The organism is Microcystis sp. M31BS1 (assembly GCF_020245285.1).
GTDB lineage: Bacteria > Cyanobacteriota > Cyanobacteriia > Cyanobacteriales > Microcystaceae > Microcystis > Microcystis panniformis.
Map to the genome: position 1 here is coordinate 1 of NZ_JADBVE010000164.1, position 57,671 is coordinate 57,671.

At 39.7% G+C, this 57,671-nt stretch carries 13 protein-coding genes and 1 pseudogene (1 of these 14 running past the window's edge); 9 read left to right on the forward strand and 5 right to left on the reverse strand.

The genetic code is table 11. From position 1 onward, the window contains the following. Nucleotides 1-504: 504 nt before the first annotated feature. Nucleotides 505-1,313: pseudogene (locus tag IM509_RS09330) on the forward strand (response regulator). A 50-nt stretch (nucleotides 1,314-1,363) separates the two neighbouring features. Here the strand turns inward: IM509_RS09330 and IM509_RS09335 are convergent. Both IM509_RS09335 and IM509_RS09340 read right to left on the reverse strand, forming a co-directional pair. Further along, nucleotides 1,364-2,365 carry a phosphoribulokinase gene (locus tag IM509_RS09335; protein WP_002740086.1) on the reverse strand — a complete coding sequence of 334 codons (1,002 nt, stop codon included), beginning with the start codon at nucleotides 2,363-2,365 and terminating at the stop codon, nucleotides 1,364-1,366. 311 nt (nucleotides 2,366-2,676) lie between these two features. Beyond that, nucleotides 2,677-4,497, reverse strand: coding sequence for an EAL domain-containing protein (locus IM509_RS09340; protein WP_052277914.1), 1,821 nt, complete (start codon nucleotides 4,495-4,497; stop codon nucleotides 2,677-2,679). A gap of 660 nt (nucleotides 4,498-5,157) precedes the next feature. On the opposite strand from IM509_RS09340, the gene IM509_RS09345 reads away from it, so the two are divergent. From IM509_RS09345 to IM509_RS09360, 4 genes are all read left to right on the forward strand, one after another. Beyond that, on the forward strand, nucleotides 5,158-6,684 hold the full coding sequence (locus IM509_RS09345; RefSeq protein WP_052278557.1) for a bifunctional aminoglycoside phosphotransferase/ATP-binding protein: 1,527 nt from the start codon (nucleotides 5,158-5,160) through the stop codon (nucleotides 6,682-6,684). Nucleotides 6,685-6,730: 46 nt separating this feature from the next. Next, nucleotides 6,731-7,294, forward strand: coding sequence for a Uma2 family endonuclease (locus IM509_RS09350; protein ID WP_272079411.1), 564 nt, complete (start codon nucleotides 6,731-6,733; stop codon nucleotides 7,292-7,294). Between the two features lie 163 nt (nucleotides 7,295-7,457). Then, entirely contained in the window at nucleotides 7,458-8,021 is a 564-nt protein-coding gene (locus IM509_RS09355; RefSeq protein WP_185237535.1) for a Uma2 family endonuclease, read from the forward strand. A gap of 243 nt (nucleotides 8,022-8,264) precedes the next feature. After that, entirely contained in the window at nucleotides 8,265-10,316 is a 2,052-nt protein-coding gene (locus IM509_RS09360; RefSeq protein WP_185237536.1) for an FAD-dependent oxidoreductase, read from the forward strand. Between the two features lie 92 nt (nucleotides 10,317-10,408). Here IM509_RS09360 and IM509_RS09365 read toward each other — a convergent pair whose 3' ends face one another. The 3 genes from IM509_RS09365 to IM509_RS09375 are packed head-to-tail and all read right to left on the reverse strand — an operon-like array spanning nucleotide 10,409 to nucleotide 29,037. Next, entirely contained in the window at nucleotides 10,409-14,281 is a 3,873-nt protein-coding gene (locus IM509_RS09365; RefSeq protein ID WP_185237537.1) for a non-ribosomal peptide synthetase, read from the reverse strand. Beyond that, nucleotides 14,278-20,658 carry a non-ribosomal peptide synthetase gene (locus IM509_RS09370; RefSeq protein WP_185237538.1) on the reverse strand — a complete coding sequence of 2,127 codons (6,381 nt, stop codon included), beginning with the start codon at nucleotides 20,656-20,658 and terminating at the stop codon, nucleotides 14,278-14,280. Before IM509_RS09370 ends, IM509_RS09365 begins: the two co-directional genes overlap by 4 nt. Before the next feature lie 15 nt (nucleotides 20,659-20,673). Further along, on the reverse strand, nucleotides 20,674-29,037 hold the full coding sequence (locus IM509_RS09375) for a non-ribosomal peptide synthetase (RefSeq protein WP_185237539.1): 8,364 nt from the start codon (nucleotides 29,035-29,037) through the stop codon (nucleotides 20,674-20,676). Nucleotides 29,038-29,762: 725 nt separating this feature from the next. Between IM509_RS09375 and IM509_RS09380 the strand changes: the two genes are divergently transcribed. The 4 genes from IM509_RS09380 to IM509_RS09395 all read left to right on the forward strand — a co-directional run. Next, nucleotides 29,763-41,468 carry a type I polyketide synthase gene (locus IM509_RS09380; protein ID WP_185237540.1) on the forward strand — a complete coding sequence of 3,902 codons (11,706 nt, stop codon included), beginning with the start codon at nucleotides 29,763-29,765 and terminating at the stop codon, nucleotides 41,466-41,468. Between the two features lie 196 nt (nucleotides 41,469-41,664). Continuing rightward, the gene (locus IM509_RS09385; protein ID WP_287716828.1) at nucleotides 41,665-52,098 is read left to right on the forward strand and encodes a non-ribosomal peptide synthetase/type I polyketide synthase; all 10,434 of its coding nucleotides are present in this window, start codon (nucleotides 41,665-41,667) and stop codon (nucleotides 52,096-52,098) included. 31 nt (nucleotides 52,099-52,129) lie between these two features. Continuing rightward, nucleotides 52,130-52,885 (forward strand): aspartate/glutamate racemase family protein, encoded by a 756-nt coding sequence (locus IM509_RS09390; protein ID WP_072923796.1) that lies wholly within the window; start codon nucleotides 52,130-52,132, stop codon nucleotides 52,883-52,885. Nucleotides 52,886-53,017: 132 nt separating this feature from the next. Continuing rightward, a protein-coding gene (locus IM509_RS09395) for a type I polyketide synthase (RefSeq protein WP_185237542.1) crosses the window boundary here: on the forward strand, nucleotides 53,018-57,671 show its 5' portion. The gene runs 3,245 nt beyond the window's last position; only the first 4,654 of its 7,899 coding nucleotides appear in the window; it begins with the start codon at nucleotides 53,018-53,020; the stop codon falls past the right edge of the window.

Genomic DNA, 57,671 nt, shown 5'->3' on the forward strand with positions numbered 1-57,671 from the left:
AACCCTTATAGAGAAAGGCATTTAGCGATTTTTGTCAATTGTTTTTTATCTAGAGCGAACTAATCAATTAAGTCTCTTGCCAGATAAGGATTTAGTCGATTTATGCCCCCCTATCGAACCATAACAAGTAACGAAGAGCCAAAAATCATTAAACCAGATTCTGATTATATTAAATAAAATTCAAGCAGATCAAAGATTTATTCTTGTTAAATCTTTACACAATCGAGATTTAAACGATGTTATAACAGAAGATTCAAGACCAAGCTCCGAACAGTAAAGTGTAGATTTGGGTAGATTTGAGGGGGAGTCAAGTATCTTGGCAAGCACTACTTTTAGTAAGTAGAAATAAAATCAACCGGAAAAAGGGGATTGCCGAATGAAGATAAGAAAGTGGAATTCAAGAAAGGGAGAACGGAGTGAAGTCAATGTTTGGGGGCGGCTCTAATAATCCAAAATCTGAAATTATCAAATCATCCCCTGATTCGGTAACGCAGGAGAAAAAATATGGATAAAGTGCGGGTTATCCTTATAGAAGATCACGATCTAACCCGCATGGGGTTAGTGGCGGCCCTCCAGCATCGGGAGGGTATTCAAGTGGTGGGAGAAGCGATCAGTGGATTACAGGGACTGAAACTGCTAGAGGAGACTAAACCCGATGTGGCGATCATCGATATAGGTTTACCCACGATCGATGGGATCGAGTTAGTGCGACGCTGCCAACAAAATCGGGGCGAGGACCCCCTGGCCACGAAAATCCTCATGCTAACCATGCACAAAACCCCAGAACTGGTTTTAGCGGCTTTTAGTGCTGGGGCTGATTCCTACTGTATGAAGGATATTATAGCGGTAAGCGCTTGAGTGAGATACAGACCAAGCCTTGCCTAGCATGGTTTATAGCTCGTGACACTGTACCTCATACGACTGCACACCGCTATAGCATTGATAAGTTAATCGAGGCGATTTATTCCACCCACGAAGGCAATCATTGTCTTGACCCTGCGATCGCCAATATTGTCCTGCAACAAGTGCGCCAAAAAGTTCCCGTGGGTGGGGCTGCCGGGGCGAAAACAGTGGCAATTCACGGCGTTGACCGGGAATGTCGTCAATTATTGGAAAATGCGCCCCTAACGGAACGAGAGCTAGAAATTCTAGCTCTGATTGTCGCGGGTTGTAGTAATGCTCAGATTGCCGGCCGACTCTATATCACCATCGGCACGGTGAAAACCCATGTCCGCAATATCTTAAATAAACTCTCGGTCGATGATCGCACTCAAGCGGCAGTGCTGGCCCTGCGATCGGGATTAGTGGGTTAAAAAACCAGCATCCTACCGAGGTAGGATGCTGACTCAGTCAAAACTAGAAACTAGACTGACGCTGCCACTTTTGCTTCAGCGGCCATTAGTTTTTCGTAGGTTTCACGCATTTTGAGACCGACTAACACCTGGAATAAACCCGTACCATTGGTAGAACCGGGATAATCCTTGTGTTTGAGCAGTAATTCGGTCATTTCACCGTAGTATTTAGTGCCGGTTTTGCTCAAATGGCTTTCGATGTAGATCATTTCTTCCAGGTTATCGAATTGACCATCTAGTTCCAGAATCGACACTTCATTTCCCAAGAAGCCATCCGGACCATAGTAGAGTTTAATACCGGGATAAGTGCAGGTCAATTTACGACCACAGGGCCGCCAATCGATGGTGGAACCTTCATCAAACAGATACGCAGGTTCAAAGTTTTCTACCCCTTCTTTCTGGATTAAACGGACCCGCAGTAATTTACTTTCGTGATCTTCAAGTAATTTGGTGGGCAGCACTTGAATCACCACGTCAGCGTACTGTCTTTGGGGGTCGATATAGGCACTGAAATCTGGTTTTCTAGAATTAATGGCCGCCATCACATCATCATAGGTGTGACCGCGCTCGGCCATATCCCGTTGAATTTTCCAGTTAACTTTGACTTCATCGCTAATATCGAGATAAACGCTGAAATCTAATAGGGACCGGACTCGTTCATCATATAAGGGGTGTAGTCCCTCGATCACGATTACCTTATTCGGTTCGATGATTTCGGGGGGATCGATCATCCCCGTTTCATGATTATAAATAGGTTTATTAATGGCTTGACCTCCCTTAAGAGCTTTAATCTGCTCATACATCAGGTCAAAGTTATTCGCTTTCGGATTGAGTGCGGTGACACCCACCTCTTTTCTCTGTTTGCGATCGAGGCAATGGTAGTCATCTAAACAGATCACTGTCATAAACTCGGCCCCGAATAAATCGGTCAAACGACGTAAAAAAGTAGATTTCCCACAGCCGGAGTCCCCAGCTACACCGATTAGAACCACGCGCTCTGGCTTATTGGCCATAGTTTCCCTCTAAATACACGACTAATTGTTAACCCATAGTAGTAATTAAACCAGACTCTGGATCCAGCAGCACCCCGCCGCCACAAATTTCTGCTGCTGACAGGTTCGGCAAGAGTCTCACGCTAGAATGAGTAGGTATTTGATACTAGATTCTCTGTTCAGATCATACCGGAATCAGTGACCAAAATCAGTTATCAGTAATCAGTTATCAGTAAACAGTGATCAGTGAAAGGACAGCACTGTTAATGCTATTTCATCCTCCTCACTTAATACCCCTGACTAAAAACCCAGAGCTGATAACTGGTAACTGATCACTGATCACTGATTACTGACAGGCTGTGGTGGATGTGGAGAAATTTAGTCATTTCCTCCACTGCTAGAGGGCCACTGATGCGATTGCCTTGCATTCTCTCGCAACCTAATTCTTGCAGGATTTCTAATTGTTGTTGGGTTTCTACTCCCTTGGCGATCACTATTAAGTTAAAACTTTTCGCTATCGCCAACAATGACGAGATAAAACGGGTATCTTGGGGATTATTACTCAGGTTTTTCGTTAAAGATTGCTCTATTTTCAGTTTTTTCACGGGAAATTGACCGAGATAGGCGATCGACGCGTAACCGCTGCCAAAATCATCAAGGGTAATACCAATACCCAATTCCTGCAAATCCCCAAGAATTCGACCAGTTTCGCTGCTATTTTCTAGTAAACTTGTTTCGGTTATTTCCATCTCCAGAAAGAAAGTCCCGATTTTGGTTTCAGTCAAGACTTCTTTGAGGATGGTGAGCAACTGGGGATCCCGCAATTGGTGCGGGGACAGATTGATCGAGATGGGAGTGTATAATAATCCTCGCTGCTGCCATATTTGTGCTTGTTGACAGGCATTTTTCAGCACCCAACGATTAAGCTCAAGGATTAACTCGCTTTCTTGGATTAAGGGTAAGAAACGATTAGGAGCGATTAATCCGAATTGAGGGTGTAACCAGCGCAATAATACCTCTAACCCTTCCACTTGTCCCTGAGTCATATTAACTTGCGGTTGATAGTAAAGAGCTAATTCATTATTTCTGATTGCCTGATAGAGAAAATATTCAACTTTAGAACTACGAGTATTTTTAGGGTGAACATTAACTGACTCTATCCTGGAGTTATTATTGATATTATTCTTGACCGCTACTAAATTTTCCTCCAGTTTCTGTAAAATTATTTTTCTGTCTGTGCCGACGGGGGGACAGATAACTGAACCTAAATTTAATCGCACGGCTAGGGAGTGATTTTCGATTTCGTAATTATTTTCTAGGGTTTTAATAATTCTTTGACTAACTTTTTCCAGATCATTAGCATTATTAATTTGTGGCAGCAGGATAATAAATTCGTCCCCTCCCCAACGAGCGACTATATCCCCCGATCTCAAATTTTTTCTTAACCGTTCACTGACGATTTTTAAGAGCTTATCTCCCAGTCGATAACCTAGTCGATTATTGACATTTCTTAGCCGCTCTACATCCACTAATAACAGACCGAGCAGTTGATTACTTTTCTGGGCATTATTAATAGCATTTGACAGATATTCATTAAAGAGAGAACGGTTAGGCAAATTCGTGAGAGGATCTAGGAAAGATTCCTCTTGAGTCCTGTTATCAAAACTAATGGTCTGGGATGGGGAATGATGGAGAATTAGGGTACTTTTCGTGTGGAAGTTATCCCGGCTATAATTTGCTTCATTTTCCGTCAGATCCACTCGTACCTGTCCTGAACTTTTAACTGGTGCTTGCTCTATTTTTTCTTGACTGGCTATTAAATGAAAACTGGCATTTATATCACAGCCAAAGTTAATTAAATCACCATCTTTTAATTCATGAACCAAGCATTTAGATCCATTGACATAAATACCATTATGACTTTTATTCCCCTCTAAATCACCATCAAGAATCCAATAGGAAAAATTTTGGCGATCAATACTCTTTTTAATTAAAGTCGCATGATAACGAGACGCGTATTTGGAGCGAAGAACAATTTGATTATCGGACTTACGGCCGAGAGAATATTTCATGTCTTCTAGGGTAATTGTTCTTCTCCCTTGAGGATCTTCCACAATGAGGAGATAACGGGAATTGGATGAACCATTAATCATTTTTTCGGTACCTCGACAAAATATAAGTTAATATGCTCCCTCAAAAAGTCATGGCTTATTCGTCTTTGACTTAATTTATTTTCTCAATAAAGTGTTGGGTGTGATTCGGAACAGTTCCTTAACGGCAATTGCGTCACATCTTCTGGTTTCAAGGCCTGAGTAACCCAAAATCTTTGTACCTGTTCAAATTCTGTACTAGGCCGATTATAGTCGATAACATGGCTAAATGCTCGGTTTTTGATGGTAAAGATTGGATAAAGGTTCGATCTTCAAGCTGTCGAGGGGATATTTATAAATATAACTTAAGAAGGAATAGTCAGCATCAAAATTATCTCAAACTAACTGTACCCCTAATTCCTTGGCTTAAAGCTGACCCCGCTTTTAGGGGGTCTTAACGAGTAATTTAGATAGTCAACAGCTTACCGACAATCAGCAATTATCAGTCATCCTTAAACTGGTACAAATGTATGAAAAATCCCTTGTAAGCATCCCACTTGCAAAGCTAATGCTTTCCAGCGTTTGGGGGGTAGAATCCCCCAAGAGTCAAAGATTAAGTGATAAAATCGGAAATAACAGCCAATTTTAGCTGAGGGTTTTCCCGGAAAAATCCCAACCTAGTAAATTTATACAAATGAGATGCAACCGATAGGAGTTCTCGCTATGGATAGCAATCGATTAATCGAAGAATTAAAAAATCCTGACTTTTATCCTCATTCTGTCAAAATTCCCGTTGAAATTATCCAAACCCATGCTTCAATTATCTTCTTGACAGGAGATTATGCCTATAAAGTCAAGAAACCAGTTAATTATAAGTTTTTAGATTTCTCCACTTTAGAAAAGAGAAAGTATTATCTAGAACAGGAACTAGAGTTAAATAAAAAAGTCGCCGATAATATCTATCTAGAAGTTTTGTCAATTAATGATCAACAGGGTAGCATAAGTTTAAATGGAGAAGGAAAAGCGATCGAATACATTTTAAAAATGAATCAGTTTCCCCAAGAATGTTTACTGAGTAAAGTTTTTGAACGGGGAGAACTAACGGAAAAAGCTATAAAATCTTTGGCTGAAAAAGTGGCAGGATTTCATCGACAAGCTGTGACTAATTCCTATATTACTCAATTTGGCAATTTAGAAGTTATTAAACAGGCTTTTGATGAAAACTACCAACAAACCGAGAAATATATTAATTTTGTCCAAACCCAAAAACAATACGATGAAACGAAAGCTTATACAGATAAATTCTTCGCAGAACACGGAGATTGGTTAGAAGAAAGACAAATAAAAGGGATGATTCGCGAATGTCACGGTGACTTACATTTAAATAATATCTGTCAGTGGCAGGGAGAAATACAATTATTTGATCGCATAGAATTTAATGAATCTTTTCGCTTCGTTGATGTCATGTATGATATTGCTTTTACAGTCATGGATTTAACCGCTAGGGGGAGAGGAGATTTCGCTAATTTATTGGTGAATACTTATTTAGAACAAACCGCCGACTGGGAGGGTTTAAAAGTCTTGCCTCTCTACCTGACTAGACAAGCATATGTGAGGGCAAAAGTCAATAGTTTTTTGCTTGATGGTGACAGTTTTTCCGAGAAAATTAAAGCCAATGCACAGGATTATTATCAATTAGCTTGGCAGTACACCCAACCGCAGAAACCGAGATTAATTCTGATGTCGGGATTTTCTGCATCGGGTAAAAGTACCATAGGGAAAGTAATTGCTAAAAATCTTAATGCTATTCAGATTCGTTCCGATGCAGTTCGCAAACATTTGGCTGGAATTGACTTAAATCAAACAGGAAGTCTAGACATATATAGTCTCGAAATGAGTCAAAAAACCTTCGCTAGACTGGCGGAATTAGCCCGAATTTTAATAGCTTTAGGTTATCCGGTTATTCTCGATGCACGCTACGATAAATATGCTTGGCGAGAACCCTTATTAACCTATGCCCAAAATTTACAGATTCCTTTTCATATTGTCCATTGTCACGCACCTATAGAAGTTTTAAAACAACGGATTGCCGCTAGAAAAGGCGATATTTCTGATGCTACTATCGAGGTTTTAAATGCCCAAATTGAGAAAACAGAACCTTTTAATGAAAGGGAACAACCCTATCTAATTTCCCTAGACACTACTAATCCCGATTGGCCAGAATTTTTAGAGAGTCAATTAGGTAAATAGGTTGAGATTAATCAATGATATAAAGCAGCAACAAGGAGAAGTTATTATGGACACTGTAGTGTTAAATCTAGAGACAGTTAATCTGACCGATGAACAATTTTATCATCTCTGTCAGGCTAATCAAACATGGAATTTAGAACGTAATCAAAAAGGAGAATTATTAATTATGCCTCCCGTGGGTGGAAATAGTGGTAATCGAGAAGCTGATTTAATTGCTGATGTAACGATTTGGAATCGTCAAAGTAATTCTGGTAAAGTCTTTAGTTCTTCGACAATTTTTCGTTTACCAAAGGGAGGATATCGTTCTCCTGATGTTGCTTGGATAAAACGGGAAAGATGGGAAGCTTTGAGCGCAGAAGAGCGAGAAAAGTTCCCACCTTTATGTCCCGATTTTGTGATTGAATTACGTTCTCGTACTGATTCCTTAATCTCTTTACAGGACAAGATGCGCGAATATTTAGCCAGTGGTTTACGTTTAGGTTGGTTGATTAATCCTCAACAGCAGCAGGTGGAAATCTACCGACTAAATGGTGATGGGGAAATTATTAATTTACCTGCTACCTTATCTGGGGAAGATGTCTTACCCGGGTTTGTTTTGAATTTAACCTAGGAAGGATTGAGTACCCAGACAGAATTAATTACACATATTTTTCTCTGAACTGATAAGTGATACAGCAGTTCTGGCGTTCTCTAAAACCAGAGACTGCCTACCTCACGATTAAGATAACTGCTATGAGTTATAGTGTATAAAGCAGCAAGAAGGAGAAGCGATTATGGAAACTGTAGTGTTAAATCTAGAGACAGTTAATTTGACTGATGAACAATTTTATCATCTCTGTCAGGCTAATCAAACATGGAATTTAGAACGTAATCAAAAAGGAGAATTATTAATTATGCCTCCCGTGGGGGGAAATACTGGTAAACAAGAAGCTAATTTGATTGTTAAAGTGGGGGTATGGAACGAGCAAACTCAACTTGGTGAGGTGTTTAGTTCTTCGACAATTTTTCGTTTACCAAAGGGAGGATATCGTTCTCCTGATGTTGCTTGGATAAAACGGGAGAGATGGGAAGCTTTGAGCGCAGAAGAGCGAGAAAAGTTCCCGCCTTTATGCCCAGATTTTGTGATTGAATTACGTTCTCGTACTGATTCCTTAACCTCTTTACGCGAAAAGATGCGCGAATATTTAGCCAGTGGTTTACGTTTGGGTTGGTTGATTAATCCTCAACAGCAGCAGGTGGAAATCTACCGACTAAATAGCGATGTGGAAATTATTAATTTACCTGCTACTTTATCTGGGGAAGATGTCTTACCCAGGTTTGTTTTGCATTTAACCTAGGAAGGATTACAGGGAATAACAAAGGGAATGACACCGAATCAGGCTATCTCTATTTTGTCAAGACATTTCCAGAAAAGCGATCGATTGTCAGCTTGGAGGTGTATAATCTCTTGAAAGCCAGTATCAAGCTACAAAGTTCTCAATATCCCCCAAAAAAAACATCAGGATTTCAGGAACAGATGCTCTAGCTACTTCTTCAAAGAAAGAAGAAACTCTCAGCCATAACATTGATATTTGTCAATAATGTCCCCTAAAATTTTCAATCATCACTTTACTCCTCTTAAATCCCTCTCTCTGGGATTATTTCTCCTACAAGCTTTCACTCCCCTTACCCTAGCGTCCCCCCCGCGAGAACCAGATCAAAGCGTCGGCTGTGATATTCTGGTGGTGGGTGGTGGTTTAGCCGGTGCTGGTGCAGCCTACGAAGCTTTATTATTAGGAAAAACCGTCTGTTTAACCGAGATTACCGACTGGGTGGGGGGACAGATATCTTCTCAGGGAACCTCCGCATTAGATGAAAGACGCACACAAAGAGAAAAATTATTTTTCCCGAAAGGTTATCTAGAATTTAGGGAAAGAATTAGAAAGCATTACGGCAAACAAAACCCCGGGGAATGTTGGGTAAGTGGGTCTTGTTTTTTCCCTTTTGACGGACATAAATTATTATTTCAACAGTTAGAAGACGCTGCCAAAAAAGGTAAAGGAACCCTGAAATGGTTTCCCTCCACGGTAGTCAAGGAATTAAATATTGAAACTTTACCCAATCGCGGCACCGGTCAACAGATTACCAGTGTAATTGCTATTCAACATAGTCCCGCAAAAGGTACTCCTCCCCTAAATACCGAGTTTTTATCGCAAAAAATGGAGGATATCTATCGCTACGAAAATTCTCCCCGTTTTGATAAAAAAATCCTCCGTTTTGTCTCCAAATCCTCCCAACCGAATCAATTAGCAGATTGGTATGTGATTGAAGCGACCGAAACCGGAGAAATCATCGGATTATCAGATATTCCCTACCGTTTAGGGGTCGATAAGCGCAGTTATCTCGAACCTTCTTCCTCTAGCGTCACTGGCGACCCCTACTGTACCCAAGGCTTTACCTATACCTTCGCCATGGAGGAAACAGAAAAACCACAAACCCACGAGAAACCCGTTTATTACGAACGCTATGCCCCCTATTTTAGCTATGAATTGCCGCGATTAGCCGATTTTGACCTAGTTTTCACCTATCGTCGTATTTGGAGTCCACAACTGGGTAAAGAGAAAACCTTTGGGGGAATTACTTTTACCGAACCCGTCCCGGGGGATATCTCCATGCAGAATTGGACCTGGGGAAATGATTATCGTCCGGGGACTGCAAAGGATAACTTTATCTACACCCGCGAACAGTTGCAAGAGTTAGGACAGTTATCTCCCGGTGGATGGATGGGAGGATTACGCACCGAAACCCTCGCGAGGGGCGAAGAACACGCCATTTCCTACTATTATTGGTTAGTAGAAGGAACCACCGATTCCCAGTTAGGAGACGGGGTAAAAGTTCCCCATTTGAATAACCGTTATCTGTCTGGTTTTGATTCTCCCATGGGAACTGCCCACGGTTTGTCAAAATATCCCTATATTCGGGAAGCAAGACGGATTATCGGTCGTCCTTCCCTGACTTTCCCCGCTGGTTTTACCGTCACAGAAATCGATATTTCCCGACAAAATTTTCAAAGCGATTTCTATCGTCAAAATCTTTCCCCGGCAGAATATCGGCGCTTAATTGCCACCTTGGCAGGATTAGAGGGATTTTCCGTACTTGATGGCACATTATCCCCCGATCAGGCCCTTAAACGCAAGCGCTCGACTATTTACCCCGATTCCGTCGGTATCGGTCACTATGCGATTGATTTTCATCCCTGCATGACGGAACATCCCCCCGAAAAACCGGGTAATACAGAAAAAGCAGGAGAAAGACAGGGACAGGGCCAAGCTTACCCCTTCGAGATACCTTTAAGGGCTATAATTCCCCAAAAAATCGATAATTTACTGATAGCGGGTAAAAGTATCGCTCTTAGTCATATTGCTGCGGCCGCCTATCGTGTCCATTCCTTCGAGTGGTCCTCTGGGGTAGCTGCTGGCATCACGGCAGTGTATGCTTTAGATAATAATGTACTGCCCTATCAATTAGTAGAAAGTGATTTTCTCATCGGCAATAAACAATTGCGAGAATTACGGCAAAAAATCGACGCAAGTGGTAATCCAACTATGTTCCCCGATGCCTCAATTTTCCGGTCGACAGATAATTGGTATTAATTAGGGTTTACTGAAAAAACTTTTTCAGCAGACCCTAGGTACTGCTCATCTATGTCTCTCAGATTGCCAGATTTCGTCCGCCACCTAAACGGTTACGACTGTTTTGGGTTGAGAATACTATTAATAATCAGAGCGTTTTTTGGAAGATAAGGAGGATCAATCATTTCACGATGAATACCAGTGGCATAATGATTGATTCTTTCTCCTTTTGTTGCTTGTGTCCAATCATCTTGAGCTTCATAGTTTCCCTCAGCACGAATCAAATGAATAGTCCCTTGAATTTGTACATTTTTTAAGTCAGAATTCCAAAGAAAATTAAAGTATTCCCACACTTGATTATAAGTGCGATTGCGGAGTTTTTGATTCTCTAAAAAGTAACCTCTTAATTCCTGACGTTTGGGATTTAATAAGAAAGCATCAACCCCTTCTTGAATCTCTGACATATCAGCTTTTTTAGCCTCACGTCCTCCTCTGTAAGTATCCAGTAAAATGACATCAGAAACAACTCTCCCTCGACTTTCTAATTGTTGCGCCATTAACATCGCTAAAAATCCGCCAGCGGAATGTCCCATTAATTTTATATCTTGATTCTGAGCCAAATCCTCAATTAATTCAGCGTATTTTTCTAACATTAATTCATCGCTAATGTAGCGAAAAGTATAAATAGCATAATCCGTTATATACTCCGCTAAATTGGCATAAGCAGCAGCGAAACCAAGGGCGGGGGGAAATAAAAAGACGGCCTTTTCTTGCTCCTTATTAAACACCACATAAGGACGTTCTTTCGGTTGAATATTCATCTCCTGAGCATAAATAATATAATCGCTTAATTCGGCTACTGTTGGCTTTTCATAAATCATTGATAAAGGAATTTCTATGGCCATTTTTTCATAAATTAAAGCCATAAGATTCATAGCTTGTAAGGAATGACCCCCCAACTCAAAGAAGTTATCATTAACCCCTATCTTGCCAGCTTGTAGAAGTTGTTGCCAAAGGGTTACTAAGATAGTTTCTGTTTGATTGCGGGGGGCTAAATAGGATGATTCAACTAAAGAAGTCTCATCCGGTATAGGCAATTTATGAACGTCTATTTTCCCATTAGGATTTAAGGGAAAATCTGACAACATCACAAAGGCAGAAGGGATCATGTAAATTGGTAATTTCTGCTGTAAGAAACGACGCAAATCCTGGGAAGTTAATAAAGTATCTTTTCTGATTACATAAGCAACTAACCGTTGATTATATAAGCTATCTTCCCGCATAATCACAACAGTTTGTTCAACGTTGGGATGAGTTTCTAAAACTGTCTGAATTTCTCCTAATTCAATGCGTAAACCTCTCAGCTTAACTTGATTATCAATCCGTCCTAAATATTCAATGTTTCCATCAGGAAGATAGCGAGCTAAATCCCCAGTTTTATATAATTTCCCCTGAGCAAAAGGATGAGGAATAAATTTTTCAGCCGTTAATTCAGGTTGGTTGAGGTATCCACGCGCTAAACCCAGTCCACCAATATGTAATTCTCCAGCAACACCAATAGGAACCGGTTGGAGATAACTGTCGAGGATATAAACTTGGGCATTAGCAATGGGAGTTCCAATAGAAATTTGGGAATTTGGCTGACAGCACCAGACAGTAGCATCAACGGCGGCTTCTGTTGGTCCATAAGCGTTATATAATTCACAGTTTAACTGCTGAAAAAATCGTTGATTGAGTTCATAAGATAAGGCTTCTCCCCCGGCAATTACTCGTTTTAAACAGTGGCAATCTTTGCTCTTGGGATGTTGCAGAAAAACTCGCAATATTGAGGGAACACAAGTGAAATAAGTTACTTGTTCTTGCACAATTAAATCTATTAAATAATCTATATCTTTATACCCGTCAGGTTTAGCCACGACTAGGGTAGCACCAGATGTTAAAGATGAGAAAACTTCCCAAACTGAAACATCAAAACTAAAGGGAGTAATTTGGAGAACGCGATCTTCAGAGGTAAGATTATAATGATCAATAGTATATTTTAGAGTATTACAAATTCCTTTATGAATATTCATCACGCCTTTAGGTTTTCCCGTTGAACCCGAAGTGTATATAACATAAGCTAAATTTTCTGGGGTAACTGGAGAGGTCAAATTCTCTTGACTATAATTAGCTATCCTTGACCAATCTGTATCTAAACACAGTATTTCGGCTTGATTTTCGGGCAGAAATTGGACTAAAGATTGTTGAGTTAACAACAGAGAGATAGCAGAATCAGATATCATATAATCCAAGCGCTCAGGGGGATAATTAGGATCCAAAGGAACATAAGCTCCCCCAGCTTTCATAATTCCCAATATTCCGATGATCATTTCAAAAGAACGCTCAATAAAAATCCCCACTAAAACTTCTGAAGTTACGCCTTTTTCTTGTAAATAGTGACCGACTTGATTAGCTCGATTATTTAACTCTCGATAGGTCAATTTTTCGCCCTCAAAAATAAGAGCTATTGCCTCGGGATTATCTCTAACTTTTTCTTCAAATAAATGGTGCAGACACTGTTGAGGATAAGCGACTTCGGTTTGATTCCACTCTATTAGTAATTGATGCCGTTCTTCAGGAGTTAATAAATTAATCTCAGATAATTTACAATCGGGATTCTGAATTACACTTTCAATAATTTGTAAAAAGTGACCGCTCATTCTGGCGATAGTTTCAGGCAAAAATAAATCCGGCTCATATTCAATAGCTAATGTAAGATTATGACTATCTTCAAAGAAGCTCCAAGTCATATCAAATTGAGCCATCCGTGGTTTTAAGGGATAAGGTTGATGTTCCAAACCAGGAATTTTTAAGACAGTTTTGCTTTCTTTACTCAGTAGAGAAAACATGACATCAAATAAGGGATTTCTGGACAAATCACGTTCTAAATTGAGAGCGGATACTAATTTATCAAAAGGATAATCACGATATTCATAGGCATCAAGACAGGTGTTAGTTACTTCCCCTAAGACTTGCTTAAAAGTTACTCCCTCTGGTAATAAAGATCTCAAAGCCAAGGTGTTAACATAAAACCCGATCTGGTTTTCTAAATCAGGATGATTTCGTGCTGAAATAGGGATACCAACTACTAAATCACGCTGGCCGGTGTGGCGGTAGAGTAATATTTTAAAGAAGGTCAGTAGGGTAATAAATAGAGTCGTATTATTTTGAGTGGCAAAGGTTTGTAATTGTTGGCTAAGACTCTCACTAAATTGATAAGTGTAGGAAGCTGCTTGAGAAGATTTTACTTGAGGTCGAGGGAAGTCTATCGGTAAGTTTAAGATAGGGGGATGTTCGGCAAAAACCTCACACCAATACTCATGTTGTTCTCTAACTTCTTCACTTTCTAACCACTGATTTTGCCAGGCCGCATAATCTTTATACTGTAGGGTAAGAGGGGGTAATTCAGCTTTTTTTTGTTGAGTATAAGCAGAGTATAATATAAAGAACTCTTGAAAGATAATATCAAGTGATTGTGCATCTCCAATAATATGATGGACAGTCAAACCAAAGATAAATTCTTCTGAATTAATCTGCACCAATAAGACTCGAATAAGGGGCAGCTTTTCTAAACTAAAAGGTAAATTTGCCGACTCTTGAATTAAATCATCTGCCAAGAGTTCAGCATCTTTTTCTCCTCTTAAATCTTTAAAAATGATTAACTGTTCTGTGGTAATTTGCTCATGAATAACTTGCTTAATATTGCCCCCAACACTGGTAAAAGTGGTTCTGAGAATTTCATGACGGTTCACCAGTTCTTGAAAGGCTGCTGTTAATATAGAAACATCTAAATTGCCATTAATTCTCATGGCAAGCCTAATATTATAAGCACTAGAAGATTCGCTGATATGCTGCAAAATCCAAAGCCTTCTTTGACCGTGAGAGACTTGGTAATATTTTTGTTTTTCCAGTGGGTTAATTGAGTCAGATTGTGGTAAGTTGATCATCGTTTTTGTCGGGATTGAATTAATACAGCTTGTTCTTTTAAAGTATTATGGGTAAAAATTTCCCGTAATCGGAGAGAAACTCCAAATTGATTACGGATTTGTGACACTAAGCGCATCGCCTTTAGACTGTTTCCTCCTAGTTCAAAAAATGACTGATTACTGTTACTAACTTCTGCTTCTAATAACTCACCCCAAAGGGAAGCTAATAAAGCTTCTTGTGGATTAAAATCTGGGACTTGGTTAGTTGAGTCAGTAATATTTTCTTCGGGTTTTGGCAAAGCTAGACGATGAATTTTTCCATTGGGTAACAAGGGAAAAGCTTCTAACCGCATTAAAAAGCTAGGCTGCATATAAATCGGTAAGAGTTGCTTTAATTTACCTCGAATATATTCCTGATGAACTGTATCCTCTGCCTGATAATAAGCAATTACGGTTACTAATTCCTCCTTTTTATTAGCTATAACTAAAGCTTTTTCTACTCCCTCAATCCCACTGAGGACATCTTCAATCTCTCCTAATTCAATCCGTACCCCATTTAATTTAATTTGATTGTCACTGCGTCCTATTACTTCTAAAGTTAGATCAGGAAGCAGTCTGCCTAAGTCTCCAGTACGATAAACTATATCCCTCCCCCCATTCAAAGGATTAGGCACAAAAACTGAATGAGTTAAGCTTTCATCTTGATAATAACCTTTGGTTAAATAGGGGGATTTAACGAACACTTCTCCTACTTCTCCTATTGCCCTGGCGCGATTTCCATCAACCACTGCATAAGCGGCATCTGGCAAAGTTTGACCACCCGGAACCCGTTCATAGGGAATATTATTAGGGTTAGGAATTCGATAAAAATGCTTAACAAATGTAGTTTCACTTGCCCCATAAATATTCACAAATTCTGTCTGAGAGCCAAAAATTTGATGCCATTCAGCCAGTTCTTTCACAAATAAAGGCTCTCCTCCTAAGACAAAAATTCGCAAACTTTTCAGGAGATTATGTGCATTAACTAAACCACGCCCTATCTTTAAAAACAGACGCATTACCGAGGGGACAGTGTGTAGTAAATTGATTTCCCATTCTCCTATTCGCAGTAATAAAAGCTCTAAGTCTTCTCGCTCTGTACTCTCTGGAATATACAGAGTTCCCCCTGAGCATAAAGTCACACAGGTTTCCCTCAAATAAGCATCAAAATTAATTTGAGCAATTTGTAAACAGCGCCAACTTTCATTAATGCCAAATTCCCGTTTTTCCCAATCAATGAAATGACGTAAGCTGCCGTGACTGCCTAAAATTGCTTTAGGTTCACCGGTTGAGCCAGAAGTAAACATAATATAATTAGAATCATCAGCATCCGGCATAGCTAGAAGGGGTTGCAGTTTGCTTAATTGGCAAGGAAACTCTTGATAATCCATGCCATTCCACTGATGATATTGCTGAATTTTATGAGCCTTAACCACTAAGATATGAGGCGGTTTTTCTAATGCGGATAGTTGGGGTTTAATCCCCTCTAAATTCTCAGCCGCAACTAAGATAATTTCGGGGCTAGTTTTAATCATCATGCGTTGCCGGCGCTCCTCGGGTTCATCTAAACGTAGAGGTAAATAGATTCCTCCGGCTTTAAATACTGCCAGCATAGCGATTAACTGACGATAATCTCCTTCTAGGAGAACACCACAAACCTTATCTTTTTCCACGCCTAATTCTTTTAAGGCATAAGCCCAAAAGTTAGTTAGTTCATGTAATTCTTGATAGCTAAATTTACCCCCGGGATAAATTATCGATGTTTTCTCTGGTGTGGCTTCAACTTGGTCAATAAAATCGTGGATAATAGTACGGGTTTCTAAGCGAGGAATAGGATTGATAAAATTGGCAATAAAAGCGGTTTCTGCTGCCGATAACAAAGAAATGTCTTTGACGGGTTGGGCGGGGTTAGATAGCATTTCATTCAAGAGTTTATCGAAGTGAATGAGACATTTTTTCATCCTCTCCTCTTGGAATAAGTCGGTGTTATAAATTAGCTCTAATCTGAGTTTTTCCTGATCTTCACTAAACACAAAAGATAGATCAAACTTACTGGTCGGGGTCAGGGAATCTAGAGATTTTATTTGTATATTTTCCAAGCCTACAGGTTGATCAAAATTTTGCAGAAGGACTAATATATCAAACAAGGGAGTGCGGTTAATTTCTCTAGAAACAGCTAATTTTTCTACTAAAATATCAAAGGGATAATCGGAATGTTCTAAGGCTTCGGTAACGGTTTGACGAACCTTTGCGAGTAGATTTTTGTAGCCTTTTTCGGGTTCAATTTGGTCACGAATAACTAAGGTATTGAGAAATAAACCGATTAGAGATTGCAGTTGAGGATGGTTTCTGGTAGCGATTTCTGTACCAATAGTAATATCATGTTGACCACTGTAGCGATACAGTAATATTTTGACAGCCGCTACCAATGCCATGAATAGGGTGATTTCGTTTTCTTGACAAATTTTTCTTAATTTAGAAATCGTTTCTCGGTCAAATGTCCAGCTTAAATGAGAACCCTTAAACGTCTTTATTTGGGGACGTTTAAAGTCTGTCGGTAAGTGAACTCTGGTCAGTTGTCCATTGTCCAGTTTTTGCCGCCAGTAATCTAGGTTTTTTGAATTATTTTCGCTTCTTAAAAGATTATTTTGCCATCCTGCATAATCTTTATATTGTATCGGCAATGGCTCTATACTAGGCTGTAATCCTTTGGCTAAATCAGAGTAGTATTGTAAGCATTCTTTAGCTAACAAACTCATTGACCAACCATCACAGATAATATGATGAATTTCTAACTCTAAAATATATTCATTCGGAGATAGTTTATAAATCTTAGAGCGCACCAGGGGACTTTTCTCTAAGTCAAACGGTTTTCTCTCTTTTGCAATCGTTTCTAGGATTTCTTCATCAGGTTTATTTGTCCAGTCTTTAAATTCCCAATCAAAAGGACGATTTTGCAAGATTTTCTGTTGTGGTTCTCCGTTAATTAAAATGAAAGATGTCCGCAGGGATTCATGACGGGAAATCAATAATTGTATGGCTTTTTCAAAGACATCGGGGCTAAAATCTCCTGCTATTTTGAGAGTGGAAACAATATGATAAGCTACATTATTGAGATCCATCTGTTGCAAGACATAGAAACGTCTCTGAGCATGGGATGTTTCGTAGGTTTCTTGTGCAGAGACAAGGGGAATAGTGGCTACCGTCAGAGGGGTAACAGTGCTTAATAATGCTGCTTGTTCAGCAATGGTAGGATGGGCGAATACTTGTTTAATGGGCAAAGATTGCCCTAACTTTTCCTGAATTTTACTCACTAGAGAAATAGCTTTTAAGCTATGTCCTCCTAACTCAAAGAAGTTGTCACTAACCCCTATTTTGGATACCTGAAGAACATCTTGCCAAATCTGAGCTAAGAGGCTTTCTTTTTCATTTCTTGGGGCTATATAAGCAGATTCAATAATTGATGTCTCATCGGGGATAGGTAATTTTTTCCTGTCTATCTTGCCATTGTTATTTAAGGGAAAATCCGACAAGATGACAAAGGCAGAAGGCACCATATAAGCGGGCAGTTGCTGCTGTAAGAAACGGCGCAATTCTCCGATACCTAATGAGGGGTATTTCCTGACTATATAAGCGACTAACCGTTGATTTTCTGAGGTATCTTCTCGCAAAATAACTACGGCTTTTTCCACTTCAGAATGTGTCTCTAAAACTGCTTCTATTTCTCCTAATTCAATCCGTAATCCTCTCAGCTTCACCTGATTATCAATGCGCCCTAAAAATTCAATATTGCCCTCTGGAAGATAGCGAACTAAATCCCCCGTTTTATATAAAATACCCGAATTAAAAGGGTTAGAAATAAATTTTTCTTGAGTTAATTCCAGACGATTGAGATAACCCCGCGCTAACCCGACACTGCTAATATGTAACTCTCCAGGAACCCCAATCGGAAGCGGTTGTAAATTCTGATCTAAAATATAAATTTTTGTGTTAGAAATTGGCTTACCAATAGACGGGGATGAGGAGTTTCCTTCCTCATAATCGGGAACTAATCCTGAAGTGGTTACTACTGTATTCTCTGTTGGACCATAATTATTAATCAGCTTAAAAGGCATTGATACTGAAGGGTAATGATGGAGTTTATCCCCACCCGTTAAGATAATTCTGAGGGCTATATTTTCATCCCATTTTAAAGATAAAATCTTCTCAACTAGGGGAGTTGGTAAAAAGCTGACGGTGATTTCTTGGGCAATTAACCAGTCTCGCAAGTCCGGGGGAGATTGCATGATTTCAGGTTTAACTAAGACAAGACTCGCACCTGCTGTTAAACAGGGCCATAACTCCCAAACCGCAGCGTCAAAAGCACTTCTTGCTAGTTGAGTAATTTTGTCTAAAGGCGTAATTTCAAAAGCGTCTTGATGCCAACAAATTAAATTCATTAACCCCCGATGGCTAATTAATACTCCTTTGGGTTTTCCCGTTGAACCTGATGTATAAATAACATAGGCTAAATTCTCAGGAGTCGTTAGATTGAAGGGATTTTCTGGACTATAGGTAGCTATCTTTTCCCAATCCCTATCTAAACACAGTGATTCGGCACCAGTTTGGGGAAGAAAATCTCCTAAAGATTCCTGAGTTAACACCAAAGAAACCCCCGAATCTGAGAGGATATCCCCCAAGCGCTCGGTAGGATAATCTGCATCTAAAGGTACATAAGCTCCCCCAGCTTTTAATATCCCTAATAAACCGATGACCATCTCTAGGGAACGCTCCATAAAAATCCCGACCAAACTTTCTGGACCTACACCCTTATCTCGTAAACAGTGAGCTAACTGATTGCCCCGGTTATTTAACTGTTGATAGGTTAATTTTTGTCCTTCAAAAATAACCGCTATTCCCTGCGGATTCTGTGCAGCTTGTTCTTCAAATAATTGATGTAAAGACTTATCTAAAGGATAATCTGCCTCGGTATTGTTCCACTCTACTAATAACTGATGTTGCTCTTGGGTTGTCAATATAGGTAATTGTGTTACCCGTTGCCGAGTATCAGTAACAATCCCTGTTAAAATAGTCTGTAAATGTGCTGCCATCCGTTCAATCGTATCCTGAGTAAAACGGCTAGTATCATAGATTAACTGAATCAGTAACTCCTGTTTAGGAATAGCAACCACCGTCAAAGGATAATTAGTTTCCTCAAAATTCTCCACATCCTTAACCCTTAAGGATTGACGAGAATCTCTCGATAACGCTTCTCTAGGATAATTCTCAAAAACGACCAAACTCTCAAACAGGGGAACCCCCGGTGGAATATCACTTAATCTCTGTATTTCAGCCAGAGAAACATAAGCATAATCCTGAATTTCTGCTTGCTTTTGCTGTAATTCCTGTAACCAAGATAGCAATAAATCTGATTCTCTGATGGAGACTCGCAGCGGCAATGTATTAATAAATAATCCTACCCTATGTTCTACCCCTGATAAATCATGGGGGCGACCAGAAACCGTAACCCCAAATAAAACTTCTGACTCCCCACTATAGCGACTGAGAAGAATCGCCCAAGCGGCCTGTACTAGAGTAGATAAGGTCAGATTATGCTTTTGCGCCAAAGATTGCAGGTCTTTGGAGTGAGAAGCCGATAAATGACAGTTATACTCTTTATAAGTCGGCTTACCTTCAGATTTCATTAACTGGAGTCTGTCCACCCTCAGGGGGGTGGGAGTCATAAACCCTTCAAGAGTTCGCTGCCAAAAACTCTCAGCAATAGATGGGTTTTGCTCCTGTAACCAAACAATATAATCTTGATAAGGACGCGGCAAAGGAAGATGATAACTTTTCCCTTGAATACCTGCCTCATAAAACCCTAAAACTTCTTGATAAATAATAGGCATACTCCAACCATCCAGAATAATATGATGATGATTGCAGAGGAATTTATAAGTTTGGTCCGATAGTTGAATCATCAAGCAGCGCATTAAAGGAGCAACTTTGAATTCAAACCCTTGTTGACGCTCTGTTTGTAACAATAAATCTAAACGTTGTTGTTGCTCTGTGGGGGAAAGATTGCGCCAATCCTGATAATCCCAAGGCAAATCAACCTTTTTTCGCACAATTTGCAGAGGTTTTTCCCGTTTTTCCCAGAGAAATAGAGTCCTTAATACCGAGTGACGCTCTACAACTTTTTCCCACGCTTGCCTAAAAACTGTAAGGTTAATTTCTCCCTCCAGAGTAATTAGAGTTTGACTACAATAAATCCCTGAATCAGGAGTATAAAGACTATGAAAGAGCATCCCTTCCTGCATGGGGGAAAGAGGATAAATAGACTCCACATTTTTGGCGGGTTGATTTTTTGTGTCTGCCATGAAAGATTCTCCTTATTAGTCAATTTCTGCCAGAATATCGTCTAATTCCTGTTGATTCAAGTGCGCTACTGGAAAATCTGAGGGAGTGTAACCCCCAGCATCAGGAGATAAACAATGCTCAATCAATTTCAGCAAAGCTTCTTTATAGCTGCGCCCTAAATATTCTACCGTCGAACGTTCATAGATGAGATCGCTATAAGTCCAGTTTACTTGTAACTGTCCCTCGATAACTCTGGCCGTAATCTCTAATAAATGACTACGATGTCCCTTAAGACTGTGATTAGGCCCCTTAGACTCATCCGCTAATTTCCAATCCCCTTTTTGCAATTGTCCTTGCTCAAATTGACCTAAATAATTAAACAAAACTTCTCTGGCAGGAATTTCAGCTAATTGAGACTTAATATCAGCATCATCACTCAAATATCGCGAAATTCCATAGCCAATTCCCCTGTGAGGAATAGCTCGTAACTGTTCTTTAATAGATTTGAGCCGCTCACCGGGGTGATTTTCGGGGGGGAGTCGCAAAATAACCGGAAAAAGACTGGTAAACCAACCTACCGTCCTCGATAAGTCAACCTCACTGAACAAATCTTCTCGTCCGTGTCCTTCTAAATCAAGAGATATGGTCAAATTTTCTGTCCATTGTGTCAAAGTTTCTGCTAAAGCGGTTAACAAAACCTCATTAATTTGAGTGTTATAGGCAGCGGGGACTTTTTGCAAGAGGGTGCGGGTTTGTTCTTCATCTAGAGTCACCGTGACATCATTTGCCGTCGCTACTGTATTGTATGGTTTTCCAGCCTCGTCATCTACAGGTAAATTTCTCGCCTCTAACCAAGGTTGAGTTAACCAATAGTCTAATGGCTCTTTCGCTTTTTGCCCTTGTCCATAATCCCTCAAGAGAAGCGCCCAATCCTGAAAGGCTATGGTTTTAGGTGGAAGTTCTACATTCTCCCCCCTTTCTAGCTGTTGGTAAGTCATCAATAAATCTTCTAACAAAATTCGCCAAGATACACCATCAACCCCCAAGTGATGAATAATAATCAGTAACCGACTGGGTTGATAGGGTGCTAATTCAAATAGCACCGCCTTGATTAATAGTCCACTAGAGAGATTTAAACTTGCTTGTTGAGTTGTTGCCATTGCTAAGAGAGTTTCCCCTTGCTGAGATTGAGGAATCGAAGACAAATCAATCACTTCAAAAGGTACTTCATCCGGCATTCCTCCATTGACTTGTTGCCATTGTCCTTCCTCCACAGTAAACCGTAACCGCAAAGCGTCATGATGTTCAATTAATTTTCTCAGAGATTGAGCTAACAAATCAGCTTTCAGGTGATGGGGAACTTCTAAGAGGACAGACTGATTAAAGTGGTGCATTTCAGCGCGATTTTGCTCAAAAAACCACAGTTGAATGGGAGTAAGAGGCACAATACCCGTCACTAAACCCTGTTTAGCTAATTCCGCTCTGGAATAATCAGCAACTGTAGCCAGTTCCGCAAGAGTAGGATATTCAAATATCTGTTTAGGGGTAATCTTCAACCCGGCTTGACGAGCGCGAGCGACAACCTGAATACTGACAATAGAATCGCCCCCAACTTCAAAAAAGCGGTCATAACGACTCACTTGTTTAATGCTGAGAATATCTTGCCAAATACTGGCCAAAATCTTTTCTTTCTGAGTATGAGGAGGAACAAAATCCTGCTCAGATGTGGAAGGTATCTCAGGGATGGGTAATCTGGAACGGTCAATTTTTCCATTAGGAGTCAGCGGGAGAGCTTCTAAGGAGACAAAAAGAGCCGGAATCATATACTCTGGCAATTTCTGTCCCAAGAAACGACGCAAATCCTCAGTATTTATCGGGCCATTTTCTCCTACTAGATAAGCGACTAACCTCTTATTCCGATAGGAGTCTTCCCAAACCTTCACCACCTTTTGCTTAACTTGGGGATAAGTCCCTAGAGTTGCCTCAATTTCTCCTAATTCAATGCGGAAACCCCGCAATTTTACCTGATTATCACCCCGCCCCAAAAAATCAATATTTCCATCGGGTAAATATCGGGCTAAATCTCCTGTTTTATAGAGTTTGGCATTGGGTTCATTACTAAACGGATTGGAGATAAATTTCTCGGCGGTTAATTCAGGTTGATTCAGATAACATCGAGCTAACCCTTTACCCCCGATATATAAATCACCAATAGTTCCTAAAGGAACCGGTTGTTTAAAAGAGTCCAGAATATAAACTTGAGTATTGGCAATAGGTCGGCCGATACTCGGTTGTCCATGGTCTTTTTTAGGCACTAAGCTAAAAGTGGAATAAGTGGTATCTTCTGAAGGACCGTAGAGATTATAAACATTCTTAATGTTTTCCTGCTGGTAAAGCTTCTGGACTAATTGATTAGACAAAGCTTCTCCGGCGAGGTTTACCGTTTGCACAGTCTCAGGTATCGCCTCAATTTCCAGTAGTTGGGCGATCGCTGTAGGTACGGTATTAATTAATGTTACCTCTTTGGCTGCACTTAAACTAGGCAAATCTAGAACATTCTGGGCCAGAATAATCTTACCCCCCACAGCTAAGGGCAAAAATAGTTCAAATACTGACAAATCAAAACAAATAGAAGTAGAACCCAAAACCCCCGCTAATTCCTCACTGCTAAAGACTTCCTTGGACCAATTGAGTAAGGTTGTGGTGCTGTGATGCTCAATGACAACCCCTTTCGGTTTCCCCGTTGAACCGGAGGTATAAATCACATAAGCGGTATTACTGGAACTTACGGGTAAAGAGAGGTTTTCGGGACTTTCTAGGGCTATATTTCTGGCTTCTGCCTCTAATATCACCAGATTCCCTGGATAATTCCCTAATTTCTCTACTAATTTTGCTTGTGTTAGCAACAAGGAAACTTGAGCATCTTCTAAGATAACATTGAGGCGTTCAGTTGGATAAGCTGGATCTAAAGGTACATAAGCTCCCCCTGCTTTGAGAATGGCTAATAACCCTATAACCATCTCAGGGGTCCGTTCTAGGCAAATTCCCACCAAAGACTCCGGTTTTAACCCTTTTATCGCTAAATATCGCCCCAATTGATTCGCTTTTTCGTTTAATTGACGGTAGGTTAATTGTTCATTTGCTGTAATAATAGCGATCGCATCAGGACTGCGCTTAACTTGCTCCTCAAACAATTGATGAATACACCCATCCGGATAGTGAACCTCAGTATCATTCCATTCTTTTAATAATTGATGTTGTTCTTGCTCAGAAAGTAAACAACAAGTTTCATAACGTTCTAACCCTTCCGTTGCCATAGCGATGAGAGTTTTCTCGTAGTATCCTCCGATTAACTCCATCTGCTTTTCCCCTAGATAATTCCCATCATATTTAAGGGTAAGTTCTATTTGAGATGAAAGGGGATGAAGACTAAAATTAGCTAACAATGTAAAATTAGTTTGATTAAAAAACTTCCCTCCTAAGATCTCTAAATCTTTCACCCCGATGATACCTTGATAAACATGGAAATGAATAAAATTAAAAGCCGTATCAAACAAAGGTTGACCTGATTTTTGTAACTCAGCGAGGGGATATCTTCGCCAAGATAAGCATTCTCTTTCAACATCAAAAGCTTGCTTAACTAAATCGCTCCAAGGGCCTCCAGATAACTCTAAACGTAGGGGTAAAGTATTCAGAAATAAACCTAAAATCTTTTCCCCACCGGCTGCTTCTAACCGTCCATTAGAGACTAAACCCGTAACAATATCCCTCTGATTATTCAGTAAACTTAATACCCGAAAATGAGCCGCCAATAAAACACTTTTTAGGGGGACTCCCACTTGTTTACCGAGTTGTTTTAATCCCTGAGATACCTGACTAGATATAGGAACTAACCAATCCCAATCTTGATTAACTCGATTAGATTTCGACCACTGAGGAAGTTTGGTCAGCGTCACATCTCTGAGTTTTTCTTGCCAATAATTCTGGCATTCTGGCGATTGAATAGTTTTCTTTTCTAAGGCGACAAAATCCCTAAAACTGAGAGCGGGAGTTGGAGAGAGAGGGAGAACTTTTTTGTCGAGAAGATAGAGATACTGTTGTAACAATTCTGTGAGCAACGAAGCCACACTCCAACCATCTAAAATAGAGTGATGAAAACTGAAAGTTAGGTTAAAGTTATCCTGACTGCGGCGATGGAGATGAAAGCGAAATAAAGGAGGACTATTCCAGTCAAAAGTGCGGATTTTTTCCCGCTCAATCCAATCATCAATAGCCGTATCTTGTTCAGAAGGAGATAAATGGGTTAGGTCATCTAATCCTAAAGGAACATCGATTTTTCGGTGAACTAATTGTAGGGGTTCTTGATATTCAAAGAGTGCGAAACTGGTTCGTAATACCGGATGCCGCTGGACAATCTCCTGAATAGCACTATGTAAAGCGGGAAAACTAAAATCAGCACGAATATGATAGGTAAACACATCATGGTACACCGATAGATTCCCCTGATATTCACTATGAAATATCATCCCCAATTGTAGAGCAGTTAGAGGATAAGCATCCTCCACTTCCTCCGGTAAATTGAGGCGAACTTCTTGAGAAATTAAACTAAAAACTTCCGTTTTTTCAGTCCCTAAAGTATCAATTTCATAGCTAACGCAATTGGCCAATTCTTGAATGGTTTGATGTTGCAATAATTGGGGTAAGGAAAAATGAAAACCCATTTGTCGCGCCTTAGCGATCACTTGTATTCCCCGAATCGAATCCCCCCCAAGTTCAAAAAAATTATCGTGAATACCAACCTCTTCGATGCCCAAAACTTCAGCCCAAATCAGTGCTAAAATTTCCTCAAGAGGGGTACAAGGTGCGACAAAATTCTCCGAATTCCTGAAACTGTTATAGCTTGGAGAGGGTAGGGCGCGACGGTCAATTTTTCCACTATTTGTCAGAGGAATAGCATCCAATTGCACAAAGGCATGAGGTATCATGTATTCTGGGAGTTGCTTTTGCAGATAACTCCGCAGTTGGGGAATCAGTTTACTGTTTAACTTAGACCTTAAAGGGTGATTTGCATAAAGTTGCCATTCAGGTTTTGCGGTGTGGGTGGGGGTAAAAGCGATGTAATTTCTCTGGGAATTTTCCAGCGGGGCAAAAATCACATCGTAACGGTCCGGAGTATCCGACCAAGTTACCCAAACCGAAAGGGATAAATCCTCAGCTAAAGCCGAAAAATCTTCAGGTTCTACGGCATTTTCTGGGATAATTTCCGATTTAATAGCTTGAAATTCCTCGGTCGTCCCAAAGTCTTGAGAATTTCTGAACAATTCCACACTTTTTAAAGGTCTGAACAAGCGAGAATTAGGGACACCTATCACCCTTAACCCCTCAGATTTCCCCAGTTGATTTCTTACCTCAGATAAAGTCAGCTGCTGTTCAGTCCAGTTTAATTCTGGAAAGTCGGTGCTAAAATCCAGAATCGTTTCAATCCGCAGAACAACATTATAACGGAATTGAGTTAATTCGTTGTGGTGTTGACCTCTCTCTAGATGAATCTCGACTTCAGTAATCTGAGGAAAATAGGACTGAATTGCTCTAAAAAAATCTGGGTCAATAAATAATTCATTTTCTTGCTCAATTTTTCTCTGTACTCGCTGTTTAAAATCCTTAATCGCATCCTCAGGGTTAGCCTTATAAAGTTCTACATCAGCGTGAAAAGCTTCCATGAGTTGCAAGTTTCGCACATCTCCAAGGAAAATACACCCCCCCGGAGTTAGTACCTTGATAGCTCCCTCTAAAACCCGCAGTAAGTAATCTATATGGGGGAAATACTGCACAACCGAGTTAAGGATAATTGTATCGAATCCTTCTGACTCCAAACCCTCAAATTTATCGGCTGTGCTATGCAATAGCCTGACTTGCTCTAGCTTCGGCCCTTCTTGATTAATTCGCTGAATATGGTCTAAGGCAACGGATGAAATATCGGTTCCCCAATAACACTGGCAATGGGGAGCAACTTGGAATAATATTAACCCGGTTCCACAACCTATTTCCAGAACTTTTTTCGGTTGTTGAGCCAGAATAACCTTAACTTTATCATCTAGCCATTCTCGCATCTGGGCGGCAGGGATAGGTTCCCCCGTGTAACTGCTATTCCAGCCAACAATATTAAATATACCCTGAGAATCTGCCGATGTTTGGCTGTAAATTTGATTATAGAGGCTTTGCCATTGCTCGATTTGCTCATCGAATAATTGCCCTTTTTCTGAAGTCGCCAAGAGTTCCCCCTCTTGAGACTGACCCACAACATAAGCAATTAGTGTTTGACTCCCTGTTTCTGTCTCCGATGCAATAACTACCGCTTGCTCAACTGCTGGATGTTGACTGAGTATAGCTTCAATTTCCCCCAACTCAATCCGGAAACCTCGAATCTTAACTTGATGGTCAATCCGCCCTAAAAACTCAATATTTCCATCGGGTAAATACCGGGCTAAATCTCCCGTTTTATATAATTTTGCCCTAATTTCTCCCCCTATTCCTGCTTCCACCTTAGCAAAAGGATTAGGGATAAATTTCTCGGCCGTCAATTCGGGACGATTGAGATATCCACGAGCTAAACCTATCCCACCAATATGTAATTCTCCCACAATCCCTATAGGAACTGGTTGTAAGTGCGGATTGAGAATATAAATCTGAGTATTGGCAATCGGTCGGCCAATACTCACTATGGCTTTTTGACTCTCCGGCAAACAAGGCCAGTAAGTCACATCAATCGCCGCCTCAGTCGGACCATAGAGGTTGTGAAGTTCACAGTCAAAATGCTCAAAAAAGCGTTGTGTTAAGTCTAATGACAAAGCTTCTCCACTACAGAAAACCCGCTTGAGAGAACTACATCCTTTTAGCTCTGGTTCTTGCAGAAACACCCGCAACATGGAGGGGACAAAATGAAGGGTAGTGATTTGCTGCTTTTGGATCAATTGTATTAAATAGGTACTATCTTTATGACCTTCGGGTTTTGCTACCACTAGGGTTGCACCCGCTAATAAAGGCCAAAAGAATTCCCACACTGAAACATCGAAACTAAAAGGGGTTTTTTGTAAAATGCAATCACTCTTAGTTAACTGATAAGTATCCTGCATCCACAACAAACGATTCCTAATCCCCTTATGATTATTCATCACGCCCTTAGGTTTACCTGTGGAACCGGAAGTGTAGATAACATAAGCTAAATTTTCCCCAGTTACACCACTGTCACAATTGTTCTGACTTTCTTGAGAAATTGCTGACCAATCTGTATCCAAAGCAACAACAATTCCTCGGTATTCGTCCAACAATCCCCGCAGCGATTCCCCAGTAATAATAACTTTTACCCCAGTATCTTCTAATAGATAACTTAGGCGTTCTTGAGGATAATTAGGATCTAAGGGAACGTAAGCTCCTCCGGCCTTCAAAACAGCTAATAATCCTACTACCATTTCTAAGGAACGCTCTAGATAAATTCCTACTAATTCCTCTGGTTTTACTCCTAATTTTTGTAGGTAATGACCAAGTTGATTGGCTTTTTCATTTAATTCTTGATAAGTTAATTCTTGATTTTCAAAAATGACCGCCTCTCTCTCAGGGTAAAGTTTGGCTTGCTCTTCAAATAGCTGATGAATCCATTGCTTTTCAGGATATTCAATGGCCGTATCATTCCAATCTCTCAGTAATTGTTCTCGTTCTTCGGTCGTTAATATATCAATTTCTGACAAATCTATATCGGGATTACTCGTCACCATTTCTAAGATTTCTAGGTAATGTCCTAGCATTCTCTCGACAAAATCCCTGGGAAATTTATCTTTAATAAAAGTGACAGAAACACCACTATTATCCGCTTCTATGGTAAAAACTAATTGAAACCGATTTAACGAAGAAATGTCCGCACACAGTCCTTCTTTAATCACAGCAACGTCAAAAATGTTCTCTAGATTTCCTCCTCTTGCTGCCAAGGTTTTGACCAAACTATCCAGCGTATAGTTTTGATGGCGATAGCCTTCTTGTAAATCTTTACGAATGATCCTTAGTAAATCTTTAAATGAACTAAAATTATGTTGATTGAACCGGCAAAATATCAGGCTATCTAATGTTTTTGTATTCAAAGCTGCTGTAGCCGTGGCAAACTCGACTTGAGCAGTGTATTTAAACATTAAAACTTGAACAACAGCCAGATGAAATGCTAAATTATTAACAAAATTATTTGCCGTTAAACTGTTAGTTTTTTCCTGTAAATCTGTAGAGATGACCTCAAGAACGCTATCCTGCTCCCCGGTTTTATTCTGACTTACATTACCAAATAGAGTAGTTACTGGATCTATTTCTTGAAGTTGCCGAATTTGGTAATCTATTGAAACCAGATGTGCTTCCATTGCTGTTCTAACTTTTTCCCTAAATAGTGGTTGATGGCGGTATTCAGAGTCATGGGGTACAATGCTTTTTTCCCCGTTCCCTTAAAGCGATAATTCCTGTCTCTGACGAGTGGGATTATTGCTATTTGAACTACAGGAAACCCGACTACGGCTAAGGTCAGGGTTTCTGTCGCTTCTTCAAAATTGTTCTGAGCCTCGACATTGTAGCATACTAACCGACATTCTGCACATCTCCATATACTTTTACAAATTTTTACATTCCCTGGGATGTTTTGACAAAAAATCTTCACTGTAGAAACCACTGAACCCAATAAATTAGTAAAAATTATTAATTGAATATTAAGAAGTGCAGAAAGTGTGACATTTAAAGATATGATTGCGCGAAACCAGCAGAGCAGAGCTTAGGATGCCACACCCCATAAACGTTTATTGCAGATGTCTATTGACAATTACTACCTTGGTCAGGTACGATTAGATGTCTGGTCGTAATAGCTGAAGGGGTGACAACGAGGTTGAAATTTAAGTGAGGTGGGGGAAAAATTTCCTCACTGTGAGCCATCAAATTAATCGACTTACTCGGCAAAAACCAAATTCCCTCGTTATCTTTTGGCGAAAGTCTCAAGCTTTTTCCCTAAACCCGACACTCTACACCCTGTTTCACTTTCCATCTGCTTGTCACCCCGTCAGTCGCAATAATTATTCTTTTCCAAGTCGATTCTAACAATATGGACTTTCAAGATAAAAAGAACTTATCCGAAAACGACCAGTCAATTCAAACTAGAGTTTTTAAAGCTCTTAGTGAAGCTAAAGAAAAATTAAAAGCTTTCGAGTCTCAACAAAGCGAACCCTTAGCTATCGTCGGTTTAGGTTGTCGTTTCGGTCATAATATTGCGACACCTGAATCCTTCTGGTCTTTCCTCAAAGCGGGTAAAAATAACCTCAGAGAAATACCTAAGGAGCGCTGGAACCAGCAGGATTTTTATGATTCAGATCGGAATAAAGTGGGTAAAATCTATGTTTCTCAGGGGGGGTTTCTTGATGATGTCTCCCAGTTTGATGCCCATTTTTTCGGAATTGCTCCCAAGGAAGCCGTCGCTATGGATCCTCAGCAAAGATTGCTTTTAGAGGTAGCCTATGAAGCTTTGGAAAATGCAGGAATGGCAACAACGACGGCTAGAAGGGGAAAAACAGGGGTTTTTATCGGGATTACTAACAATGACTATGCCCGTATTGTTACCTCAAATGAGGACTATAATGCCATCGGAGCCTATCATATTTCGGGCAATCATACTAACGCGGCAGCTGGGCGTATTTCTTACCTTTTAAATCTTAATGGTCCGAGTTTGGCAGTAGATACCGCTTGCTCTTCCTCCTTAGTCGCTGTTCATCTCGCTTGCCGTTCCTTACGTTCCCAAGAATGCAGACAAGCTTTAGTCGGAGGAGTGAACTTAGTTTTAACTCCAGAAGTCGTCATCGCCTTGTGCCGCAATCAGATGTTGGCCCCAGATGGCCAATGCAAAACCTTTGACGAAAGTGCCGATGGGTTTGGAATCGGCGAAGGTTGCGGAGTCATCGTCTTAAAAAGACTCAGTGACGCTCTTGAAGATGGTGATCACATTTGGGCCGTGATTCGAGGGACCGCAGTCAACAACGATGGAGCCAGTGGCGGCTTTACCGTTCCTAATGGGCCCGTACAGAGCGAATTAATCAGAGAAGCTCTAGCTGACGCTCGTTTAGATGCCGAGGCTATCGATTATGTTGAAGCTCACGGTACAGGAACATCTTTGGGAGATCCCATCGAAATTAAAGCCATAGCCGAGGCATTATGCGTCAATCGTCGCAAATCTAACCCTTTATTAGTCGGTTCTCTCAAAACTAATTTAGGTCATCTGGCGGCGGCGGCGGGAATTTCAGGATTAATTAAAACCGCATTATCGCTACACTACCGTGAAATTCCGGCTCATCTAAACCTTAAAAAACCCAATCCTCATATTAATTGGGATGCCTTGCCGATTAGTATCGTTACGCAAAATTGTCCTTGGAATGTTAATAATGGCAAGCTCAAAGCGGCTGGAGTCAGTTCTTTTGGAGCATCGGGAACCAACGCTCATGTTATTTTAAGTGAACCGCCTCAACCGCAACCCCAAACCCCAAAAATATCCCCCATTCTCGTTACTTTCTCGGCTAAAGAACCCGAACGTTTACGTCTTTTTACGACTCAATTTGTCGATGAGCTTGAGCAGAAAACAGATCTCAGCGTCAAGGACATTGCTCTATCTTTAAATACTGGTCGTTTTCCCCATAAACATCGTCTCGCTCTTTTAGTTTCTAATCAAGAGAATCTGCATCAAGGAATTCAGGCTTTTCTCAATAGCAATGGGGATGAAAAGCAATTTCAAAATATTCAAAATAATAGCTTCGACATCATTTATGGAGAAGCGCAAAGCCATCCTAAAGTTGCTTTTCTCTGCAATTACGAGGAAGAAATTAGTCCAGAAATCATTGAAAATCTGCTCAATAATGAGCCAGTATTTCATGAGGCTTTTAGGCAGTGCGAGCATCTGTTTAAAAAATATTTAGAATTTTCTCTTCACGAATTATTGTCATCTAAAAAAGCCTTAGAGCCTCAGATTCCTTTGTCTGTACAACCGCTATTATTTGCCTATCAATATGCTCTTTGTGAACTCTGGAAATCGTGGGGAATTTCTCCTTCTGCGATTTTAGGTTCTGGATTAGGGGAATATCTCGCCGCTCAACAAGCGGGCGTTTTTTCCCTTGAAGATACCGTCAAGCTGGTGGCGAAACGCGCTAAAATTAGCCCACAAAACCCCAACTCAGAAGACCTTTTATCCTTGCTCAAAAGCACCCCAGAAGTCGATTCTAACTCTCCCGATATTACCCTAATTTATCAGGGTGAAGTTGTGAAAAAATCTCTCACAAATTTGGTGAATAGAGGGGAAAAGATTAGGCAGAAATCCGACGAAATCGCCCAGGGAATTTCTACTCTGCATCAAATGGGCTATCAAATCTTCCTAGAAATGGGAATCGGTGCCAATCTCATTAATATAGGTCGTCAAAAGTTAGGGGTAAATTCAATTCTATGGTTATCTAGTTTAGGGGAAGATTGTCACAGTGACCACCATGAGCAAAGGGTACTAGGTCAACTCTATGTGAGAGGATTTAATATTAACTGGGAAGCCTTTCATCGCTCACATCCAGGGCAAAAAATTAGTTTACCTAATTCGCCTTTTATCCGCAAACGCTACTGGATAAATTCTGGCAATAAATCAGAGTCTTCTAGCTATAAAAACCCTAATTATTACTCTGGACATCCCTTACTAGGCGAGCATTTTTCTTCTCCCTTAGCTCTGCTTCAATATCGAGGGAGCATTAGTCAACATAAACCTGCATTTTTAGGAGAACATCAGGTTTTTGAGCAGGCCATATTGCCAGCATCTGCCTTAATAGAAATGGCTTTAGCTGCCGGGGAGAATCAAAAAGTTATTTTAGAAAATGTTGAATTTAAGAAGGCATTAATTTTAAAAGATACGGAAGACACATTACAGTTAATCATTGAGCAAAAAAGCTTTAAAATTTACCATGCACTTGAGCCAAATTGGGAAGTATTAGTTACTGGAACAATTGAGGAATTGAAATCAACTAATTTAACCCATTGTGATTTAGAAGAAATCGCCAAAAATTGTCCTGAAGAAGTCGATATCAACTCCTTTTATGAAACTTATCAAAAATCAGGGATAAATTACGGGAGTAACTTTCGGCTCATTCATCAACTGAAGCGGGGGGAAAATACAGCTTTTGCTCAAATCAAATTAACCGATAGGTTAGAGCGGGAAAAATATCATTTTCATCCTGCTATGTTAGATGCTTGTTTTCAAGGTATTGCTGCCATTTTATTTAAAGAAGAATCCTCAGTAACTTATGTTCCTGTTCGTCTTGGTAAATTGGCATTTTTCTACCCTCCTGATGAGCAGGTAATCAGCGCGGTTCGACTGAAAAACTCCTCCCCTAACCCTAACATTATCATCGCTGATATTGATATCTATTCCCTCCAGGGTCAACCCTTAGCATCCCTCACCAACTTAGAACTAAAAGCCGTTCAATCCCAAGAGATTATCCCCCAAGAAATCCCCCCTCAAATCTATCTAGAAGAATGGATACCTTGCGAGGAATTATTAGGGAATGGCAGAGACACTTTAGTAGCTCCCCAGGTGATTAAAAATCAAATTCACCCCGCACAGTTAGAACAACAACTAGGGGAAAAATTGGCGCAATATGAGCGCTTAATGGCAGCTTTGGAAAAGTTAAGCGTTGTCTATATCTGGGAAGCCTTAACAAAACTTAATGGACAGCCAAAATTAGGTCAAACTTATTCCGAAGCACAGATAGCAAATCAAGGTCAAATTGTCGATTTTTACCGACCTTTATTATCTCGATGTTTAAGCATTTTAGCTGAAGAAAAAATCGTTAATCAGACAAAAGATGGCTGGTTATTCCTCAAAAAATTAGAAGCACCTTCATCCCAATCACAAATTAAAATTCTCCGCCAAGAATTTGCCGATTATCCAGCAGAAATTAGTCTAATGGAGCGTTGTGGCTCTGCTTTAGCCGAAGTCATGAGTCGTCAAGTTGATCCCTTAGAATTACTCTTTCCTCAAGGGGATTTAGAAGCGATCGCATCAATTTATTCGGAAGCCGCCGGAGCTAAATTGATGAATCAGTTAGTCGCCACCACAATCAGCCGTGCTATTGCAAATTTCCCCCCCTATTATCCCCTAAGAATTCTCGAAATTGGAGGAGGCACAGGAGCCGCTACTGCTGGCCTTTTACCTCACTTACCCAAAGAACATATCGAATATGTATTCACCGATATTTCCTCTAGTTTCTTAACAAGAGCCAAGGAAAATTTTAGAAACTATCCCTTTATTAAATATCAAACTTTAGACATTGAAAAAAATCCCTTTACTCAGGATTTTCTCCCTGGCAGTTTTGACATAATCATTGCCGCTAATGTTCTTCATGCCACAGCCAACCTTCAAAAAACCCTTGAAAATGTGCGCTCTCTCATCGCTCCCAAGGGACTACTAATCCTCTTAGAAAGTACAGGGGCAAGACGTTGGGTAGATTTAACCTTTGGCTTGACAGAAGGATGGTGGTTATGTAGTCAAGATCTGCGGCGGAATGGTTATCCGTTAATCAGCACAAAAGATTGGCAAAATTTACTGATTGAGAATCAATTTGAAGACATTAATATTATCGAACCAAGCCAAGCAAAAACCCGAAATTTATTAAAACAAAGTGTCATTATTGGTAGAAGCAGTGAGCAATTACCTTCTCTGCCAGCAAAATCTTACTCTCATCAAATAATCTGGGCAGATAGTCAAGGAATTGCTAACGGTTTAATCCCTCTATTCCAACAGAGAGGAATAAGTTGTTCTTGCGTCTTTACCCAAGATATTAACCTGGAGATTGCTGAAGATTACCTATCAATATTGAGAAACTCGATAACTTCAGAAACTCGTCAAATACTGTACTTCTGGGGCTTAGAAAACATCCCCGAAGAAATTGATCAACAAGTCGAGATTCATTGTCAACGATTTCTCTTTTTCTTACAAGCATTATTGCAGCAAGAAAACCCACCAGCTCTGGTTTTAGTGACTCAAGGAGCAGTACCAGCAAAAGCCTTTAAACCCCTAACCTCTCCCTCTCAAGCCTCCTTATTAGGAATAGCCTTCAGCCTAGTCTTAGAACATCCTGAACTTAATTTTAAGGCGATTGACCTAGATCCAGATGAAGTAAACGCAGCCGACAAACTGCTGCAAGAAATCTACAGTAATCCCCAAGAAAACCGGGTTGCTTTGCGGGGGGAACAGCGTTTTTATCCTCGTTTGGTGCAGAGAAAACTTGAAGATGGAAAGATCAATTTTAGTCCTGATGCCTATTATTTAATCACAGGAGGCACAGGGGGGTTAGGATTAGCAACAACCCGATGGATGATTGAAAAAGGGGCGCGGAATCTAGTTTTGTGTAGTCGTCGAGGGGCAGAAGGAATTAGCCCTGAAATATTAGCAAATTTCTCCTCTAGTGGGGCAGAAGTTACCCTTAAAAAACTTGATATTACCGATGCTGAAAAACTGCACGCCGTCCTAGAAGAATGCCGTTCTAAATATCCTATACGGGGCATTTTTCACATTGCTGGAACCTTAGACGATACAACCTTATTAAGACTAACACCAGAGAGCTTTAATTATGTTTTAGCTCCCAAAGTTAAAGGAACTTGGTTGCTTCATCAACTCACCCTAAATGACCCATTGGAATTCTTTGTCTGTTATACTTCTGCTGTATCTTTAATTGGCTCGGCAGGACAAGCTAATGCTGCGGCAGCTAATGCCTTTGAAGACGCTTTTATCTATTATCGTCAGGCGCATCATTTACCCGGAACGGTCATAAATTGGGGTCCTTGGAGCGAAATAGGTGCAGCAGTAGATCGCAATGTTTTGGAGAGATTAGCCGCTAAAGGATATGGGGCTATGAAACCCGATTTAGCCCTTAATGCTCTCGAAAAAATTCTCCTAAATCAGATTATTCGCGCTGGTGTAATTAATATTGACTGGCAACAATTTCCTTATATTCATCAAAGCTTTTATAAAAACTTTCTGCCTCAAGGAAAACCCCAAGCTGCCCCCTCATCTGAGTTTTTAAAACAATGGCAAAATTTAACCTTAAAAGAGCGTACTAATTGGCTAACTAATCATATCATTATGCGTGTTTCTACTGTCTTAGGACGCTCAAATGATGAAACTTTTTCCCCTCAACAAGGCTTTTTTGATTTGGGGATGGACTCTCTCACTTCTACAGAGTTACGAAATCTGTTACAAACTGACTTTAATTGTTCTCTCCCTTCGACAATTACTTTTCGTTTTCCGAATGTTGAAGTCTTAGCTAATTATTTACAGCGAGAAGTTCTAGATAATTGTCAACCGGTATTTACCCCTCAAATAAAAGCAGAAATTTCTCAAAAACCGCCAGAAAAATCACAACTCGATGATGATCCTATTGTTATTGTCGGCATGGCTTGTCGATTCCCCGGCGGTGCTAAGAATTTACAATCTTTCTGGGAACTTTTAGAACAGGGAAAAGATGCTATAACAGAAATCCCTCAAGATCGCTGGGATCAGGAAACATGGTATGATCCTAATCCCGATGTCCCAGGCAAAATATACGCTCCTTACGGTGCATTTCTAGAACAAATTGAGGAATTTGATGGAGAATTTTTTGGCATTATTCCTAGAGAATCTGTCGCCATGGATCCTCAGCAGCGTTTACTCTTGGAAACTACTTGGCAAGCTTTAGAATCTGCTGGACAAAATCCCCAAAAATTACGCAACAGTCAGACGGGAGTTTTTATCGGTTGCATGACTCAAGATTATGCCCAATTAAGTTATTCTCCTCAAGCCATTAATGCTTATACTGGTTCAGGAACTTCTGTTAGTATGGCGGCGGGTCGTCTTTCTTATGTTCTTGGTTTACAGGGTCCATCAATGACTATTGACACCGCTTGTTCCTCCTCATTAGTAGCGATTCATTTAGCTTATAATGCCTTACTTAATGGTGAGTGCGATCTGGCTTTAGCTGGAGGGGTTAATATTATTTTAACTCCCATTATTTCTTTAATCGAAAGTCGCGCCCATATGCTTGCCCCTGATGGACATTGCAAAACCTTTGATGAGAGCGCAAATGGCATGGTGCGAGGAGAAGGCTGTGGAATAGTTGTTCTGAAAAGATTGAGCCAAGCAGTTAAGAATGGAGACCAAATTTTAGCGAAAATTTATGGCACAGCCGTCAATCATGATGGTCCAAGTAGTGGGCTAACTGTTCCTAATGGTCAAGCTCAAGAAAAATTATTACATCAAGCCCTTAAAAGTGCTAATCTCAAGCCTGAACAAATCGATTATATTGAAGCTCACGGCACTGGAACAGCCCTTGGTGATCCCATTGAATTAGAAAGTATGTCCGCCGTTTTTGGTCAACGCTCCCCTAATCGGCCTTTAATTATTGGTTCAGTAAAAACGAATTTAGGCCATTTAGAAGGTGCTGCCGGAATTGCTGGATTAATTAAAACAGTTCTAGCTTTACAACACCATAAAATACCTCCTCATCTTCACTTTAAAAATCCTAATCCCCGCTTTGATTGGAGTTCTCATATTTTTGAAGTTCCTGTACAAGGAAAACCTTGGCATATCAGCGAACGTTCAAGGATTGCTGGAGTAAGTTCCTTTGGATTTAGTGGAACGAATGCTCATATCATTGTTGGGGAAATTGACGCTGATTTACCTCAACCTTCGGAGAATAATTTTTATCTATTACCCCTTTCGGCTCGTTCTGAAAAATCGCTGCAAGAGTTAGCGAGAAATTATCAAGATATTTTGACTGAGTCTATCAATTTAGCTGATGTTTGTTTTACCGCCAGTACAGGGCGGGGGATTTTTCCGCAACGAATCTGTATTTTAGCAGACTCAATAACGACGGCACAACGAGCATTAATTGATTACCAAGATGGTGAAGATTCTGACTCATTAATCCGACCGATTTTATCAGAGACTCCGCCAAAGATAGCTTTCCTCTTTTCTGGACAAGGCTCTCAATATTCTGGCATGGGAGAAACCCTTTATAACCGAGAAGTTGTTTTTAAGGAAACATTAGATCTTTGTGATCAAATTCTAGAACCCCTTTTAGAAAAATCTCTCCTAGATTTAATCTTTCAAGAGCAAAATAGCCAGTTATTAGAGGAAACCCAAATCACTCAGCCGGTGATTTTTTCCCTTGAATATGCACTCGCCAAATTATGGCAATCTTGGGGAATACAACCTTCAGCCCTTTTAGGACATAGTATCGGGGAATATGTGGCGGCTTGTTGGGCAGGAGTCTTTTCTTTAGAAGATGCCTTAAAATTAGTGACTCAACGGGGTAAATTAATGGGAAAATTGCCCCACAATGGCAGTATGTCCGCTATTTATGCTGATTATGAGACGGTAGCAAACGCTCTAACTTCTTATGAAAATCAAGTTAATATTGCTTCAGCCAATGGCTCAATTACTGTCATTTCTGGATTTAAAGAGATTGTTGAGCAACTGGAAAAAGACTTTATTGATCAAGGGTATAAAACTAAACGTTTAGCGGTATCTCATGCTTTTCATTCTCCCTTAATGCAGCCTATTCTTGATGACTTTTCCCAGGTCTTAAAAACAATTTCTTTTCATGAACCTAACTTAACCATTATTAGTAATCTGACAGGGAAAGCTGTAGGTTCAGAAATTACAACTCCTGATTATTGGGTAGCTCATCTGCGTAATACTGTACAGTTTAGTCAAGGATTTAAGTCTTTAATTGATCAGGGTTATCGTTGTTTTCTAGAAGTCGGTTCTAAGCCTGTATTACTGAGTATGGCTCGCCTTATTTCCGCTAACCAAGACCTATTATGGTTGCCTAGTATTGTACCCGGGCAGGATGAACAGGCACAAATGTATAGAAGTTTAGCGACACTTTTTGTTAATGGTTATTCCCTAGACTGGGCTAAAGTATTTAAACAAGGTAAGCGGATTATTTTACCGACTTATCCTTTTCAAAGAGAACGGTATTGGTTATCTAATTCGGAATTTTCTCTAGGGCAAATCAAGACTCAGTTACATCCTTTTATTAGAGATTTTAAAAAGTTAGCAACGGGAGACATGATCTTTGAAGGTGAGGTGAGTTCTCTTAACCCTAGTTATTTAGAAGAACATAAGGTATTTGAAAACATTGTATTTCCGGCTACTGGTTTTATTGAAGCTATTTTAGCCGCAAGTCAGAAAATATTTGATGGGCATTTTGTCACCCTTGAAAATGTCTCTATCCATCAGGGACTACTCTTATCTCCAACTCCCTCAATAATCCAGATAATTTTTAAACCTAAAAAATCATCTCAACTGATTTATACTTTTGAGATATTTAGCAGCGATTCTGCACAAGAACAATGGGTTCTTCATGTTACAGGTGAAGTCAAACCTAAGGATATACAAAGCTTGGCTGCCTCAGAATTAACCCAAACTAAATTAGAAAGGGAAAACCCTAAAGAATCGATTTCTATTCGTGAATTCTATCAGCTTTATCAGCAGATGGGTATCAGGTATGGGGAGCAGTTTAAAGCGATTCAAGAGTTATATTCTTTCAAAAAAGGCTCTCAAGCTAAAATTAGTATTAACCCTAGTTTAGCGGATCGGCGTTATTATTTTCATCCAGTTCTTTTGGATGCTTGCTTACAGAGTATTGGGGCAGCTTTCCCCGAAATTCATGGTCAAGAATTGCATCTACCTTATGGATTCTCTTCCTTGGAAATATTCCTAAATCCAACTTCGCAAGTTTGGACGGAAGTTCAGGTCATCTCAGATACAAATGGTGAAATGAGAGTAAATGTTAATATTTATAATGAACAAGAACAGCTTTGCGCTCGTTTTACTGACTTAACAGCACGGCGCATAAATCCAGATATTTTACAGAGTTTATGGCAAGAAAAGTCAAACAATTGCTTTTATAAAGTGGAATGGAAAAAACTTTCTTCAATGCCAACTGTTGCCGTTGATCCTCAAAATTCTTGGTTAGTCTTGGTTCGTCCAGAAACAGACTTAAATTCCCTAATTAATTTATACAAAAAGGCAGGAGAAAAAGTAATTACTGTAGAAATGGGGCAGAATTATCAATGTCATTCTCAAGATTCTTTTGTCATCAATGCCGCTCAGAAATCTGATTTTCAGCGTCTCTATCAAGAAGCTTATCCATCTGGAGAATTTCCGACTGGTGTTGTTTTTTGTTGGGAATCTTCAGAAGCTGAAGATGTTCTAGATACGGTATATCAGAGTTCTCATGCCGTCTTAAATTTAGTGCAAACCCTCACTAATAACTGGGAGAAATTACCCCATTTATGGCTGATTACTCGCGGGGCTAATAAGATGATCAATGATACGGCTTTATCTCCTCAACAGTCTCATTTATGGGGATTAGGAGCAGTCATTAATCAAGAGTATCCTAAAATGGGTTGTGTTTGTTTAGATTTACCAATCCATAAAGAAGCTAATGAAGCTGAACTTTTATTCAATGAATTAAAGTGTTTCCCCCATGAATTCCGTTTGGCTTTACGTCAAGGAAACCGCTACGCAGCCAGGTTAGTTTCTGCATCTCTTCCTATCTCAGAAAAACGACAGTTTATTAATCAGTCAGGGGCTTATTTAATCACGGGAGGGGGAGGAAAACTGGGCGGATTAGTGGCTCAATGGTTATCAGAAATGGGAGCAAGTCACTTAGTTTTGTGTAGTCGCCATGTTAAATCTTCAACAGAATTGATAGCTTCATTAGTGAAAAAAGGAACAAAAGTAACCTTGATTGAAGCTGATATTACTTCCCCCACAGATATGAAAAATTTATTCTCTCGTTTTGGCGCAGACTTGCCCGTCTTACGAGGAATAATTCACGCGGCAGCGGTCTTAGAAGATGGGCTGATCAGTAATCAAAGTTGGCAAAAATATCAAAAGGTAATCAGTCCAAAAGTAGCAGGAACTTTATTATTAGATCGTTATACTCGCTCTCTATCTTTAGACTTTTTCGTAAGCTTTTCTTCTGCGGCTGTTATCCTTGGTTCACCGGGTCAAAGTAATTATGCGGCGGCTAATGCTTTCATGGATGCTCTAATGCAGCAACGGCAAAGTTTAGGATTACCTGGTATTAGTATCAATTGGGGAGCTTGGGAGACGAGCAACCAAATTGATCAACAACGTTTCGCTAATTGGGGTTTGCAGATGATGCCTTCTGAGCAAGCGTTTCAATATCTCAACCAGATAATTTTAGGTGAAATTAACCCAGGGATAGTTATCGATATTAATTGGTCGATTTTTAATCAAACTTTCAATATTAATCAACCCTTCTTTAGCGAGGTATTAACCCTAAAAAATCAAAAACAAACAAGTCCAGCAAAACTATTAGAACGATTAAAATCTGTCTCTATAGACGAACGAATAAACGCTTTAGTAGAAGGACTGGAGAAAATATTAAGAGAAGTGACAGGGTTAAATGAGAATAAGGTTATTCCTCAACAAACATCATTCTTAGACTTAGGTTTAAACTCTCTAATGGTCATAGAATTTAAAAATCGCTTAGAAAGAGATTTAGGGTGTAAATTGCCATCCTCGATCATTTTCGATTATCCTAATCTTCTCAGCTTAAGTACCTATTTAAGGGAAGAAATTCTAGCCAATCATCTCGATTTTGAGATTAAAATAAATCCAATTCCTGACAATCATAATCCCTACGACAGCCTCAGTGAAGACGAACTGGCAAGATTACTTAATCAAAAATTAACGGAGCTTGATCAATATGGAGGTTAAACTTTAAAAATAATGTTTCAAAAGCCATGAGATGTGGTAGGATAGGTAGATGAACATGAGTAAGCTTAACTCTCTGGAGTTAAATTTGGGTTTATATTTACTGATAGCACAGCATCCTAATTTATGTTTAACGGCGTATAAATTTAGAAATTATAGAGAATAGGGCATGGTTGAGAGTATAGATTACAAAAAATTAATGGCAACGACCTTAAGCAAAATGGAGGTCATGCAGGCTCGTATCAATGAATTAGAGACGAGACAAAGTGAAGCTATTGCGGTGGTTGGGATGGCTTGTCGTTTTCCTGGAGGTATTAATTCCCCAGAAAAATATTGGAGTTTTTGTCAAGCCGGGCTTGATGCTATAGTAGAAGTCCCTAAAAGCCGTTGGGATATCTCAGAACTGTATTCTCAAGAACCAACTTTAGGAAAAATGAACACCGCTTATGGGGGATTTCTTCAAGAGAATATCACAGAATTTGATGCCCGTTTCTTTTCGATTTCAGCAAGAGAAGCAGCCTCCATGGATCCTCAACAAAGGTTACTCTTAGAAGTTGCTTGGGAAGCGTTAGAAAATGCCAATTTACCTCTGAAAAATTTAGCCGATAATAAAGTAGGGGTATTTGTGGGGATTACTAGCATTGATCATGCCCTGAAGGTTTACGGCACTAACTATGATCAAATTGACTCTTTTTTTGGCACCGGCAATGCTCTAAGCGCAGCCGCCGGAAGGCTATCTTATTTTCTCAATCTTCACGGTCCTTGTCTCTCGATTGATGCAGCCTGTGCATCCTCATTAGTAGCCGTCCATCAGGGGATTCGTAGCCTGAGAAATCGTGAATGTGAACTCGCTTTAGTGGGTGGGGTAAACCTCATTTTAGAACCCGCAATTACGATTAGTCTTTCTCAGTCGGGAATGATGTCCCCCGATGGGCGTTGCAAAACCTTCGATGCCTCTGCTAACGGATATGTGCGAGGGGAAGGCTGTGGGGTTTTAATCTTAAAAACTTTATCAGAAGCCCAGAAAAACGGGGATCACATTCTTGCCCTGTTGCGAGGTTCGGCGGTGAATCATAATGGGGCTGCTGCCGGTTTAACCGTACCCAGTGGACCCGCCCAGCAAGAATTGCTCCGTCAAGCTCTAGCTGATGCCAGAATAGTCCCTGAAGATGTCAGCTACATAGAAGCTCATGGCACAGGCACTTCTTTAGGAGATCCCATCGAATTGAATGCCATTGCCTCAGTTTATGGAAAGCGCTCCGACCCCCTTTATGTCGCCTCAGTCAAAACCAATATCGGTCATCTTGAAGCCGCAGCTGGCATGGCTGGAATAATCAAAACAATTCTGATTCTTCAACAGGGTGAAATCCCCTCCCATCTTCACTTCCAAAGCCCTAATCCTCTGATTAATTGGGAAGATCATCCTATTAAAATTCCTACTCAAAATATACCTTGGCCGAATAACAATAAAGTCCCTATAGCTGGGGTAAGTTCTTTTGGTTTTTCAGGCACAAATGCCCATGTCATTGTTCAACAGGCACCCGTCAGCAAAATCTCAGAAATTCAACAACAAATTCCCAGTCATCTCTTAACCCTTTCAGCCCACAACAAAACCGCTTTAAAAGAATTAGCCACACGCTTCCATACCCTCCTAGAATCTCATCCTGAAATTGGAGATATTTGTTATAGTGCAGCTGTCGGAAGGATAGATTTACCTGAACGTTTAGCCATTGTTGGCGATACTTGTCCAGAATTACAACAAAGATTAACCGCTTTTGCTGAAGAAAAACCACTTGATGATTTGACTTTTTATCAACGTTTTACATCGGAAAAATCCCCTAAAATTGTTTTTCTTTTTACAGGGCAAGGGGCTTGTTATCCCGGCATGGGGCATCAACTCTATCAAACCCAGCCGACATTTCGTCAATATATTGATCAATGTGCCGAAATATTAGCGAAGTATTTAGACCATCCTTTAACTGAAATATTATTTGGTGAACAGACCGATTTACTCAATCAAACTGCTTACGCTCAACCGGCTATATTCGCCCTAGAATATTCCCTAACAATGCTATGGAAATCTTGGGGAATTACCCCCAGTTTACTGATTGGCCATAGTGTGGGAGAATATGTAGCAGCTTGTATCGCAGGAGTATTTAGCTTAGAAGCTGGACTCGCCTTAGTTGTCAAACGGGGGCAATTAATGCAAACCACGACCTCTGGGAAAATGGCTTCAATTTTTGCTGATGAAGAGACAGTAATTTCCCTAATTAAAAATTATACTCAAACAGTTTCAATAGCTGCCATTAATCACCCTCAACAGATTGTTATTGCTGGAGAAAGTGCCAGCATTGAGGAAGTTATTAGCACCTGCAAAAAGCAAAAAATTCCCGCTCAATATCTTCCCGTTACTCAGGCTTTTCATTCCCCTTTAATGGAGCCAATTTTAAAAGAATTTGAAAAAGAGGCTCGTCAAATTTCTTATCAACGCCCCCAAATTCTCTTACTTTCAGGACTTGATGGAGAGGTTTTAGAAAATGCACCAGATGCCACTTACTGGAGCAAACAATGCCGAGAACCAGTAAGATTTTTGTCGAGTTTAATAACCGCTTTCAACAAGGGATATAACCTATTTTTAGAAGTGGGACCAAGACCAATACTAGCAGAACAAGGTCGTCGTTATAAAGATGAGTTCATCTGGTTAAGTTCCCTCAATCGTGGCTTAGATAACTGGCAGACAATTCTTTCAGCCTTGGGACAACTCTACCTAAATGGCGCACCTTTCAATCCAGAACAATTCAATCGAAATTATGGCTATAAAAAAGTCAGATTGCCGAACTATCCCTTTCAAAGGAAACCTTTCCAATTTCAGCCTAATCCTCGAACAGAAAATCAGAGCATTGACAAAATATTCCTAGACGCACAAACCTCTAACCTTACCGATACCGAAACCACAGTTTTCAATATGCAAAAACATCAACAGGAAATCCGTAATCAATTAAAATCAATTTTGGCTTTACTTCTGAAAGAAGATGAGAACGAACTGCCGGAGGATGAGACATTACTAAACTTAGGAGCAGACTCAATTATCTTGACTGACTTTTCTCGCAAAATTGAAGAAAAATTTCAAGTCAAAGTGAAAATAGATCAACTCTTTACCGATTTACAAACTCTTGTTGATATCGCCGAATACCTCTGCCAATTTGTCAAAGAAAAACCCTTAGAAAATGCTTCAGAAATAACAGCTAAAGTTATCGATGACGAGACAGAATTAAGCAATTATCTGCAAGTCATTGATCAATTGCAACCCATCGCTACAGCCTATATCATCAAGGCTTTAGAGTCCTTAGGGAAAAAACTTAATCAGGGGGAACAATGGACAATAGAAACCCTAAGACAAACCTTACCTGTTGCCCCCAAATATCACATTTTGCTCAATCGTTATTTGCAGGATTTAGAGCAAGCTAATATTCTTCAAAATCAAGGGAATATTTGGACTGTCAAAAACTTGCCTGACTCTTTTTCCTTACCCCAAGCCCTACAAAAGCTAGAAAAAACTTGTCCATCTGCAAAACCTGAATTAGAAATGTTGCAACGCTGCGGCGAAAATTTAGCAGAAGTTCTCAAGGGAAATATAGACCCCTTGACATTAATTTTCCCAGAAGGTTCCGTTGCTCATGCAGAAAGTATCTATGGCAATTCTCCCGTATCTCGATTGATGAATCAACGAGTTGCCCAAGCTATTAACCAGATTTTAACGCGCTTTTCTAATAGTGATCGCCCCTATCAAATTCTCGAAATAGGAGGAGGAACTGGTGCCACTTCAGAAGCAATTCTTCACCACTTAAACCTCGATCATGTCACTTATTCTTTTAGCGAAGTTTCTCCCTTCTTACTGCATCAAGCTAGGCAAAAATTTCAGAAAAAATATAACCTAAACTTTCATCAACTAGACATTGAAAAGTCCCCCATTTCTCAGGGGATACCTGCTCGTAATTATCATATTGTTGTGGCCGCTAACGTCCTTCATGCGACCCGAAATATTACAGAAACTCTAACCCATATTCGGGAACTGCTGCGCCCCGGTGGTTACTTAGTTCTCCTCGAAACCGTAGAAAATAACTCATGGCTGAATTTAACCTTTGGATTAACCCCCGGCTGGTGGCGCTTTCAGGACCAAGAATTACGCTCAGACACTCCCTTATTAAGTGGGGAAAATTGGTGTTCCGTTTTAAAGCGCTGTGGTTTCGCTACGGCGAATAGTTTCTCTAAACAAAACAATATTCCCATTAACAATGGCCAAGAATTAATTCTTGCTTGTGTGCCAGATGAACCCCTCTCAATTCCTGCAATTCCTAAGTTCACTGTCTCAGGTGAAAGCTCCGGTAAAGAAGCCTTAATGATGGCTCAATTACAATCTTTAAAAGACCTAAAAGACCTCCATGAGAAAACCATTATCAAGCAATTAGAAGTTCTTCAAACTGCCACCGTCTCCCCCAGTATAGCCCCCGAAATATTAACGAATCAGACTCAAATCATTCCTACCCAAAGCTCTAAGATAGAAACTTCCCTTCCGGTTTCTCAAGAGAAGCCCAAATCTCCTGAGAAACCTAGTTCTCCCAATTTAAACCCCTTAGCCTTAAAGCTGACTGAGAACAAATCCTTAACCGAACAACAACAAGCCTTTATTCAAAATTTACAGAGTATTTATAACCAGAAAACCGCCAAATCAAAAGCCTATTCACAAAATAGCCGTAAGACAATGGTGGATGTTAAACCGACCATTGACTTCCGCATGGCCTTAAAAGAATTTCAATATCCCATTGTTTCAGAATCTGCTCAAGGGGCTTATTTTAAGGACATTGATGGCAATAATTACATTGACTTAGCTATGGGGTTTGGGGTTAACTTTTTTGGGCATAGTCCGGATTTTGTCATTGAAGCGGTTCAAGAACAAATGAACCGAGGAATAGGTTTAGGAATGCAGTCAAATCTGGCTGCCGAAACCGCCGCTTTAATTAGTGAAATGGGTCGAGTCGAAAGAGTCGCTTTTAGTAATACGGGAACCGAGGCGATTATGGCCGCTGTTCGCATTGCTCGCTCTCGTACAAAACGTCAAAAAATCGTTATGTTCGCCGGCTCCTACCATGGAACTTTTGACGGCATCTTAGCACGAGTAGGAGAAGATAAAACCACGACTCAACCCTTAAGTTTAGGCACTCCTTTAGGAATGGTTGAAGACATAATAGTCTTGAGTTATGGAGTTGAAGAAAGCCTCGATATTATTGCTACTCATGCTGATGATTTAGCCGCCGTATTAGTCGAACCAGTTCAAAGTCGCAAACCCGATTTACAGCCTCAAGAATTTCTGCAAAAACTACGACAAATAACCCATAAAAAAGGGATCACACTCATTTTTGATGAAATTATTACCGGCTTTCGGATTGCTCCGGGAGGAGCGCAAGAATGGTTCAATGTTGAAGCTGATATAGTCATTTATGGTAAGGCCATTGGAGGAGGTTTACCAATTAGTATGATCTGCGGTAAAGCAGATTTCTTAGATACCGTTGACGGCGGTTTCTGGCAATACGGAGATGACTCTCATCCCCAAACCGAGTTAACCGCTTTTGGGGGAACTTTTTGTCGTCATCCTTTAGCCCTTGCTGCTTGTCGTGCTGTGCTTTTACATCTTCAAGAAAACAGTCCAACGATTCAAGAAAAAGTGAATCAATTAACTCATCGATTAGCCACCGAAGTCAATCAGTTTTTTCAAGAAATAGGCATTCCGATTCGGGTTGTTAATTTTGGATCTTTATTCCGCTTTGAACCCTTTGGAGCTTATAGTATCTTCTTACAACCCATCGAATTACCCCTCTTTTATTACCTATTAAATCTTCAAGGAATCTACACATGGGAAAAACGAGTTTGTTTTCTCTCCACCTGCCATACTAATGAAGATATAGACAAAGTTATAGTAGCCGTCAAAGAAGCGATTACGGAATTGCAGCAAGCTGGTTTTTTTGCTAATGCTAAACGCCCCCAAGTCAAGAAAGAAGAAAAAAAGCCCCTCTCTGAAGATGAAGATGGTAGGGGACATCTACCATCTTTAAATCAGTCCTTTCCCACCAGTGAAGCTCAACGTCAACTTTGGTTATTAGCTGAATTAGACCGTAATGCTTCAGCATCCTATAACGTCACAACATCTCTAGAATTACTAGGTTCTTTAGATGTTTACATTTTAGAAAAAACGATTAATCAAGTTATTAATCGCCATGAAGCTTTGCGAACCAAAATTATAGAACAAGGAGAATTACAGGAAGTTGTCAATGAAGTTAAAATTAAATTAAACCTCATTGATTTGAAGGATGAAGATAATCCCGAAGCGACGGCCTTAGCGTTACGATCTCAGTTTTCCCAAAAACCCTTTGACCTGTCGATTGCTCCTTTATTTGCTGTGATTTTAATGCGCTTAAAATCTGACCATTATCTGCTCTCTTTAAAAACTCATCATATTGTGGCAGATGGTTGGTCACTAGGATTAATTTTGCAGGAAATTGGTCAACTTTATTCATCCCCAAATAACACAACTAAAGAGGTTCTCACACCACCGATGCAGTTTCGGCAATATTTAACCTTGCGAGCGCAAGAGACGCAAAGTCCGCAAATGTTAGAGCATCGGGATTTTTGGTTGAAAACCTATCAGGAAGAGCTGCCAACCTTTGAGCTTCCCACCGACTTTCCCCGTCCCGCCGTTAAAACCTACACTGGCGGCCAAGAAAGTCAAGTCATTCCCTCGGAAGTTGGGCAAAATTTGCAGAAAGTAGGACGCAAAAATAAAGCTACATTATTTATGACGATGTTCGCCGCTTATACTGCTTTTTTGCGTCGAATTTCTGGCCATAAGGATTTAGTCATTGGTATTCCTATTTCTGGGCGACAAATAGAAGGTAGTGACAACTTAGTAGGCTTTTGTTCTCAATTTTTACCCCTGCGGATACAAGTCGATGCTACCACCTCTTTTATTGAACATTTACAACACACTAAACAAACCCTGATCGACGCTTTTCGCCATCAGAGTTATACTTTAGAGGATTTATTAGCAGCTTTACAATTACCTAGAGATTTTTCTCGTTCTCCTCTCATTTCGGTATCTTTTAACATGGATCCTAGTTTAACTCTGCCTGAGTTTAAAGACTTAAAAGTATCCTTGCCACCGTCACCGATTGCTTACACCCCTTTTGATCTAGGATTTAACTTAATTGAACTTAATGATAACCTCATTATTTACTGCAATTACAATACAGAACTCTTTAAAAAAGAGACAATTAAACAATTTATTGAAAGCTTTGAAATTTTGCTGAGGGGAATCATTGAGGATGCTAATCATCTTCTTTATCAGTTACCTTTATTAACCCCAGTCCAACAAGAGAAGTTACTCAGACAATTAACCGGAAAAACTCGCAAACTCCCTGAGAAAGCCACCATCATTGATGACTTTGTAGCTCAAGTTAAATTAACCCCTAATGCTCCCGCCCTAATTGCGGGAAAAATTAGCCTTAGCTATCAAGAATTAAATGAAAAAGTCAATCGTCTTACCCATTATTTACAGCAGGAATATCAGCTAGGTGTAGGAAAAGTGATTGGGGTCATGCTCCAGCGTAATCACAACTTAATCATCGGGATTCTGGCTACCTTTAAAACTGGAGCGACTTACGTTCCTATAGACTCTCAATATCCTCACAGTCGCATTGAGTTTATTTTAAAAGATAGTGGCTGTCATGTTTGCCTAACGGAGAGTAATTTTATCTCTAAGTTACCTGAAAAAATGGAAAAAATTTGCTTAGATAAAATTGATCCTATTGTTGAAAAATATGACAAAGATGAGCCTAAAATATTTCGCAATTCTAGCCAAACTGCTTATATTTTTTACACTTCAGGATCAACTGGTAATCCTAAAGGAGTCAGGGGCCGTCACATCTCAATTTTGAATGTTATTCAAAGCTTACGACTTACCTTTGATTTAGATAAACATCCTGAATGGCGCTATATTTTCACAGCTGCTGTTACTCATGATCCATCTATTCGTAATATTTTTCTCCCCTTAACCATAGGTGCATCCCTATATATGTACGAAATAAAATATATAGGACATTTGGTTTCTTTCCTACAGGAAAATCAAATTAATGCCCTACACACCACCCCATCTATCTATCGAGAAATCTTGGGGCTACTTGAACCAGGAGAAACCATTTCCAGCTTAAAATATATCTCGGTAGGAGGGGAAAAATTAGATCGGGAAACTGCCTTAGCTTTGCGGAAACGTTTTCCAGCAGAAATTATTAGCAATGTCTACGGATCTACAGAAACTTGTGTGGGAGTATCCCAGTATGAAATCAAGGAAAACTTAGACAGCGAAATCCCCCTCGGTCAAGTTTTCCATAACAATCGCTTAGGGGTTCTTGATGAATTTAATAATCCCGTTCCCCTCCATGTAATCGGCGAAATTTGTGTAGAAGGTGCCGCCCTAGCATCGGGTTATCATAACCAACCCGAAATGACTCAAGAAAAATTTAAACCTAGCTTTCTTGATGAGACAAAAACTCTCTTTAGAACCGGCGATTTAGGCAAGCAAACTGCTCCCGGTATCATTGAGTTTATGGGACGAAAAGATAATCAAGTTAAGGTCAATGGTTATCGAATTGACCCCAGAGAAATTGAATATCAATTGACTCGTTATGCTCCCATTGAAAGAGCGATTGTTTTACCAATTCAAGTGAATAATCAAACTCAATTATCTGCTTACTGTCAAACAGAAAAAACTCTAGAAATTGCTGAGATTCGAGAATTTCTTGCCAAGTTTTTACCAGTTTATATGATTCCCAGTTACTTTATTTTTTTAAAGCAATTCCCTTTAACTCGACATGGGAAACTTGACCTGCACTCCCTGAGACAACTCAGAGAAACCGGTAAATCTCTGGTTAATTCTAATTATGTTGCACCCCGTAATCATTTAGAATCCAATCTCGTTAGTATCTGGGAAAAAATTCTCTCTAAACATCCTATCGGTATTTTTGATAACTTCTTTGAAATTGGCGGTCATTCTCTACTCTTATCAAGGGTTGTAACCCGGGTTCATAAAGAACTAAATGTATCCGTAAAATTAGCTGACTTCTTTAAAGTTCCAACCGTTGCTGGATTGGCGACTTTAATCTCCCAGACTCAATACAATTATCAAGAACCCATTTCGGCAATTCCCCCCCAAAAATCTTATCCGATGTCTCATGGTCAGCGTCGTCTTTGGGCTTTAGAATTCCTAGATCAAAATCATAATGCCTACGGAATGCCCAGTGCTTATCAATTCAAGGGCAATCTCAATATTGACGCTTTTGAAAATGCCTTTCAACAGTTAATTCAACGCCATGAAATTTTGCGGACAACCTTTACTTTAATCAATAATCAACCCCGTCAAGTTGTCCATAATCAAATGAACTTTGTCATTAAACAAATAGACCTGACAGCTTATGTTAGCACAGAACAAGAAAACCTGATCGAAGAAGCGATCAGCCATAATGCCAAAACGACCTTTGATTTAGAAGTGGGACCGTTACTTAAAGTTAACTTACTTAAACTAAGCCAAGAGAATTACATCGTCTTGTTTAATATGCACCATATCATTTTTGACGGTTGGTCAGCTGGGGTTTTAATTAAAGATTTCCTCACCCATTATCACGCCTATGGACAAGAAAATTCCCAATTAATGCCCCCTCTTAGAATTCATTATAAAGACTATACTTCTTGGCAAGAAAGTCAATTAGAAACCTCGAAACTTCAAGATCAACGGGATTACTGGTTAGCTAAATTAACTCCTGTTCCTGTGCGTCTTAACTTACCTGTTGATTATCCCCGCCCACCTGTTAAAAGTTTTCAGGGAAATACAATTACATGGCAACCTGAACCCGAATTGATCGATACTTTTGAGAAGTTAGTTAAAGCACAAGAAGCCAGTTTATTTATGGGTTTAGTTAGTTTGGTTAAGAGTTTTCTATTCCGTTACACTGAGCAAAATGAAATTACAATAGGCTCTGCTATCGCCGGCAGAAATCATCCTGATTTAGAAGATCAAATCGGATTTTATGTTAACACTCTCGTCCTGCGGGATCAGATAACAGATCACGACAGTTTTACGGATCTCCTTAGCAAAGTAAAAACAACCACTTTAGAGGCTTATGATCATCAAGACTATCCCTTTGATCAGATCGTATCTGAGTTGAATTTACAACGAGATCCTAGCCGTAATGCTCTCTTTGATGTTGCAATTGTCCTGCAAAATAATCAAAATGTATATCTGGCCTTGGACGGAATTACAGTTAACTCCATTGACCCAAAAATGATTACCGCTAAATTTGATTTAGAATTTATCTTTGTTGAGGAAGAAGAACTTTATCTCAAGCTAATCTACAACACAGATATATTTATCCATGAGCGAATTTTATTGATCATAGATTTGTTCAAAAACTGGCTGGAGCAAGTTTTAAAATTTGCCCATGAACCTTTGATAAACTTATCCTTAGCTTCCTCAGAAAATCTTATTCAAGAGGGGCAGGAACTGTTCACAGAAGACTTTAATTTTTAGTCAACAGCGATTACACTAGCAGGATATTTTAATGAAGACAAAACTACCGATTCTTGGCGTTTTAGGTGGTATGGGACCAGTGGTTACTGCCGAATTTCTGAAGTCGATTTATGAATATAATCCTTTTATTGATAAGGAACAAGAAGCCCCTAATGTTATCGTTTTTTCCCTTCCCTCTGCACCTGATCGCACAGGTTCTATTGATAGTGGAAAAGAAAGAGAATTTATTGATTTTATTCAAGTCAATCTGGAACATCTCAATAAACTGGCTGATTGCATAGTCATTGGCTGTTGTACGGCTCATTATGCTCTACCTCAGATTCCCGAAAATCTGAAGGATAAACTTATTTCCTTAATTAAAATAGCGGACCAAGAACTCCAAGAATATAATAAACCTACCCTTTTACTTGCTAGTACAGGGACTTACCAGAAAAAATTATTTCATGAAGGCTGCACCACCGCAGATCTGATTATTTCTCTCTCAGAAAGTGATCAAAAGTTGATTCATGAAATGATCTATAAAGTGCTAAAAAGAGGACAGGATCCGTTAAGTATTCTTAGGGATATAGAAACATTATTAGAGAAATATAACACTCGCTCCTATATTTCTGGGTGTACCGAATTTCATCTCTTAACAAAATCTCTCAAACTCAAAGGAATTGACTCCATTAAAGCGATCGATCCTTTAAGTACCATCGCTCAAAACTTTTCTCAGTTAATCATCAAACAAGCTCAGGTAGATCTAGTGACCGACTGCCATCAGCCTTCAAACCCAAAAAGCCCTTGACCATCGCACCTCTATCAGGTACAATTCAAACTTGAGTTGATCACTTCTGACTTTTAACTTGTGCGTAGCGATATACTGGCTCATCAGGTTTTCAAGATTATTCCTATTTTTGATCAAGAGGTGTAAAAAAAAATGTCTAAGCATTCAATCAGTTTTGGAGGACAATTGGAAGATAATTGGCGGACTCTGTCAGAAGTCTTAGAAACTGCCACTAAACATAATAATCATGGAATTACTTATATCAAAAATGACGCAACTGAATATTTTCAGAGTTATCAAGACTTATATCAAGATGCTCTCGTTATTTTAAATGGACTGGAACAAAAAGGAATAAAATTAGGGCATAAAGTCATTCTACAAATTGCCAAAAATCAAGACTTTATTACCGCACTCTGGGCTTGTTTTTTAGGGGGAATTATTCCAGTTCCTTTGACCGTTGCTCCTAGCTATGATCTGGAAAATTCTGCCGTCAAAAAACTAGAGAATGTTTGGAAAATTTTAGACAATCCTTTGATATTATCCGATAGTGAACTAATTACTGAAATTGAAAAATTAGGAACTTCCTCTCATCTAGAAGGGTGGCAAGTTATCTCAGTTAATGAACTCAGAAAAGCCCCCTCTAAAGTCCATCAATTGCCGATTCTTGATCCACAAGCTCCAGCCTTATTACTCTTTACTTCGGGTAGTACAGGTATGCCCAAGGGAGTAATATTAACTCATCATAATATTCTGTCCATGACTGCTGGTACAGTGGCAATGAACCACTTTACCCAACAAGAAGTTACCCTTAATTGGATGCCCTTAGATCATGTAGGAGCTATCGTATTTTTAGGAATTATGGCGGTAGATTTGGCTTGTCATCAAATTCATGTTCCGATGGAATTAGTCCTACGCCAACCCCTCCAATGGTTAGAACTCATTCAAAAGCATCAAGTAAGCATTTCTTGGTCCCCTAACTTTGCATTTTCCTTAATTAATCAACAGGCAGAAGAACTTAAGCACGCCTCTTATAACCTCTCCTCAATGAAATTTTTAGTGAATGCTGGCGAGCAAGTTTCAGTAAAAACGATTCGCCTATTCTTAGAAATTCTTGAAAAACATCAACTACGGGAGAGAGCGATTAAACCAGCTTTTGGCATGACTGAATCCTGTTCTGGGATTACTTGGTCAGCCGGTTTAAGTAAAAATGAACTCACCGAAGAAAATAGTTTTGTCTCTCTAGGAAAGCCGATTCCTGGAGCAACTATCCGGATAGTCGATCAGGAAAATAATCCTTTACCTGAAAGAGAAATTGGAAAGCTTCAAATTCAAGGTAATTCTGTTACTAAAGGATATTACAATAATACTGAACTCAACCAGGAAGTTTTTCAAGAAGGGTGGTTTACTACGGGAGATTTGGGGTATTTATTTAAGGGCGAACTCTTTATTACTGGGCGAGAAAAACAAGAAATTATAATTAATGGTGTTAATTACTTTGCCCATGAACTTGAAACAACAATCGAAGAATTAGAAGGCGTTAAAGTATCTTATACAGCCGCCTTTGCCGTCTTTGATCAAAGTCGAGAAACTGACTTATTAATTATTACTTTTAGCCCAGAATCTGATCAATTTGAACACTGGATAAAAGTTGTTAGAAAAATTCGCAGTCATTTGACCCAAAAATTCGGAATTGCTCCAGCTTATGTCATTCCCTTAGAAAGAAATTTAGTTCCTAAAACCTCTATTGGCAAAGTTCAAAAATCTAAATTAAAAAAGGATTTTGAACAGGGATTATTTAGCAGCCGTATCCAAGAAATAGATCAATATTTAGCAAAAGAGCGTCAGAAAAATCAAACCTTACCTCAATCAGAAAATGAACGTCAAATAGCAGCAGTTTGGAGTGAAGTTTTACAGTTAACCTCAGTTGGTTTAGAGGATAACTTCTTTGAACTAGGGGGACATTCTATACACTTAATCCGAGTTCAAAATGAACTTGACAAACTTTTTAACCGTCAGCTATCCCTTGCTGAAATGTTTAAAAATCCTACCGTTGCCACCCTAGCCCGTTGCTTAAGCGAAGAATCAAATACCACTCAAGTTATAGCACAAAAAAGCCGTCAACGTGCCGAAAATCGGACCCGTCGCCATAATGAAACCCATGACATTGCAATTATTGGTATGGCGGGGCAATTCCCGGGAGCTAAAAATTTAACAACCTTCTGGGAAAATTTAAAAAATGGAATCGAAACTATCTCTTTCTTTTCGGAAGAAGAATTACAAGAATCGGGAGTGTCTTCGGAACTATTTAATCAGCCTAATTATGTTAGAGCTAGACCAATTCTCGAGCAAGTTGAATACTTTGACAGCGAATTTTTTGGCTATACAGATAGAGAGGCAGAATTACTAGATCCTCAGCAACGTTTACTGCTTGAATGTAGTTGGGAATGTTTAGAAAACGCCGGTTATAATCCTAATACTTATCAAGGATCAATTGGTATATTTGCTGGCGCAAGTATGAACACCTATTTGATAAATAATTGTTATCCTAATCGGGGTAAATTAGATAGTAATGACGAGTTACAACCCTTCACACTAGATTCAATGGGAGGGTTTCAAACAATGGTAGCTAATGACAAAGACTATTTAACAACGCGAATTTCTTATAAACTCAACTTACATGGTCCGAGCGTTAATGTTCAAACCGCTTGTTCTACTGGATTAGTTGTAGTTCATCTCGCTTGTCAGAGTCTCATCAGTGGAGAAAGTGATATGGCTTTAGCTGGAGCTGCTTCAATTAATTCTCCTCAAAAAATTGGTTATTTATATCAAGAAGGACTGATTATGTCTCCTGATGGCCATTGTCGCGCCTTTGATGCTGAAGCAAAAGGGACTATTTTTGGCAGTGGAGTAGGAGTAATTATGCTCAAAAGATTGTCAGATGCTTTAGCCGATCATGACCATATTTATGCAGTTATTAAAGGCTCTGCTATTAATAATGATGGTGGCCAAAAATTAGGATTTACTGCCCCCGGTGGAGAGGGTCAAATTGCTGCCGCTACGGAGGCCTTAGCCTTTGCTGGTGTTGATGCTAATACAATTAGTTTTGTGGAAGCTCATGGCACAGGAACCCCCCTTGGAGATCCCATAGAAGTTGATGCTTTAGCTAAAGTTTATCAGGGGGCAAATGAGGGAGAATGTGTTTTAGGTTCAGTAAAAACCAATATCGGACATATGCAGATTGCTTCTGGTATTGCTGGTTTAATGAAAGCGACTTTGTCCCTCAAATATAAGATTATTCCACCTACATTACATTTCCAAAATCCTAACCCTCAAATTAATTTTTCTCAGACTCCTTTTTATATTAATAATGAAGCTATTTCTTGGACTACTAAGCAAGACAAGGACGAAAAATTACCCCGACGGGCAGGGGTAAACTCTTTAGGTATTGGCGGGGTTAATGCTCATGTTATTCTAGAAGAAGCTCCTCCCATTATTCCTCAAGACAATCAGAGCAAACGTCCCTATCATTTGCTCACCCTTTCCGCTCGAACCGAACCAGCTTTAAAAGAGTTAGTAAGTCGCTACATAGACTTTTTAGAAAGTCAACCTGAAAAGGATCTGTCTGATGTAGTATTTACGGCCAATACAGGCCGAGTTCATTTCTCAAATCGTTTAGCCTTAACTGGCTATAAAAATAGTGATTTTATTGAACAATTACGGCAGTTTAAGCAACTCGATTATCAGTCAACTATTCATGGTATAGCTGATGAAAAAAGACCGTCTAAGATTGCCTTTTTATTTACAGGGCAAGGTTCTCAATATGCAGGGATGGCTCATCAACTCTATCAGACTCAACCCACCTTTAGAAAAACTTTAGACGCAGGGGAAAAATACTATCAAAAACTAACGGGTAAATCCCTACTAAACGTCGTATTTGCCGATACAGATGACGCCTTAAACCAAACCGCTTATACCCAACCGGCACTATTTCTGATTGAAGTTGCTCTCGCTCAATTATGGCATTCTTGGGGAATTCAACCAGCCGCTATTTTAGGCCATAGTTTAGGAGAATATTCAGCTGCTTGTTTTGCTGGTGTTTTTGATCTTGAAAGTGGCTTAAAACTGGTCAGCCATCGAGGCAACTTGATGGGGCAATTACCCCAAAATCAAGGGGAAATGGCCGCTATTTTTCTCGATAAAAACTCAGTTATTGAGCATTGCCAAAGTCAGGGAATAAAAATCGCTATTGCTGCCATTAACGCAGAACAACATACCGTTATTTCTGGAGAAAAAAACGTAATTCAAAAACTCTGTAACCATTTTACTAATTCTGGGGTTAAAGTTCGTCAACTTAAAGTTTCTCATGCTTTTCACTCCCCTTTAGTAGAACCAATGGTTGCAGAATTTAAAACGATTCTTCAAGAGATTTCTTTCAGTCAACCTCAAATTTCTCTGGTCTCTAACCTAACGGGAGAAATTGCTGATGACAGCATTATGACTCCTGAGTATTGGCTTCAACATTTACTAAATACGGTACAATTTCACCAAGGAGCTTTATTCCTACAATCTCTTGGATGTGATACCTTTATTGAAATTGGACCTCAACCTATTCTCTCAGGAATTGTTCAATCATCCCTATCTTCATCTGAACCTCTAACTCTACCCAGTTTACGCTCAGGATTTTCTGATTGGCAAGTTTTATTAGAAAGTCTGGGCAAACTTTATGTTCGCGGTGCAAAGATAGACTGGTTTAGTTTTGATCAAGACTATCATCCTAGACGATGTGCTTTACCTACTTATCCCTTTC

Excerpts from the sequence above, each read along its gene's own strand:
- IM509_RS09335 (WP_002740086.1), bottom strand. The coding sequence starts at position 2,365 with ATGGCCAATAAGCCAGAGCGCGTGGTTCTAATCGGTGTAGCTGGGGAC.
- IM509_RS09340 (WP_052277914.1), bottom strand. The coding sequence starts at position 4,497 with ATGATTAATGGTTCATCCAATTCCCGTTATCTCCTCATTGTGGAAGAT.
- IM509_RS09345 (WP_052278557.1), top strand. The coding sequence starts at position 5,158 with ATGGATAGCAATCGATTAATCGAAGAATTAAAAAATCCTGACTTTTAT.
- IM509_RS09350 (WP_272079411.1), top strand. The coding sequence starts at position 6,731 with ATGGACACTGTAGTGTTAAATCTAGAGACAGTTAATCTGACCGATGAA.
- IM509_RS09355 (WP_185237535.1), top strand. The coding sequence starts at position 7,458 with ATGGAAACTGTAGTGTTAAATCTAGAGACAGTTAATTTGACTGATGAA.
- IM509_RS09360 (WP_185237536.1), top strand. The coding sequence starts at position 8,265 with ATGTCCCCTAAAATTTTCAATCATCACTTTACTCCTCTTAAATCCCTC.
- IM509_RS09365 (WP_185237537.1), bottom strand. The coding sequence starts at position 14,281 with ATGATCAACTTACCACAATCTGACTCAATTAACCCACTGGAAAAACAA.
- IM509_RS09370 (WP_185237538.1), bottom strand. The coding sequence starts at position 20,658 with ATGGCAGACACAAAAAATCAACCCGCCAAAAATGTGGAGTCTATTTAT.
- IM509_RS09375 (WP_185237539.1), bottom strand. The coding sequence starts at position 29,037 with ATGGAAGCACATCTGGTTTCAATAGATTACCAAATTCGGCAACTTCAA.
- IM509_RS09380 (WP_185237540.1), top strand. The coding sequence starts at position 29,763 with ATGGACTTTCAAGATAAAAAGAACTTATCCGAAAACGACCAGTCAATT.
- IM509_RS09385 (WP_287716828.1), top strand. The coding sequence starts at position 41,665 with ATGGCAACGACCTTAAGCAAAATGGAGGTCATGCAGGCTCGTATCAAT.
- IM509_RS09390 (WP_072923796.1), top strand. The coding sequence starts at position 52,130 with ATGAAGACAAAACTACCGATTCTTGGCGTTTTAGGTGGTATGGGACCA.